The 57123-nt window shown below is 60.5% G+C and carries 53 protein-coding genes (1 of these 53 only partly in view); 24 read left to right on the plus strand and 29 right to left on the minus strand.

Annotated features, from left to right (window positions below; all coding sequences use genetic code 11):
• Nucleotides 1-174 precede the first annotated feature (174 nt).
• From WBK19_RS07850 to ppsR, 4 genes are all read left to right on the plus strand, one after another.
• Nucleotides 175-2940 carry an FAD-binding and (Fe-S)-binding domain-containing protein gene (locus tag WBK19_RS07850; protein ID WP_511288541.1) on the plus strand — a complete coding sequence of 922 codons (2766 nt, stop codon included), beginning with the start codon at nucleotides 175-177 and terminating at the stop codon, nucleotides 2938-2940.
• 74 nt (nucleotides 2941-3014) lie between these two features.
• Nucleotides 3015-3461: a universal stress protein gene (locus tag WBK19_RS07855; protein ID WP_511288543.1), complete on the plus strand. Its 447-nt coding sequence runs from the start codon at nucleotides 3015-3017 to the stop codon at nucleotides 3459-3461.
• Between the two features lie 94 nt (nucleotides 3462-3555).
• The gene (ppc, locus tag WBK19_RS07860; protein ID WP_511288545.1) at nucleotides 3556-6318 is read left to right on the plus strand and encodes a phosphoenolpyruvate carboxylase; all 2763 of its coding nucleotides are present in this window, start codon (nucleotides 3556-3558) and stop codon (nucleotides 6316-6318) included.
• A 9-nt stretch (nucleotides 6319-6327) separates the two neighbouring features.
• Nucleotides 6328-7146: a posphoenolpyruvate synthetase regulatory kinase/phosphorylase PpsR gene (ppsR, locus tag WBK19_RS07865; protein ID WP_511288547.1), complete on the plus strand. Its 819-nt coding sequence runs from the start codon at nucleotides 6328-6330 to the stop codon at nucleotides 7144-7146.
• A 71-nt stretch (nucleotides 7147-7217) separates the two neighbouring features.
• On the opposite strand, the gene fliB is transcribed toward ppsR, so the two are convergent.
• The 18 genes from fliB to rfbD form a co-directional block, all read right to left on the minus strand.
• Nucleotides 7218-8411 carry a flagellin lysine-N-methylase gene (fliB, locus tag WBK19_RS07870; RefSeq protein ID WP_511288549.1) on the minus strand — a complete coding sequence of 398 codons (1194 nt, stop codon included), beginning with the start codon at nucleotides 8409-8411 and terminating at the stop codon, nucleotides 7218-7220.
• A 95-nt stretch (nucleotides 8412-8506) separates the two neighbouring features.
• Nucleotides 8507-9283 (minus strand): TrmH family RNA methyltransferase, encoded by a 777-nt coding sequence (locus WBK19_RS07875; RefSeq protein ID WP_511288551.1) that lies wholly within the window; start codon nucleotides 9281-9283, stop codon nucleotides 8507-8509.
• Entirely contained in the window at nucleotides 9280-9870 is a 591-nt protein-coding gene (gene rnhB / locus WBK19_RS07880; RefSeq protein ID WP_511288553.1) for a ribonuclease HII, read from the minus strand. Before rnhB ends, WBK19_RS07875 begins: the two co-directional genes overlap by 4 nt.
• Nucleotides 9858-11003, minus strand: coding sequence for a lipid-A-disaccharide synthase (lpxB, locus tag WBK19_RS07885; protein WP_511288555.1), 1146 nt, complete (start codon nucleotides 11001-11003; stop codon nucleotides 9858-9860). The genes rnhB and lpxB overlap by 13 nt, the downstream gene beginning before the upstream one ends.
• A 1-nt stretch (nucleotide 11004) precedes the next feature.
• Complete coding sequence (lpxA, locus tag WBK19_RS07890; protein ID WP_511288557.1) at nucleotides 11005-11775, minus strand: acyl-ACP--UDP-N-acetylglucosamine O-acyltransferase; 771 nt, start codon at nucleotides 11773-11775, stop codon at nucleotides 11005-11007.
• 1 nt (nucleotide 11776) lies between these two features.
• Nucleotides 11777-12211, minus strand: a complete 435-nt coding sequence (gene fabZ / locus WBK19_RS07895) for a 3-hydroxyacyl-ACP dehydratase FabZ (protein WP_226399761.1) — start codon at nucleotides 12209-12211, stop codon at nucleotides 11777-11779.
• A 22-nt stretch (nucleotides 12212-12233) separates the two neighbouring features.
• Nucleotides 12234-13259: a UDP-3-O-(3-hydroxymyristoyl)glucosamine N-acyltransferase gene (gene lpxD / locus WBK19_RS07900; RefSeq protein ID WP_511288559.1), complete on the minus strand. Its 1026-nt coding sequence runs from the start codon at nucleotides 13257-13259 to the stop codon at nucleotides 12234-12236.
• Nucleotide 13260: 1 nt separating this feature from the next.
• Complete coding sequence (locus tag WBK19_RS07905) at nucleotides 13261-13731, minus strand: OmpH/Skp family outer membrane protein (RefSeq protein ID WP_226399765.1); 471 nt, start codon at nucleotides 13729-13731, stop codon at nucleotides 13261-13263.
• A 48-nt stretch (nucleotides 13732-13779) separates the two neighbouring features.
• Complete coding sequence (bamA, locus tag WBK19_RS07910; RefSeq protein ID WP_511288561.1) at nucleotides 13780-16065, minus strand: outer membrane protein assembly factor BamA; 2286 nt, start codon at nucleotides 16063-16065, stop codon at nucleotides 13780-13782.
• A gap of 3 nt (nucleotides 16066-16068) precedes the next feature.
• On the minus strand, nucleotides 16069-17436 hold the full coding sequence (gene rseP / locus WBK19_RS07915) for an RIP metalloprotease RseP (protein WP_511288563.1): 1368 nt from the start codon (nucleotides 17434-17436) through the stop codon (nucleotides 16069-16071).
• Entirely contained in the window at nucleotides 17433-18629 is a 1197-nt protein-coding gene (gene ispC / locus WBK19_RS07920; protein WP_511288565.1) for a 1-deoxy-D-xylulose-5-phosphate reductoisomerase, read from the minus strand. Before ispC ends, rseP begins: the two co-directional genes overlap by 4 nt.
• The gene (locus tag WBK19_RS07925; RefSeq protein ID WP_511288567.1) at nucleotides 18626-19456 is read right to left on the minus strand and encodes a phosphatidate cytidylyltransferase; all 831 of its coding nucleotides are present in this window, start codon (nucleotides 19454-19456) and stop codon (nucleotides 18626-18628) included. The genes ispC and WBK19_RS07925 overlap by 4 nt, the downstream gene beginning before the upstream one ends.
• On the minus strand, nucleotides 19449-20210 hold the full coding sequence (gene uppS / locus WBK19_RS07930) for a polyprenyl diphosphate synthase (protein ID WP_511288569.1): 762 nt from the start codon (nucleotides 20208-20210) through the stop codon (nucleotides 19449-19451). Before uppS ends, WBK19_RS07925 begins: the two co-directional genes overlap by 8 nt.
• A gap of 27 nt (nucleotides 20211-20237) precedes the next feature.
• Nucleotides 20238-20795: a ribosome recycling factor gene (gene frr, locus WBK19_RS07935; protein ID WP_511288571.1), complete on the minus strand. Its 558-nt coding sequence runs from the start codon at nucleotides 20793-20795 to the stop codon at nucleotides 20238-20240.
• Between the two features lie 14 nt (nucleotides 20796-20809).
• Nucleotides 20810-21526: a UMP kinase gene (gene pyrH, locus WBK19_RS07940; RefSeq protein WP_226495333.1), complete on the minus strand. Its 717-nt coding sequence runs from the start codon at nucleotides 21524-21526 to the stop codon at nucleotides 20810-20812.
• 15 nt (nucleotides 21527-21541) lie between these two features.
• Nucleotides 21542-22441, minus strand: coding sequence for a translation elongation factor Ts (gene tsf, locus WBK19_RS07945; RefSeq protein ID WP_511288573.1), 900 nt, complete (start codon nucleotides 22439-22441; stop codon nucleotides 21542-21544).
• 56 nt (nucleotides 22442-22497) lie between these two features.
• The gene (rpsB, locus tag WBK19_RS07950; protein ID WP_511288575.1) at nucleotides 22498-23244 is read right to left on the minus strand and encodes a 30S ribosomal protein S2; all 747 of its coding nucleotides are present in this window, start codon (nucleotides 23242-23244) and stop codon (nucleotides 22498-22500) included.
• A 187-nt stretch (nucleotides 23245-23431) separates the two neighbouring features.
• A complete protein-coding gene (gene rfbD, locus WBK19_RS07955; protein ID WP_511288576.1) occupies nucleotides 23432-24343 on the minus strand; it encodes a dTDP-4-dehydrorhamnose reductase in 912 nt (303 codons plus the stop codon).
• A gap of 115 nt (nucleotides 24344-24458) precedes the next feature.
• Between rfbD and map the strand changes: the two genes are divergently transcribed.
• Both map and WBK19_RS07965 read left to right on the plus strand, forming a co-directional pair.
• A complete protein-coding gene (map, locus tag WBK19_RS07960) occupies nucleotides 24459-25259 on the plus strand; it encodes a type I methionyl aminopeptidase (protein WP_511288578.1) in 801 nt (266 codons plus the stop codon).
• Nucleotides 25259-27817, plus strand: coding sequence for a [protein-PII] uridylyltransferase (locus WBK19_RS07965; protein WP_511288580.1), 2559 nt, complete (start codon nucleotides 25259-25261; stop codon nucleotides 27815-27817). The genes map and WBK19_RS07965 overlap by 1 nt, the downstream gene beginning before the upstream one ends.
• 41 nt (nucleotides 27818-27858) lie before the next feature.
• Here WBK19_RS07965 and WBK19_RS07970 read toward each other — a convergent pair whose 3' ends face one another.
• The 7 genes from WBK19_RS07970 to smc are packed head-to-tail and all read right to left on the minus strand — an operon-like array spanning nucleotide 27859 to nucleotide 37600.
• Nucleotides 27859-28629 (minus strand): S-methyl-5'-thioinosine phosphorylase, encoded by a 771-nt coding sequence (locus WBK19_RS07970; RefSeq protein WP_511288582.1) that lies wholly within the window; start codon nucleotides 28627-28629, stop codon nucleotides 27859-27861.
• Between the two features lies 1 nt (nucleotide 28630).
• A complete protein-coding gene (locus WBK19_RS07975; RefSeq protein WP_511288584.1) occupies nucleotides 28631-29332 on the minus strand; it encodes a class I SAM-dependent methyltransferase in 702 nt (233 codons plus the stop codon).
• The gene (locus tag WBK19_RS07980) at nucleotides 29329-29877 is read right to left on the minus strand and encodes a hypoxanthine-guanine phosphoribosyltransferase (protein ID WP_511288586.1); all 549 of its coding nucleotides are present in this window, start codon (nucleotides 29875-29877) and stop codon (nucleotides 29329-29331) included. Before WBK19_RS07980 ends, WBK19_RS07975 begins: the two co-directional genes overlap by 4 nt.
• Nucleotides 29878-30747, minus strand: coding sequence for a UTP--glucose-1-phosphate uridylyltransferase GalU (galU, locus tag WBK19_RS07985; protein ID WP_511288588.1), 870 nt, complete (start codon nucleotides 30745-30747; stop codon nucleotides 29878-29880).
• Nucleotides 30744-32801: an NAD-dependent DNA ligase LigA gene (ligA, locus tag WBK19_RS07990; RefSeq protein WP_511288590.1), complete on the minus strand. Its 2058-nt coding sequence runs from the start codon at nucleotides 32799-32801 to the stop codon at nucleotides 30744-30746. Before ligA ends, galU begins: the two co-directional genes overlap by 4 nt.
• On the minus strand, nucleotides 32801-34087 hold the full coding sequence (locus WBK19_RS07995) for a cell division protein ZipA C-terminal FtsZ-binding domain-containing protein (RefSeq protein WP_511288592.1): 1287 nt from the start codon (nucleotides 34085-34087) through the stop codon (nucleotides 32801-32803). The genes ligA and WBK19_RS07995 overlap by 1 nt, the downstream gene beginning before the upstream one ends.
• Nucleotides 34088-37600 (minus strand): chromosome segregation protein SMC, encoded by a 3513-nt coding sequence (gene smc, locus WBK19_RS08000; protein ID WP_511288594.1) that lies wholly within the window; start codon nucleotides 37598-37600, stop codon nucleotides 34088-34090. It abuts the gene before it with no gap.
• Nucleotides 37601-37695: 95 nt separating this feature from the next.
• Between smc and WBK19_RS08005 the strand changes: the two genes are divergently transcribed.
• Both WBK19_RS08005 and WBK19_RS08010 read left to right on the plus strand, forming a co-directional pair.
• Nucleotides 37696-38169 (plus strand): nucleoside deaminase, encoded by a 474-nt coding sequence (locus WBK19_RS08005; RefSeq protein ID WP_511288596.1) that lies wholly within the window; start codon nucleotides 37696-37698, stop codon nucleotides 38167-38169.
• 16 nt (nucleotides 38170-38185) lie between these two features.
• Nucleotides 38186-38503, plus strand: a complete 318-nt coding sequence (locus tag WBK19_RS08010) for a hypothetical protein (RefSeq protein WP_511288598.1) — start codon at nucleotides 38186-38188, stop codon at nucleotides 38501-38503.
• Nucleotides 38504-38532: 29 nt separating this feature from the next.
• On the opposite strand, the gene WBK19_RS08015 is transcribed toward WBK19_RS08010, so the two are convergent.
• Nucleotides 38533-39081 (minus strand): OmpA family protein, encoded by a 549-nt coding sequence (locus WBK19_RS08015; protein ID WP_511288599.1) that lies wholly within the window; start codon nucleotides 39079-39081, stop codon nucleotides 38533-38535.
• Nucleotides 39074-39592, minus strand: a complete 519-nt coding sequence (locus tag WBK19_RS08020; protein ID WP_511288601.1) for a MarR family winged helix-turn-helix transcriptional regulator — start codon at nucleotides 39590-39592, stop codon at nucleotides 39074-39076. Before WBK19_RS08020 ends, WBK19_RS08015 begins: the two co-directional genes overlap by 8 nt.
• An 88-nt stretch (nucleotides 39593-39680) precedes the next feature.
• Here WBK19_RS08020 and WBK19_RS08025 point away from each other — a divergent pair, with 88 nt between their 5' ends.
• The 11 genes from WBK19_RS08025 to WBK19_RS08075 all read left to right on the plus strand — a co-directional run bounded on the left by WBK19_RS08025 (nucleotide 39681) and on the right by WBK19_RS08075 (nucleotide 51518).
• Complete coding sequence (locus tag WBK19_RS08025; RefSeq protein WP_511288603.1) at nucleotides 39681-40898, plus strand: cation:proton antiporter; 1218 nt, start codon at nucleotides 39681-39683, stop codon at nucleotides 40896-40898.
• Nucleotides 40895-41677 (plus strand): gamma-glutamyl-gamma-aminobutyrate hydrolase family protein, encoded by a 783-nt coding sequence (locus WBK19_RS08030; RefSeq protein ID WP_511288605.1) that lies wholly within the window; start codon nucleotides 40895-40897, stop codon nucleotides 41675-41677. The genes WBK19_RS08025 and WBK19_RS08030 overlap by 4 nt, the downstream gene beginning before the upstream one ends.
• A gap of 43 nt (nucleotides 41678-41720) precedes the next feature.
• Complete coding sequence (locus tag WBK19_RS08035; protein ID WP_511288607.1) at nucleotides 41721-42995, plus strand: cation:proton antiporter; 1275 nt, start codon at nucleotides 41721-41723, stop codon at nucleotides 42993-42995.
• Entirely contained in the window at nucleotides 42992-44125 is a 1134-nt protein-coding gene (locus WBK19_RS08040; protein WP_511288609.1) for a YbdK family carboxylate-amine ligase, read from the plus strand. The genes WBK19_RS08035 and WBK19_RS08040 overlap by 4 nt, the downstream gene beginning before the upstream one ends.
• Nucleotides 44126-44142: 17 nt before the next feature.
• Entirely contained in the window at nucleotides 44143-45405 is a 1263-nt protein-coding gene (locus WBK19_RS08045; protein ID WP_511288611.1) for a serine hydrolase, read from the plus strand.
• Between the two features lie 157 nt (nucleotides 45406-45562).
• Entirely contained in the window at nucleotides 45563-46039 is a 477-nt protein-coding gene (locus WBK19_RS08050) for a hypothetical protein (protein ID WP_511288613.1), read from the plus strand.
• A complete protein-coding gene (locus WBK19_RS08055; protein WP_511288615.1) occupies nucleotides 46036-47373 on the plus strand; it encodes a GAF domain-containing protein in 1338 nt (445 codons plus the stop codon). Before WBK19_RS08050 ends, WBK19_RS08055 begins: the two co-directional genes overlap by 4 nt.
• A gap of 136 nt (nucleotides 47374-47509) precedes the next feature.
• Complete coding sequence (locus tag WBK19_RS08060; protein ID WP_511288617.1) at nucleotides 47510-48472, plus strand: thiamine pyrophosphate-dependent dehydrogenase E1 component subunit alpha; 963 nt, start codon at nucleotides 47510-47512, stop codon at nucleotides 48470-48472.
• Between the two features lie 9 nt (nucleotides 48473-48481).
• Nucleotides 48482-49441 carry an alpha-ketoacid dehydrogenase subunit beta gene (locus WBK19_RS08065; RefSeq protein ID WP_511288618.1) on the plus strand — a complete coding sequence of 320 codons (960 nt, stop codon included), beginning with the start codon at nucleotides 48482-48484 and terminating at the stop codon, nucleotides 49439-49441.
• 40 nt (nucleotides 49442-49481) lie between these two features.
• Complete coding sequence (locus WBK19_RS08070) at nucleotides 49482-50051, plus strand: diheme cytochrome c-553 (protein WP_511288619.1); 570 nt, start codon at nucleotides 49482-49484, stop codon at nucleotides 50049-50051.
• A gap of 216 nt (nucleotides 50052-50267) precedes the next feature.
• The gene (locus tag WBK19_RS08075; RefSeq protein ID WP_511288620.1) at nucleotides 50268-51518 is read left to right on the plus strand and encodes a dicarboxylate/amino acid:cation symporter; all 1251 of its coding nucleotides are present in this window, start codon (nucleotides 50268-50270) and stop codon (nucleotides 51516-51518) included.
• Nucleotides 51519-51532: 14 nt separating this feature from the next.
• Here WBK19_RS08075 and WBK19_RS08080 read toward each other — a convergent pair whose 3' ends face one another.
• Nucleotides 51533-52474, minus strand: a complete 942-nt coding sequence (locus tag WBK19_RS08080; protein ID WP_511288621.1) for a toll/interleukin-1 receptor domain-containing protein — start codon at nucleotides 52472-52474, stop codon at nucleotides 51533-51535.
• A gap of 313 nt (nucleotides 52475-52787) precedes the next feature.
• Between WBK19_RS08080 and WBK19_RS08085 the strand changes: the two genes are divergently transcribed.
• Both WBK19_RS08085 and WBK19_RS08090 read left to right on the plus strand, forming a co-directional pair.
• Complete coding sequence (locus tag WBK19_RS08085) at nucleotides 52788-53165, plus strand: DUF4398 domain-containing protein (protein ID WP_511288622.1); 378 nt, start codon at nucleotides 52788-52790, stop codon at nucleotides 53163-53165.
• A gap of 59 nt (nucleotides 53166-53224) precedes the next feature.
• A complete protein-coding gene (locus WBK19_RS08090) occupies nucleotides 53225-54091 on the plus strand; it encodes an OmpA family protein (protein WP_511288623.1) in 867 nt (288 codons plus the stop codon).
• Nucleotides 54092-54154: 63 nt separating this feature from the next.
• On the opposite strand, the gene WBK19_RS08095 is transcribed toward WBK19_RS08090, so the two are convergent.
• Nucleotides 54155-54514, minus strand: a complete 360-nt coding sequence (locus tag WBK19_RS08095; protein ID WP_511288624.1) for a hypothetical protein — start codon at nucleotides 54512-54514, stop codon at nucleotides 54155-54157.
• Between the two features lie 83 nt (nucleotides 54515-54597).
• On the opposite strand from WBK19_RS08095, the gene dapC reads away from it, so the two are divergent.
• The 3 genes in view from dapC to WBK19_RS08110 are tightly spaced (at most 25 nt apart) and all read left to right on the plus strand, a layout consistent with a single transcriptional unit that may run on beyond the window.
• Nucleotides 54598-55800 carry a succinyldiaminopimelate transaminase gene (gene dapC / locus WBK19_RS08100; RefSeq protein WP_511288625.1) on the plus strand — a complete coding sequence of 401 codons (1203 nt, stop codon included), beginning with the start codon at nucleotides 54598-54600 and terminating at the stop codon, nucleotides 55798-55800.
• 15 nt (nucleotides 55801-55815) lie between these two features.
• Nucleotides 55816-56634 (plus strand): 2,3,4,5-tetrahydropyridine-2,6-dicarboxylate N-succinyltransferase, encoded by an 819-nt coding sequence (gene dapD / locus WBK19_RS08105; protein WP_511288626.1) that lies wholly within the window; start codon nucleotides 55816-55818, stop codon nucleotides 56632-56634.
• 25 nt (nucleotides 56635-56659) lie between these two features.
• Nucleotides 56660-57123: the start of a PilT/PilU family type 4a pilus ATPase gene (locus tag WBK19_RS08110; RefSeq protein WP_511288627.1), read on the plus strand. It continues 724 nt past the right edge of the window; only the first 464 of its 1188 coding nucleotides appear in the window; it begins with the start codon at nucleotides 56660-56662; its stop codon lies off the right edge, out of view.

The following is a 57123-nucleotide window of genomic DNA, read 5'->3' on the forward strand; positions in this document are numbered from 1 at the left end:
ATGGGGTTCCGCCTTGCTGGCGGGCGTTTCGAGTAGCGCAGGGAACCGGCGCAGCCGGCACCGACCCAGGGTCGCCTTCTTCTTTGGCTACTTTCTTCTTGGCGAAGCAAGAAGAAAGTACGCCCGCCAGCAAGGCGGAAACCTAAGCAAATTAAAACAATCAGAGACAAAATCATGAGCGATCTCATCCAAGACCTCAGCAAACTGCTGCCCAAACACCAGGTCATCACCGACGACCTCCGTCGCCTGGCCTACGGCACCGACGCCAGCTTCTACCGTCTGACCCCCGAGGTCATCGCCGTCATCGAAAACGAGCCAGAAGCACGCCAAGTGCTGCTGACCGCCAAGCTACACAACCGCCCCATCACCTTCCGGGCCGCCGGAACCAGCCTCTCCGGCCAGGCCATCACCGATGGCATCCTCGCCTTGATCGGCGAAGGCTTCGCCACCTATGAACAGAACGCCGATGCGAGCAGGGTCAAAGTTGGCCCCGGCATCGTCGGCGGCGAAGTTAACCGCCGACTCGCCCCGTTCGGCAAGAAGATCGGCCCCGATCCGGCTTCCATCGGCGCCGCCAAGATCGGTGGCATCGCCGCCAACAACGCTTCTGGCATGTGTTGCGGCACAGCCCAGAACAGCTACCGGACGCTGGCCGGCATGCGCGTCATGCTGGCCGATGGCAGTTGCCTCGACACTGAGGATCATCTGAGCGTCGATGCCTTCTCGAAAAGCCATGCCGTCCTCCTCGGCGAACTCGAGCGACTGGGTCGCGACACGCGCAACAACACCAAACTGGCCGAACGCATCCGCCACAAGTTCAAGATCAAGAACACCACCGGTTACAGTCTCAACGCACTGATCGATTACGAAGAGCCGATCGACATCCTGAGCCACCTGATGATCGGCTCGGAAGGCACGCTCGGCTTCATTTCGCGGATCACTTACAACACCGTCGTCGAAGACCCGTTCAAGGCGTCGGCGCTGGTTTTCTTCCCGGACATCCGCACCGCCTGCGAGGCGGTCATCCGCCTCAAGCCACAGCCGGTCTCGGCCGTCGAACTGCTCGACCGCCCGGCCCTGCATTCGGTCGAGAACAAGCCCGGCCTGCCGGCCATCATGCGCAAACTGGGCGAGGAAGCCGCCGCGCTGCTCATCGAAGTCCGCTCTTCCACGGTCGACGGGATAAATGAGCGAATTTCGCAAGTCCATGCCGCGATGGAAGGCGTCGCCACCGTCGAGCCGATGGTGTTCTCTACCGATCCGGCCACCTGCGAGATGTACTGGAAAGTCCGCAAGGGCACCTTCCCGGCCGTTGGGGCCATGCGTCGCACGGGCACCACGGTGCTCATCGAGGACGTTGCCTTCCACATTGAAAACCTGGCCGACGCGACGCTCGACCTGCAGGCCCTGCTCCGCCATCACGGCTATCGCGAGGCGATCATTTTCGGCCATGCGCTGGAAGGCAACCTGCACTTCGTCATCACCCAGGATTTCGGTGATGCCAGCGAAGTCGACCGCTACGCCCGCTTCATGGACGACCTCTGCCACATGGTCGTCGACAAATACGACGGCTCGCTCAAGGCCGAGCACGGCACCGGCCGCAACATGGCGCCCTTCGTCGAGCTCGAATGGGGCAAGGAAGCGGCCGACCTGATGCGCCGGATCAAGGCGCTGTTCGACCCGGAGAACCGCCTCAACCCCGGCGTCATCCTCAACGACAACCCGCACGCCCACCTCGAAAACCTCAAGCCAATGCCGGCCGCCGAAGACATCGTCGACCGCTGCATCGAATGCGGCTTCTGCGAACCGCTCTGCCCGTCGCACAGGCTGACCCTCTCGCCACGCCAGCGCATCACCAGCGTGCGCGAACTGGCCCGGCGCGCTGCAGCTGGCGAGCCAGCCGGCAGTATCGGCGAGGACTACGCCTACATGGGCCTCGACACCTGCGCCGCCTGCGGCCTGTGCTCGACAGCCTGCCCGGTCGGCATCGATACCGGCGACCTGACCCGCCGCCTGCGCGGCCGCCGACTCGGCGACACCGCGCGCGCCGTCAATGCCTGGACCGGAGAGCATTTCGCCACCTTGGCCAATGCCTCGCGCCTTGGTCTGAATGTCGGTCACGCCGTTTCCGGCGTCCTTGGCGACAACTTCCTCGGCCGCATTTCCGGTGGCGCGTGGAAGAAGAACATGCCGCATGCCGGCAAGGCACCCGTGGCACGCGCCACGCAAGGCGACCCGATCGTCTACTTCCCGACTTGCGGCGGCCGCATCTTCGGCCCATCAATCGCTGGCGAAAAGCAACTCGGCGACGTCATCCTTGAACTGCTGACCCGCGCCGGCTACGCGCCCATCCTGCCGGAAGGTTTCGACAGCCTGTGCTGCGGCCAGATGCTGGCCAGCAAGGGCATGGCCGAGGAGGCCGATGGCATGTCGAACACCCTCGAAGCAGCACTCATGAAAGCCTCGCAGAACGGCAAATACCCGGTGATCATGGACGCCAGTAGCTGCACCATCCGCATGCAGAAGCATCTTGCCGACCGCCTCAATCTCTACGATTTTCATGAATTCGCCGTCGATGCGCTGCTACCGCGCCTGATGATCAACAAGCAGGCCGGGCCCATCGCCCTGCACGTCAATTGCAGCGTGCGCAAGAACGGTTCGGATGCCAAGCTGAAGACCCTGCTCGCCGCCTGCGTCGAGCAGATCATCGAGCCGGCCGGCGTCACCTGCTGCGGTTTTGCCGGTGACCGTGGTTTTGCTGTCCCCGAACTCAACCGCCATGCCCTGCGCCACATTCACAAGGATCTGCCGGGCAACTGCGCCTGCGGCGTCTCTACCAACCGCACTTGCGAAATCGGCCTGACGGCAGAAACCGGCATCAATTACCAGTCCATCGCCTATTTGCTCGAAAAATGCAGTCGACCGGAGCAAACGTGTTGAGGATTTCCCTAACAGCGCAAACCCTGGCGAATTGCTAAGTTACGCCCGATCAAACAAATTCAAGGAGAACACCCATGTACAAGAAGATTCTGGTCGCCATCGACGATAGCTCAACCTCCCGCGGCGCCCTGGCCGAAGCACTGCACATCGCCCGGACGAGCAAGGCCAAGCTCTACATCACCCACGTCGCCGACGAAACCGTGCTCAACCTGCATGGCCACGCCATGTCCCACGCCGTCAATGTCGATGGCGCCGTCGCCAACCTGATCAAGGGAGGGCAAAAGCTGCTCGACGATGCCATGGTGTTGGCCACCGACGTCGATGCCGAAGCGCTGATGCTGGAAGCCTGCAACCGTCGCATTTCCGAAGTCATTTCCGACAAGGCCAAGGATCTGGGCGTAGACCTCATCGTCATCGGCCGCCATGGCCAGCGCGGCCTGGCCACACTGATTCTTGGCTCGGTAGCCGAACAACTGGCTAAAATTGCCGATGCGTCGGTATTGCTCGTACGCAAGCACTAAAGCCGCACGCTGCAGCCCCCGCCCAGGCGGGACAACGAAATGTGAAAATCAATGATCCCCGCCAGTCCGGGGATCATTCATGATGGGAATCCCAATGCCTGAACGCGCCGCCGACACCAACAAGGACGAACCTCTCCGCGACGACATCCGCCTGCTCGGCCGCATTCTTGGCGATACCGTCCGTGAGCAGGAAGGCGAATCGGTCTACGACATCGTCGAACGCGTCCGCCAGACCGCCGTGCGCTTCGCCCGCGACGGTGACCCGGCCGCCCGCGACGAACTCGCCGCCCTGCTCGACCCGCTGCCGCGCGACACGACCCAGGCCGTCGTCCGCGCTTTCAGCTATTTCCTGCAACTGGCCAACATCGCCGAGGACGAGCACCACATCCGCCGCCGTCGCGCCCACGATCTGGCCGGTTCGCCGCCACGCGAAGGCAGTTTGATTTTTGCCCTGGATTCCCTGTCGACCGCAGCCGTCTCGCCGGAAGTCATCGCCGACTTCTTCGCCCACGCCGTCGTCGCCCCGGTGCTCACCGCCCACCCGACCGAAGTCCAGCGCCAGAGCCTGATCCGCAATCACCGCGACCTGGCCCGCCTGCTCGACCAGCGCGAACGTCTGCAGATGACGCCGGAAGAGGAAGCCGAGAATGACCTCGGCATCGCCAACTCCATTCTCACCCTGTGGCAGTCGCGCATGCTTCGCCCGGTCCGCCTCAAGGTGCTCGACGAGGTCAAGAACGGCATCACCTATTTCAAGGAAACCTTCTTCACCGAACTGCCGCGCCTCTACATCCAGGCGACGCAGCAGTTACAAAAACGCTATCCAGACACGCATTGGGCGCTGCCGCCGTTCTTCCGCGTCGGCAGCTGGATCGGTGGCGACCGCGACGGCAACCCCTTTGTCACCGCAGAAATCCTGCGCGAAGCCCTGCGCCTGCAATCGGCCGCCGCGCTCAATCACTATCTCGAAGAAATCCACGAACTGGGCGGCGAATTGCCGCTCTCCGACCTGCTCGTTCAGGTCACGCCGGAACTGTTGGCGCTGGCCGAGCATTCGACCGACCACTCGCCGCAACGCGCCGACGAGCCCTACCGTCGCGCCCTGTCCGGCATCTATGCCCGACTGGCCGCCACCGCCCGCGTCCTCGACCACGTCGAGCCGGTGCGCCACGAAATCGGCCACGCCGAACCCTACAACACGCCGGACGCTCTGCGCGCCGACCTCAAGGTTCTGTCCAATTCGCTCAAACTGAACGGCAGTGGCAAGCTGGCCGGCGGCCGCCTGCGCCGACTGATGCGCGGCGTCCAGATCTTCGGCTTCCACCTGGCACCCATCGACCTCCGCCAGAACTCCGAAGTCCACGCCCGCAGCGTCGCTGAACTGCTCGCCGGTGCCGGCCGCAGCCCGGACTACGAAGCGCTTTCCGAAAATGAGCGAATTTCCCTGTTGACCGTGGAAATCAGCACCCCGCGCCCGCTCTACTCGCCCTATCTGAGCTATTCGGAAGAAACCCAGGGCGAACTGGCCATCTTCTTCGCCGCCCGCGAACTGCGCCAGCGCTACGGCGCCGCCGCGCTGCCCAACTACATCATCTCGAAGACCGACGGTGTTTCCGATCTGCTCGAACTCGCCCTGCTCCTCAAGGAATCGGGCCTGCTGCTGCCGGGCGCCAAGCCCAAGCTCGACGTTAACATCATCCCGCTCTTCGAAACCATCGAAGACTTGCAGAAGAGCGCCGCGACGATGGCCGGCATCTTCGCCATCCCGGCCTACCGCCAACTGATCGCCACCCGTGGCGACGAACACGAAGTCATGCTCGGCTACTCCGATTCCAACAAGGACGGCGGCTTCCTGACCTCGGGCTGGGAACTCTACAAGGCTGAAATCGAGCTGGCCCAGGTCTTCAAGCAGCACGGCGTGCGCCTGCGCCTGTTCCACGGTCGCGGCGGCTCGGTTGGTCGCGGCGGTGGCCCGACCTATCACGCCATCCTCGCCCAACCGGCCGGCGCCGTTTCCGGCCAGATCCGCCTGACCGAACAGGGCGAAGTCATTTCGACCAAATACGGCAACGCCGACACCGGCCGCCGCAACCTCGAAGTGCTACTCGCCGCGACGCTCGAAGCCAGCCTGACCGACCATGAAAACAAGGTCGAGCCGGCCGAGCAGTTCCACGCCGTGATGGACGACCTCTCGCTGCGCGCTTTCAACGCCTATCGCGGCCTGGTCTATGAAACACCGGGCTTCACGACGTATTTCCGCCAATCGACCGTGGTTTCCGAAATCGCCATGCTCAACATCGGCAGCCGCCCGGCTTCGCGCAAGGCCTCGGAGCGCATTGAAGACCTCCGGGCCATTCCCTGGGTCTTCAGCTGGGCGCAATGCCGCCTGATGCTGCCGGGCTGGTACGGCTTCGGTGCTGCGGTCGACGGCTTTCTAGCGGCAAATCCGCAAGGCCTCGTCACGCTGCGCCGCATGGTCAAATCCTGGCCCTTCTTCCAGAGCCTGCTCTCGAACATGGACATGGTGCTGGCCAAAACCGATCTCGCCATCGCCTCGCGATATGCCGAACTGGTCGCCGATACCGGCCTGCGCGAGCGCATTTTCAGCCAGATCAAGGCGGAATGGGCGCTAACCAGAAAGCACCTGCTGGCCATCCTCGAACAGGACGATTTCCTCGCCGACAACCCCATGCTCAAGCGTTCGCTGCAACTCCGCTCGCCCTACATGGACCCGCTCAACCACCTGCAAGTCGAGCTCCTCAAACGCCACCGCGCCGGCGAAACCGATGAGCGCGTGGCGCGGGGCATCCACCTGTCGATCAACGGCGTCGCGTCCGGACTGCGCAACAGCGGGTAAAATCACGGGATGCCTACCCCTATCAAACGCACCGTATTTTTCGTGTCCGACGGCACCGGCCTGACGGTCGAAGCCCTCGGACACAGCCTGATGACCCAGTTCGAGGACATCGAGTTCAAGCAGATCCGCATCCCCTTTCTCAAAACTGTCGAGAAAGCCCAGGAGGCGGTAGCCCGCATCAACGCCCAAGGCGAATCGGACGGCATGCGCCCTATCGTTTTCACGACGCTGATCAATCCCGAATTGGCCAGCCTCGTCCATCAATCCGACGCCTTCTGCCTGTCCTATTTCGAATCCTTCCTGGCCCCGTTGGAAGCTGAACTTGGCAAGAAATCGAACCACACGGTCGGCCGCTCGCATGGCTCAGCAGAAAGCTCCGAGTACAAACACCGCATTGAGGCAATCAACTACACGTTGGCCCACGACGACGGAATCACCGACCGCGATCTCGCCGAAGCTGACGTCATTCTGGTAGCCGTCTCACGCTGCGGCAAGACCCCGACCTCCCTCTATCTGGCCATGCAGTTCGGCCTCAAAGCCGCCAACTTCCCGCTGATTCCAGAAGACTTCGACCGTGGTTACCTGCCGAGCACGCTCGAAAAGCATCGCTCCAAGCTGTTCGGCCTGACCATTCAGCCCGAACGCCTCACCCAAATCCGCGAAGAACGTCGCGCCGGCAGCAAATACGCCTCGCTGGCCAATTGTCGCTACGAAATTGCCGAAGCCGAAAAGATGATGCGTCGCGAAGGAATCCGCTGGCTGGATTCGTCAACCAAGTCGATCGAAGAAATCTCGACGACGATATTGCAGGAACTGAAGCTCCGCTGACCGCCGCCAACCCGGCACCATGAAAAATGGCGCATCAGTCGATGCGCCATTTTTACGTTATTCCTCGGCTTTCAGGGTGGCAACAAGCCATACGCATCTTCCAACCGGTCCCAGCCGACCTCTTTCAAGGCCTGGTTGAAAAGCTCGGCCAGGCTGTCGTACTGGTAGATCCGGCAGAAAACGCCGACCGTTTTGATCAGGCTATCCCTGCCCGGCAAGGACCGGGCATCGGTGCTCATGGCTGCCAGCATGAAGCGCAAGGTACCAAAACGAAAAACGATTCCCAGGTAGTTCTGATAGGCCGATTGCGCACCAAACGGGAAGAAATCCCGGAACATCTCGTTCAGGACATAGTGATCCAGCAGGTAGGGGGTTACGGCCAGCGCCTCAGGCAGATTCTTCAGTCCGCGACGGTAGTTTTCGGGCAAGGTGTTTTCCGGCTCAGTACCCAGAGCCTGCGCAATGGCATCCTGCACCTTCTGGCGCATCGGCGAGCGCGCCTGATCTTTTCTCGATTTCCACACGGTGTGGAACAGTCTTGCCTGAAAATCATGGTCCGCTCGAATTCTGGAGAGCATTTTGACGGCCTCTCCACTCTCGAGAACAAATTGAAAATTTCCCAGCAGATCAGGCACCGAGGGAGGGTTTTCTTCCTTGATCACCCGATCCAGCTCGCGACAAAAAGCCCCCAGAACAACCAGTTTTTCCCAGGTTTGCAGGCCCTCCAAGCGCATCAACTGAAAACAGAAAATACGGATCTCATTCATTTCATGAAGAGATACGCCCCATTTTTCAGTGATCAGGTTGATCGTGTCCGGGCGAACCGATATTTCACCCTCGACGAAATCGAAGGCGTCGGCCTGAAGCAAGGCCTGGCGGGCGGCTTCGGGGCAGGAAAGAGTCAGGCTCTGTTCGATACTTCCCAGAATATCGCGCGTGAACCGCGGAAAATTGAAGCAGGTGTTCGAAAGCTTATCCTCGCCGATATCGCGATGGATGGCGCACAGACGCTCGTTCAGGAAAGGACAGTCGTTGGTGTCGGGCGTATTGACCGTGTTGGCGTACTTTTCGCGCGAGGGCGAGGCCTCGACCCGGAGCTTGTTCCTGAACAGCTTGCTCAGGACCGGCGGATAGGCTTGTGCTGGATCGATATAGGCCACAAAGGTTTTCTGATCGATGGAGATATCCCAGCCACTGCAGCAGGTGTCCTCGCAGTCGGCGCCAATGCAGCGAAAACGGCTGACGTAGCGGGGAATAAGCGCCATGCATGTATCCGCTCGGTGCAATATGGGCATGATCTAATCCGATTTGGTGCTCGTCGATTATCCGGTGTTCGCCGGCGAAACACTGCTTGCCGACACTATGCCACCATCGCCCGGCGGCGCACCATCTCGAACAGGCAAACGGCAGCAGCAGCAGCCACATTCAGCGATTCGACGGCACCCGGCATCGGAATCTTGATGCGCAGCCCGGCCGCTGCTATCAGTTCGGGCCGAACCCCCTGCCCCTCAGCCCCGAATACCCAGGCAATCGGCCCGTCCAGCCGGGCCGTATAAAGCGACGCGGCATCGTCGAGACAGGTCACCGCCGTGGTGCCTTCGTAGGCGACCATGAAACCACCCAGATCGACCTCTTCATAAATAGCCAGTGCAAAGTGGGCGCCCTGCCCGGCGCGCAGAACCTTAGGTGACCATGCCGAGGCGCAGCCCGGCGACAGCAATGCCTGCTTGATGCCAGCGGCGGCCGCCGTACGCAGCAATGTCCCGACATTGCCGGGGTCCTGCACCCCATCTATCAAAATTGCGTCTTTTTTCCGGTTGACCGTGGCATTCGCGCCCGGCGTCTTGATCAGCGCCAGCAAGCCGCTCGGCGTATCGACCAGGCCGAGATCACGCATAAGGGCATCGGCCAAAATGACCGTTTCCCGGCCTTCGACAAATCCGGCCACTTCGCCGCCAGCCTGCGCCGATTCGGCAACGATCAAGGTATCCACCGGCCCGAATGCGGCCTCGTAAGCCTCGACCAGATGCACGCCATCAAGCAACGTTTGCCCGGTTTTCCGCCGCTCGCGCCCGGACTCGGCCAGCCGCTTGAGCGACTTGAAAAACGGGTTGTCGCGCGACTGAATCTGCTTCATAGCAGGGAAAGCTGCTTGGCCACCGGACCAAAACTGCGGCGATGCACCGGCGAAGCACCGTGTTCTTCAAGCGCCTGAAAATGAGCTGCCGTCGGGTAGCCCATGTGGCGGTCGAAACCGTACATCGGGTATTGCGCGTGCAAGCTCAGCATTTCGGCATCACGCACCGTCTTGGCGAGGATCGAGGCCGCGGCAATCGACGCGATCTTGCCATCGCCCTTGATCACCGCTTCGCAGGGAATATCCAGTTTTGGACAGCGATTGCCGTCGACCATGGCGCTGGTCGGTCGCACAGCCAACCCGGCCACGGCCCGCTGCATGGCCAGCATCGTGGCGTGCAGAATATTCAGGCGGTCGATCTCTTCGACCGAAGCCGAGGCTACCGCCCAGGCCACCGCCCGTTCACGAATCAGGACGGCGAGCGCATCGCGCTTCTTTTCACTAAGTTTTTTCGAGTCGTTCAGACCCGGAATCGGTCGCAGAGGATCGAGAATGACGGCCGCCGCAACGACTGTACCGGCCAGCGGACCACGCCCGGCCTCGTCAATACCGCAGACGAGACCTTCGGGAACGATCAGTTCAGGCATTCAATGACCGCGTTGGCAGCCTTTTCGGCCGTGTTCTGACGTAGCTGCAAATGAATGTCAGTAAATGCCTCTTCAACCGCCGCGGCATTTTCCTTATCTTCATACAATTTGAGCAGCGCCTCAGCGAGGTTTTCCGGCGTTGCCTCGTCCTGCAGGATTTCCGGCACAACACAACGCCCGGCCAGCACGTTGGGCAGCCCGACGTAGGGCTGATAAGCCATACGCTTCATGAGCCAGTAGGAAAATTTGGCGATCTTGTAGGTAATGACCATCGGCCGCTTGATCAGCGCCGCTTCCAAGGTTGCAGTTCCGCTCGCCACCAGCGATACATCAGCTGCCCCAAGCGCATCCTGGGCGTGGCCAAATAGCAACCGGAAAGGAACTTCACCGGCCTGCTGGCGATAAATCGCCGCTTCAAACTGGAGGCGTGTCTCACGGGTCGCCAGCGGCACAACAAATATTGCGTTGGGCAAGCGCTCGACTATCAATTTCGCGGTTTGCACGAAGGTATCGGCCATCATCGCCAATTCGCCCTGACGGCTCCCTGGGAGCATTCCAAAAATCGGGTAATCGCGCGGCAACTCCAGTTTTTCGCGCACCGCCTGCTTGCTGGTTTGCAAGGGAATGATGTCAGCCAGAGGATGCCCGACATAGGTCACCGGAATGTGCTCTTTTTCATAGAGCGGCGGCTCCATCGGGAAAAGCGCCAGGACGCGATGGACAGCACGGGCAATCTTTTTAATGCGCCCGCCACGCCAGGCCCAGATCGACGGGCTGACGTAATGGATGGTCTTGACGCCAGCCGACTTGAGGCTGGTTTCCAGCCCAAGATTGAAATCCGGCGCATCGACACCAATGAAGATATCGGGCTTGATATCAAGCAGGCGCTTTTTAAGCTGGCGGCGAATACCGGAAATCTCCCGGTAGTTTTTCAGGGCATCGACATAGCCCATGACCGACAACTTCTCCATCGGCCACCAGGCTTCGAAACCTTGCGATTCCATGCGCGGCCCGCCGATGCCGAAGAACACGGCATCCGGCAAACGCTCTTTCAAGGCGGCGATGAGGTGACTGGCCAGGAGATCCCCGGAAGGCTCTCCTGCCACCATGGCAATCCGTACGGCGCGGCCCATATCAGCGAATGATGCCTCGCTTGGATACCTCGAGGAAGTCGACCAGGCGCTGCAGATCCGGTTGCGTCTTGGCGTCCTCGTTCAGCTTGCTCTTGGCTTCTTCGAGCAACAGCCCGGACTTGTAGAGCGTGCGGTAGGCGCGTTTGAGCGAGGTGATCGAATCTGCCGTAAAACCGCGACGCTTCAGGCCTTCGACGTTGATACCGTAAGGTGTCGCCGTATTGCCAGCCGCCATCAGGTAAGGCGGAACATCCTGCAGGATCACTGTGCTGACGGCAGTCATGACGTGCGCACCGATGCGGCAAAATTGATGAACACCGGTAAACCCGCCGAGAATAGCCCAGTCATCGACCACGACATGGCCGGCAAGCGAGGCATTGTTGGCAAAAGTGACCTTGTTGCCGACTTGGCAATCGTGCGCAATATGGACGTAAGCCATGATCCAGTTGTCGTCACCGAGACGCGTGACTCCGGCATCCTGAACCGTGCCTAGATTGAAAGTACAGAACTCGCGGATCACGTTACGGTCGCCGATTTCCAGACGGGTCGGCTCGCCGGCGTATTTCTTGTCCTGCGGCACTTCACCGAGCGAGCAGAACTGAAAAATCCGGTTGTCGCGACCAATGCGAGTGTGGCCACGAATCACGGTATGCGGACCGACGACGGTGTTGTCACCAATCTCGACGTTCGGACCGATAATCGAATACGGCCCGATCTCGACATTGGCGCCGATCTTGGCGCCCGGATCGACAATGGCAGTCGAATGGATCATTTTACAGCTTCCGCTGGGCGCACATCAGACGTGCCTCTGCCGCCAATTGGCCATCAACGCGGGCTTCACCCTTGAATTTCCAGACACCACGCATGTGGCGCTCGATCTCGACATGCAAATGCAACTGATCACCCGGCAATACCGGCTTCTTGAAACGCGCTTCATCAATGCCGGCAAAGTAAAAAACCGTATCAGCCGACGGCTTCTCGGACATCGACTTGAACGACAGAATACCTGCCGCCTGCGCCAGCGCTTCCATGATCAGCACCCCCGGCATCACCGGATGATGCGGAAAATGGCCCATAAAAAAAGGCTCGTTGATCGTCACGTTCTTGTAGGCATGGATGGACTTGCCCAGTTCAATCTCCACAACGCGGTCGACCAGCAGGAACGGGTAGCGGTGCGGCAGGTGCTCCATGATTGCTTGAATATCCATTTAATCAACCCCTTGCATTATTTTATTTAAGTTTTTTCTCAAGTTCAGCCACACGGTCTGCGAGCTTGGCAAGCCGACGAATATGCGATGCATTGCGCAACCAGTCCTCATGCGTATCGAGCGGTTGAACGCTCGTATAAACACCCGGTTTCATAATGCTTTTCATGACGGTCGAACCACCGGAAATCGTCGTGTCACCAACGATATTGAGGTGGCCCGAAATCATGCCGGCACCGCCGACAATGCAGTGCTCACCAAATACTGTACTACCGGCAACTCCCGTACATCCGGCCAACACACTGTTGGCACCGATCCGGCAGTTGTGTCCGACATGAACCAGATTGTCGATCTTGCAACCATCGCCAATCACGGTGTCTTCCAGAGCGCCACGGTCAACCGTCGTATTGGCTCCAATTTCGACATCGTTGCCAATCACCACTCCGCCAATCTGCGGAATCTTCACCCAGGACTGCCCGTCCGGCGCAAAGCCAAATCCGTCGGCACCGATCACAGCGCCGGAATGGAGTATGCACCCGTCCCCGATGCGGCATCCGTAATAAACAACAACGTTGGGATACAGCACCGACCCACCGCCGATCGAGACGCCATCGCCAATCACGCAGCCAGTGTGAATGACCACGTTTTCGCCCAAACTAACCCCATGGCCGATAACGACGTTCGGGCCAATGGCTACACTGGCGGGAATGGCAGACTCAAGCACGGCGCTCGCATGAACCCCGTGGAAACCAACAGATTGAGGATTCAGCAGTGCGGTAACCCGAGCGTAGTAAGCATAAGGATTAGCAGTGACAATGCGTGCCCCTGAAAACTCGCCAGCAGCATCCGGGCGCAAAATAACTGCAGATGCCTTGCTGCTCACTAGCTGACTCCGGAATTTCGGATTGGCCAGAAAAGTAATCTCGCCCGCAGCGGCAGAGACCAGCGGCGCCACTCGTGAAATGCGCGTTTCCTGGTCTCCAAGCACATCGCCGCCCAATTGGGCGGCGATGTCGGCAAGAGTATAAGAAATCTCACCCAAACCAGCCATATTACTTGCCTTCCGACAGCGCCTTGATCACACGTTCTGTGATGTCCAGGCGGGGACTGACCCAAACAACATCCTGCAGAATCAGGTCATATTTCTCGTTTTCGGCAATCTGCTTGATCGCCTTGTTGGCCTTCTCGATGACCGCCGCGTTTTCTTCGTTCTGGCGGAGATTCAGGTCTTCGCGAAACTCGCGCTGGCGACGCTGAAATTCACGGGAAATTTCGCCGAATTCCTTTTCTTTGGTCCGGCGTTCACTTTCCGCCATGGTCACGGAGTTCTTTTCCAGATTCTCCTGGAGACCCTGCAACTGCTTGGCCATGCGCTGAAGATCCTGATCGCGCTTGGCAAATTCGCCTTCCAGCTTCTTGGCAGCCTTCTGGGCAGCCGGCGCATCACGGAAAATACGCTGCGTGTTGACGTAACCAACCTTCAACTCAGAAGCGACCGCACCGGTGACGAACAATGCAGACATTAAGGATGCGAGAACTACAGACTTGATTTTCAACTTGACACTCCTGAATTAAAACGTGGTGCCCATCTGGAACTGGAACGATTCGGATTTATCGGATTCTTGCTTGTTAAGCGGCCGACCGAAGCTGAATTTTAGCGGACCAATCGGAGAAATCCACGAAGCCGACAACCCTGTCGAGTAACGAAGGCCACTGGAAGACTGAGCGGAATCATTCCCATAAACCTGGCCGGCATCAAAGAACCATCCCATGCGGAAGCTCTTTTCCATACCGGGGATACCCCACAGCAACTCGGCATTGCCGATTACACGGCGATTTCCGCCGATACGGTAATCAGTACCGGTGCTGACATCCCGGGTAATCGGGCCAAGACTTGAAGCCTTGAAGCCGCGAACGGACCCAATACCGCCCGCATAAAAGTTCTTGAAGAAAGGCAGGCCGGAATCACCATATCCCTCGGCATAACCCACTTCGCCATTCAGCATCAAAGTAAACCTTGAAGAGAGCGGAACGAAATGCTGCAACTGGTAGCTGGCGCGGTAGTAGGTCAGATCGCCGCCTGGCAGCGCAACTTCAAGCGATGCCTTTTGGAAAGTCCCGCGCGTTGGGAAGAAGTAGCTATCCTTGCCATCGCTGGACCAACTCAGGGTGAGTGGAATGGAGAGATTGGTCGCGCCGAATTTGCTGACATAATCCTTGTAATAACTCGGACTGGTGTCATAGGTCGAGATCGTAGTCGAATCGACACCCAAGCCAAAGCCCAACGATTCCTTTTCGCCGATCGGAAAGCCGAAACGAAGGCCGCCGCCATAAGACGACGAGCTGTAGGCAGCAATCGCCGTAGTCGTTGTGTTAACTGTTCGCTGATAGAGATCGAAACCCTGGCTAACACCATCCTGAGTGAAATACGGATTGGTGTAGGAAAACACATAGGTGCGGTAGGTCTTGGCAGAATTGACCTGAATCGCCACATTGTTACCGCTACCCATGAAGTTGTTTTGTGCAATCGAACCGGACAGGATGATCTTGTCTGTACTGGAGGTACCAAGACCCAGCATCAGGTTTCCGGTCGGCTTCTCGGTCACATTCACGTTCACGTCTAGCTGATCCGCAGTGCTAGGCACCGCTGGCGTCTCGATAGCGACGTCACCAAAGAAGCCCAAGCGGTCGAGCCGCTGCTTGGAGCCCGTCACTTTGTCTGCGTCGTACCAGCCGCCTTCCATCTGGCGCATTTCACGGCGAATGACCTCATCGCGCGTCTTGGTGTTGCCTGTCACGTTGATGCGACGGACATACACTCGCTTGCCCGGATCGACAAAAATAGTGAATGCTACCGTACGCTTGTCCTTGTCGATTTCGGGTGCAGCATTGACGTTGGCGAAGGCATAGCCCTCCTTGCCAAGACGGTCGCTGATGGCCTTGGTCGTGTCATTCAGCTTTTCACGCGAGAACACGTCACCCGGCTTGATGGTGACCAGTTTTTTTAACTCATCTTCAGGAATCGAAAAGTCACCAGCCATTTTCACAGATGACACCTGGAAACGCTCGCCTTCAACAATGTTGGCGGTGATGTACACGTCCTGCTTGTCCGGAGAAATTGAAACCTGCGTCGACTCGACAGTAAATTCCAGATAGCCCTGATTCATGTAGAAGGACTTCAGCTTTTCCAAGTCAGCTGACAATTTCTGCCGTGAATACTGATCGTTCTTGGTATACCAGGTCAACAAACCAGGCGTCGTCAACTCAAACTGACTGAGCAACTGTTTTTCGGAGAAGGACTTGGCACCAACCAAATTAATCTGCTTGATCTTGGCTGCAACACCTTCTTCGATATTAAAATTGATGCCAACACGATTCCGCTCTAGAGGGGTCACGGTCGTCGTGATATTGGCTGCATACTTGCCACGCGTCAGATACTGGCGCTTGAGTTCCTGCTCGGCCTTTTCCAGCAGAGCCCGATCGAAGATGCGCCCGTCAGCAATACCCGTTTCCTTGAGCGCCTTGACGATGACATCCTTGTCAAACTCCTTGAGGCCTACAAAATTGATTGTCGCAATTGCCGGCCGCTCCTGGACGACAACCACCATGACATCCTTCTCAACCTCGATCCGCACATCCTTGAAGAAGCCAGTGGCAAATAATGCCTTGATCGACTGCGCCGCCTTTTCGTCAGTCAGCGTTTCGCCAACCTTGACCGGCAAATAGCCAAAAACCGTACCCGCTTCGGTGCGTTGAATACCTTCGACCCGGATGTCCTTCACTGCAAAAGGTTCGAAAGCCAGCGCAGGTGTCGAAAACAGGCCAGCAATCAGGATGGACAACAGGGATTTTTTCATCGTTCAGCCGTTAAACAGGCGGGTCAAGTCATTAAAAAAGGCGAAAGCCATCAAGGCGAACAGAATGGACATACCAACTTGCTGCCCAATTTCCATGGCTCGCTCTGAAAGCGGCCTACGCATGACGACTTCGAGCACATGATACAACAAATGGCCACCATCCAGCACCGGTATGGGCAGCAGATTCAACACCCCCAAGCTAATACTGACCAGTGCCATGAACTTGAGATAATAATCCAGTCCAAGACGCGCTGACTGGCCTGCGTAGTCAGCAATGGTCACCGGCCCTGATAGATTTTTCCATGAAACTTCGCCAGTCAGCATCTTGCCCATCATGACCAGGCTGAATATCGACTTGTCCCAGGTTTCGTCAAGCGCCCTGCCTGCGGCCTCAGCAACCCCGTAGCTGATGAAGGCCTTCACCTCTCGACGAGGTTTCGGGCCTTCGGCAACCGCCACGCCGATCTTCCCGACCGTCTGACCACGCTCCAAAATCGCCTCTGGTACCAAGTCGACCGCAACTACCTCACCCTGACGCTCAACTTCGAGACGGATGGATTTTGTCGCCGAGTCGCGAATGATCGCGACCAAGTCATACCAGGAGGAAACATCCTTTCCAGCAATAGACAATACCCGGTCGCCGGGTAACAAACCAACCCGGTCGGCGATGCCATTGGCGACAACTTTGCCTATTACAGCCGGCAAATCCGGCCGATAGAAGCGGACTCCCAGGCGCTCCAGTGCATCACCTTCCCAGCCTTGTTCCCCTGCAGCAGCCAGATAAAGATGGCGGACAGCTATTTCGTCGCGTTCGTTGACCACTTCAAGCGCTACGCTTTCCTGATCAACCGCCTTTTGCAATAGCATCCAGCGCAGGTCATTCCAGGTAGCCACCGGCTGCCCATCAACCGTCCTGACCTGCTCGCCGTTCCCGATCGCAGCCATGGCAGCAGGCGTACCAACGGATGGCGCGCCAAGCACAGGCAGCAATTCCTCGCTGCCATGCATGAATACAGCCCAATAGATCAGGATTGCCAGCGCAAAATTGGCCAGCGGCCCGGCCGCAACGATGATGCTGCGCTTGCCTACCCCCTGGCGATTGAAGGCGCGATGGATTTCTTCTTCCGCGACCGGACCCTCGCGCTCGTCGAGCATTTTCACGTAGCCACCCAGCGGAAAAATGCTGATCGCCCATTCGGTCTGATCTTTTCCCAGCCGCTTTTTCAACAGCATGCGCCCGAAGCCGACCGAAAACCGGAGCACCTTGACGCCACACAGCCGTGCCGCCAGATAGTGCCCCAATTCATGAAAAACAATCAGGACGCCGAGGACTACCAGAAAGGCAGCGAGGTAAAATGGAACGTTGTTCACGCGAAACTACGTTCCCGAACCATTTTGTGCGCCAACTGACGGGCCTCGGCATCAGCCGCCAGGACGTCAGCCAGACTGCCCTCCGGGCCAGCCGGCAAGGCTTGCAGAACTGCTTCATCAAGCTGCGCAATACCCAGGAACGGCAAAGCTCCATCGAGGAAGGCCGCGACCGCCACTTCATTGGCGGCATTGAGGATGGCAGGCGCTGTGCCTCCCTCTCGCAGCACGTCATAAGCCAGTTGCAGACAACGGAATCGTTCGAAATCCGGCGCCACAAAATCGAGACGGGCAATCTTGAACAGGTCCAGCGGCTCGACCCCGGCAGCGATGCGCTCGGGCCAAGCCATCGCATAAGCAATGGGTGTCCGCATGTCAGGGTTACCCATTTGCGCCAGGACAGAACCATCAACGTACTGAACGGCGGAGTGAATCACGCTTTGCGGATGAACCACGACCTGGATCATTTCTGGTGGTGCATCAAACAACCAGCGTGCTTCGATGACCTCCAGCCCCTTGTTCATCATGGTTGCCGAGTCGACAGAAATCTTGCGCCCCATCACCCAGTTTGGATGGGCACAGGCTTGCTCCGGGGTCACGTTGGCCAGATCGGCCAGGGGTGTGTTGCGGAATGGGCCACCGGAAGCAGTCAGCAGAATTTTCTGGACGCCGCACTGATCAAGCCCCCGAGCGAAATCAACGGGCAACGACTGGAAAATGGCATTGTGTTCGCTGTCGACTGGAAGCAGCGAGGCACCATGCTCACGCACTGCATGCATAAACAACTCGCCGGCCATGACCAACACTTCCTTGTTGGCCAACATGACCTTCTTTCCTGCGCGTGCTGCGGCGAGCGTTGGCTCCAGGCCGGCAGCGCCGACGATAGCCGCCATTACCGCATCGACTTCCGGCAGAGATGACAATTCAACGAGCGCTTCAACGCCGTGGCGGATTTCCGTATCCAGCCCGGCGGTGCGGCAACGTTCGGCAAGCTGGGCCGCCAGAGGGGCATCACGAAGCACAGCAAAACGAGGACGAAACTCAACGCACTGCTCGTACAGTTTTTCAAGCTGACTATGCGCACAAAGGGCAAAAGCCCGATAACGATCCGGATGACGCCGGATCACATCCAGCGTACTGACGCCAATCGAGCCGGTCGAACCGAGTACAGTGATGTTCTGCAAGGTCGCGCTCACCGTGCTGCGAACAACAGCCAGACCAGAGCCACGACGGGCAGTGTCGAGGTCAGGCTGTCAATACGATCAAGCACGCCACCATGTCCGGGAAGAATGTTGCTACTGTCCTTGATGCCGGCCTTGCGTTTGAGTAGCGATTCGTAGAGGTCGCCGACGATGCTGACAGCCGTCACACCAACCAGCGCTGCGATCCACAGCGGCAGGGACATAAACTCCAGTCCGAACAACTGACGAACCACCAGGCCGTAAATAACCACGCCAACACCGGCACCTATGGCGCCTTCCCATGTCTTGCCCGGGCTGATCGTCGGCGCCAGCTTGTGCTTGCCGAATGCTTTTCCGGAAAAATAGGCGGCGATATCCGCCATCCAGACGACGGCAAAAATACCAAGCAGCGCTCCGGCGCCAAGCATCCGCAACTGAACCATGGCCAGCCAGGTCGGCAACAGGACAACGGCCCCGACCAGAAGGCCCGAGAAGCCGCCGAGCGACCATTTGTTTTTCAGCCAGAGCGGCATGACCAGACACCAGAAACCTGCGGCCACCGCGTAGGCAATCAAAACCCAAGGCTGTGCTGGCACCGAGAGTTCGCCGGCACCGATCGCGTCCGGAACGACGATGGAGAGCAGGGCACAAAACAGCGCAGTCGTTAGGCCGAGGATGACACGACGGGAACTTGGCCAACTGAGCAAGGCGCCCCACTCCCAGGCTGCGACACCGATGAAACCTGCCACCAGCAAGGCCCAGCCGGCCTGCGATGAATAGAACAGACTAGGCAACAGCAATGCCATCAGGACCAGCGCCGTGATGACGCGTGTTTTAAGCATTCGGTTTTTCCACTAGCTGCTCGCTGGTCCGGCCAAAGCGACGTTCGCGCTGCTGGAACGACGTAATCGCCTTGTCGAACTCGGCCGTGTCGAAATCCGGCCAAAGGATAGGCGTGAAATAAAGTTCGGTGTAGGCCAGTTGCCAGAGCAGAAAATTGCTGATCCGCTCCTCACCGCCAGTGCGAATGAACAGATCGGGTTCCGGCGCAAAATTCATCGACAAATGCGGTTCGAGATCACTCTCCATCCAGCCATCGCGCTTTTCGGGCTGGGTGGCCAGCATTTGATTGGTCGCCTGCATGATGTCCCAGCGGCCGCCGTAGTTGGCGGCAATGGTCAGGTCGAGACGGGTATTGCCGGCAGTCCTCGCCTCGGCCTGGCGAATCAGTTCCTGCAGACGGGGCTCGAAACGCGACAAATCGCCGATGATACGCAGGCGAACACCATTGCGGTCCAGCTTGTCGACTTCCTGTTCCAGCGCCTTGACGAAGAGTTGCATGAGCAGCGACACCTCCTCCTGCGGTCGACGCCAATTTTCGGACGAAAACGCAAAGAGTGTCAGGTACTGGATGCCGCGCTCAAGACAGGCGCGAACCATCTCGCGTACCAGCTCGACACCTTTGACATGACCGGCGACGCGCGGCAGGAAGCGTTTCTTCGCCCAGCGGCCATTGCCATCCATGATGACGGCGACGTGCCGGGGCACGACCGCCGTTGGCGGAACCTGTCGTGTAGAACTGGAAAAGAAGGCCATGCAGCCGGGAATCCGAGCGGAACCGGCTTAAACCTGCATGAGCTCGGCCTCTTTGGCGGCGAGCATCTTGTCGACTTCGACGATATAGCGATCGGTCAGTTTCTGGACATCATCCTGAGCCTTGCGCTCGTCATCTTCGGGAATTTCGCCCTTCTTCAGCGCATCCTTGAGGTGGGTATTCGCATCACGACGCAGATTGCGAATGGCCACCTTGACGCCCTCGCCTTCGGTCTTGACGATCTTGATCATTTCCTTGCGACGCTCTTCGGTCAGCGCCGGCATCGGGACACGAATCAGCTCGCCCTGCGAAGCCGGATTCAGGCCGAGATCGCAATCGCGAATGGCTTTTTCAACCTTTTGCAGCATGGCCTTTTCCCACGGCTGAACGCCGATGGTACGAGCGTCAACCAGCGTTATGTTGGCCACCTGATTCACCGGTACCATGGAGCCGTAGTAATCGACCTGGACGTGATCCAGCAGGCCGGTATGGGCGCGGCCAGTACGAATTTTCTGGAGGTCAAGTCGCAGCGCCTCAAGGGACTTCTGCATCTTGCCTTCGGCTGTTTTCTTGAGTTCAGGAATCATTTGTTTAGTCTCCCTCAGCAATAGACCAGCGTACCTTCATCTTCGCCACAGACCACGCGCTTCAGCGCACCGGTCTTGAAGATGGAAAACACGTTGATCGGCAATTTTTGATCGCGACACAGCGCAAAAGCAGTCGCATCCATGACTGCCAGATTCTTGGAGATCGCTTCGTTGAAGCTGATTTTGTCGTAACGGGTCGCCAGCGGATCCTTCTTGGGATCGGCCGAGTAAATACCATCGACCTTGGTCGCCTTGAGGACGATTTCAGCGCCGATTTCCGAGCCGCGCAATGCTGCAGCGGTATCGGTGGTAAAGAAGGGGTTGCCGGTACCGGCACCGAAGATGACGATCTTGCCTTCTTCAAGGTAGCGGATGGCCTTGCCGCGGATATACGGCTCGACAACCTGCTCGATGTTCAGCGCCGACTGCACGCGGGCATTGAGGCCGCACTGGCGGAAAGCGTCGGACAGCGCCATGGCGTTCATCACCGTGGCCAGCATACCCATGTAATCTGCAGTGGCTCTATCCATCCCGGTGGCCGTACCGGCCATGCCGCGGAAGATGTTGCCACCGCCGATCACGACACCGATTTCCACACCCATGTCGGCGACCGCCTTGATCTCTCCGCAGATACCCGCGATGGTCTGCGGGTTGATGCCGTAGGCGTCATTGCCCATGAGGGCCTCGCCGGAGAGTTTCAGGAGAATTCGCTTGTACTTGGGTGCAGACATCGGCGTTCCTTTCAATTACTTCTTGGCAGCAGCGGCAGCAGCCTGGGCCGCGACTTCAGCAGCAAAGTCATCAACCTTCTTCTCGATGCCTTCGCCAACCAGGAACAGCGCGAAGCCAGCGACGGATGCGCCTTTCGCTTTGAGCAGTTGTTCGATGGTTTGCTTGCCGTCGGCAGCCTTGACGAAGACTTGAGCCAGCAGGGTAACGTCCTTCAGATATTTCTGGACGGTACCTTCGGCAATCTTCTCGAGCATGGCTTCCGGCTTGTTGTCAGCGCGGGCCTTCTCGATGGCGATACGACGCTCAGTGTCCAGAAGTTCCTGGGAAACACCCGATGCATCCAGCGCCTTCGGCTTGGAGGCAGCGATATGCATCGCCAGATCCTTGGCCAACTGCTCGTCACCGCCAACCACGTCGATCACGACACCAACCTTGGCACCACCGTGGATGTAGGAAACCAGCTTGCCCTTGGCTTCAAAACGGGCAAAGCGGCGGATCGACATGTTCTCGCCGATCTTGCCGACCAGAGCAGCACGGGTCGAATCAACAGTACCCTCGCCCATCGGCAGCGCGGACAGCGCAGCGACGTCGGCCGGGTTCTTGTCTGCAACCAGCTTGGCTGAGCCATTGGCCAGCGCGATGAATTCGTCGTTCTTGGCAACGAAGTCGGTTTCGCTATTGACTTCGATGATCGCACCAAGCTTGCCATCGGCAGAAATGCTGACGGCGACGATGCCTTCAGCTGCGACGCGGGTCGCGGCCTTGGATGCCTTGTTTCCGAGCTTGACGCGGAGGATCTCTTCAGCCTTGCCCATGTCGCCATCGGCTTCAGTCAAGGCCTTCTTGCATTCCATCATGGGCGCGTCGGTCTTGCCGCGCAGTTCTGCCACCATGCCTGCGGTAATTGCCGCCATATTTTTTCTCCTGAGCTTTTAAAACAGGCGGAGCTTAGCGCTCCGCCGTTACAACTTTATTCAGCTGTGTCGACGACTTCGACGAATTCGTCATCGCCACCGGCGCTAACGATTTCCTGCATGACCTGATTGCGACCTTCGAGGATGGCATCGGCCACGCCGCGGGCGTAGAGCTGGATGGCGCGGGAAGAGTCGTCGTTACCCGGAATGACGTAAGCAACGCCGTCCGGAGAGTGGTTGGTATCGACCACGCCGATGACCGGAATACCCAGCTTACTGGCTTCGGTGATGGCAATCTTGTGGTAGCCGACGTCGATGACGAAAATGGCATCCGGCAGGCCGGCCATTTCCTTGATGCCACCGATGGACTTCTGGAGCTTTTCCAGTTCGCGACGGAAGGTCAGCGCTTCCTTCTTCGGCATCTTTTCGAGTTCGCCGGCTTCAACAGCGATTTCCATGTCCTTCAGACGCTTGATCGAAGTCTTGACGGTCTTGAAGTTGGTCAGCATGCCGCCCAGCCAGCGCTGGTCGACGAACGGGGATTTGGCGCGCTGCGCTTCTTCACCGATGATTTCGCGAGCCTGACGCTTGGTGCCGACGAACATGACGGAACCGCGATTGGCCGACAGCTTCTTCACGAATGCCATGGCTTCGTTGTACTTGGCCAGGGTCTTTTCGAGGTTGACGATGTGAATCTTGTTGCGGGCACCGAAGATATACGGGGCCATCTTGGGGGACCAGAAACGGGTTTGGTGACCGAAGTGGACACCGGCTTCCAGCATTTCGCGCATGGTAACGGACATTGTAAAACTCCTTAAGGGTTGAACCTCCACCCGCCTGAAACGCCCGCCATTGTTGAATTCTGGCAGACACCCTTAATCGGCGGATGTGTGGATTTTGGTTGCCTGCACCGTGCAGACCACCGTTTTTCAGCCATAACGGCTAAGAAAAACCCGCGGATTATAGCAGCAGAACAGGCTTTCCGGAAGCTCAATAACCATTCTGCTTGAGCGCCAGCAACTGCAGCATGCGCTCCAGATAAGCTTGCCAGTCGGGCATCTGCAAGCCGAAGTCGGTTTCGAGGCGAGTGCAGTCGAGACGCGAATTGGCCGGGCGTCGGGCCGGCGTCGGATAGTCTGCCGTCGTGATGGCATGAATCGCCTCCGGCTTCAGGCGCAGATCAAAGCCCGGCATCTGTCCGGCCAGCCTGACAACGGTCCGGGCAAACTCGCACCAGCTGACCGGCCGTGCCGCGGCCAGATGGTAGATTTCATTTTTGGCCATTTTTTCCGGTTGACCGTGGCGAACCATGGCCAGCACGACGCCGGTCACCGTCGCGATCAGCGCGGCCGGGGTCGGCGATCCGATCTGGTCATCGACGACATTGAGGCTGTCCTTTTCGCGCGCCAGACGCAGGATGGTCTTGACGAAATTGTCACCACGAGCGCCAAACACCCAGCTGGTACGGAAGATCAGCGACTTGCCGCCGACGGCACGAATCGCCTCCTCGCCAGCCAGCTTGGTCCGCCCGTAAACACTTTGCGGTGCAGGCGGGTCGCTTTCGACATAGGGCGATGATTTGCTGCCGTCGTAGACGTAATCGGTCGAATAATGGACCAGCAAGGCGCCAAGCACAGCAGCTTCTTCGGCCAGAACACCGGGGGCCTTGGCATTGATCCGGTGCGCCAGACCGGGTTCGGATTCGGCCTTGTCCACAGCGGTGTAAGCCGTTGCGTTGACAATGACCGATGGCCGAACCTGACGAACAACGGAACGAATCTGCTCCGCATCGGCCAAATCGCATTGAGCGCGACCACAAGCGACCACAGTCCCATGCGGCGCCAGCGAACGCTGGAGTTGCCAGCCAACCTGGCCATCCTTGCCGAGCAGAAGAATCGTCATCGAAAAATTCGCAAGTCGAAGAGCGCGAGTATGCCACTTTGGCCGCTCCCGGCTTTGCGAAACCCGCCCCATCATTTATCCTTGTCCTTTACCAACGCACCGCAGAACAGCCGCCATGAGCATCAGCATCAAGACCCCGGAAGAAATCGAAAAAATGAGAATTGCCGGGCGTCTGGCCGGAGAAGTCCTCGATTACATCGCGCCCTACGTCAAGGTCGGCGTCACCACGGAAGAGCTCGACAAGCTTTGCCACGACTACATGGTCGATGTGCAGGGCTGCATCCCCGCCCCGCTCAACTACGCGCCGTCGGGCTACAACCCCTACCCCAAATCGATCTGCACCTCGGTCAATCAGCAGGTTTGCCATGGCGTTCCCGGCGAACGCGTGCTGAAGAACGGCGACATCATCAATCTCGACATCACGACGATCAAGGACGGCTATCACGGTGATACCAGCCGGATGTTCATCGTTGGCGAAGGCTCGATCCAGGCCAAGCGCCTGTGCGAAATCACCTTCGAATGCATGTGGCTGGGCATTTCAGTCATCAAGCCGGGGGCCCATCTTGGCGACATCGGCGCGATCATCCAGAAATATGCTGAAAAGAATGGCTGTTCTGTCGTCCGCGAATTTTGCGGCCACGGCATCGGCGCCAAATTCCACGAAGATCCGCAGGTGCTGCACTACGGCAAGGGCGGCACCGGGCCGAAGCTCGAACCGGGAATGATCTTCACCGTCGAGCCGATGATCAACGCCGGCAAGGCCGCCATCCGCGAAATGGCCGATGGCTGGACCATCGTCACCAAGGACCGCAGCCTCTCGGCGCAATGGGAACACACCGTGCTGGTCACCGAAACCGGCTACGAAATCATGACGCTTTCTGCCGGCGGCCGCGCCAAACCTGACTGGATCAACTGATGTCCTGCGATGTCGCCGCCCTGCGGGCTGAAGTCAAGGCGGCGCAGATCCGCCTTCAGGAAAATTACGAACGGACCGGCAATGCCGAAGCGCTGCTCGCCGAACGTAGCCGGCAAGTCGACAGCGTTCTCGAAAGACTCTGGGCCTCGTTCGATTTTCCGGCCACCCTGGCCTTGGCTGCTGTCGGCGGCTACGGCCGCGGCGAACTTTACCCGGGCTCCGATATCGACCTGCTGATCCTGCTCCCCAAGGATGCGAGCGGCGCTCTCCAGGAAAAACTGGAAAGGCTGATCGGCTCCTTCTGGGACATCGGCCTGGAGATCGGGCACAGCGTCCGGACCATCCAGGACTGCCTGAACGAAGCCGAAAACGACATCACGGTGCAAACAGCCCTGCTCGAGGCACGTCTGCTGACCGGCAATGCCAAGCTGTTCGCCACCTTCGAGAAACGTTTGCGCGGCCATCTCGATCCGCTGGTTTTTTGTGAGGCCAAGCAGATCGAGCAACAGGAACGCTACCTCCGTTTCAACGAGACCCCGTACAGCCTGGAGCCTAACTGCAAGGACTCCCCGGGCGGCCTGCGCGATTTTCAGGTCATTTTCTGGATCGCCAAGGCAGCGGGCTATGGGTCGACCTGGGAAGAGTTGCACAAGAACGGCATCATCACGCTGGAAGGCATGAATCAGGCGCGGGAGTGCCAGGAATACCTGTCCCACCTGCGCATTCGCCTGCACTTGATGATCGGGCGACGTGAAGACCGCCTGCTGTTCGACTACCAGAGCAACCTCGCCGCCAAGTACGGATTCGTCTCGAACGAAGCCAAGCGCGCCTCCGAGCAGCTCATGCAGGTTTACTACCGCAACGCCAAGACGGTCAGCCTGCTCAATACCATCCTGCTGCAGAACATGGCGTCAGCGCTGACCCCGGAAAACGAACAGACGCCGCAGCCGCTCGACGATAATTTCCAGATGGTCGGCAACCTGCTCGACATCCGGGACGAATCCCTGTTCGAAAAAGATCCATCAGCCATATTCGACAGCTTCCTGGTCATGCAGGAAACCCACGAGCTGTCCGGCATGACTACGCGCACCCTGCGTGCCCTGTGGCGGGCCCGCGACCTGATGACTCCGGAATTCCGCGCCGATCCGGCCAACCGTGCGATGTTCCTGAAGCTGCTGCAGAGCGACCGCGGCATCATCCATGAATTCCGGCGCATGAACCAGCTCGACATTCTCGGCGCCTACCTGCCCAATTTCGGGCGCATTGTCGGCCAGATGCAGCACGACCTGTTCCACGTCTACACCGTCGACCAGCACATCCTGCAAGTCCTGCGCAACATCCGCCGCTTCACGATGAGCGAGTTCGCCCACGAATACCCGCTCTGCTCGCGCATCGTCAGCGAACTGGACCGTCCGTGGCTGCTCTACGTCGCCGCCCTGTTCCACGATATCGCCAAGGGCCGCGGTGGCGATCACTCTGAACTGGGCACCGTCGACGCTTTGGAATTTTGCCAAAATCACCGGTTGACCGTGGAAGACACCGAACTGGTCGTCTGGCTGGTCAAAAACCACCTGGTCATGTCGCAAGTCGCCCAGAAGGAAGACCTCAGCGATCCCGACGTTATCGCCAACTTCGTCAAACTGGTCGGCGACATCCGCCACCTGCAGGCGCTTTATCTGCTGACCCACGCCGACATCCGCGGCACCAGCCCAAAAGTGTGGAACCACTGGAAAGGCAAGCTGCTGGCCGATCTCTATTACCTGACCCAGCACCATCTGAACCGTGGCGAAGCGCCCGCTGCGCACGGTGTCATTGCCGAGCGCCAGGCCGAAGCAATGCGCCTGCTACGCTTCTTTGCACTGTCCGACACGGTCCACGAGCGCCTGTGGAAACAACTTGATACCGTCTATTTCCTGCGCCACTCTGCTGAAGAAATCGCCTGGCACACGCGCTCGCTGCACTACCGTATCTACAACAACCAGCCGGTCGTCCGTGCCCGCCCGTACCAGGAAGGCGAAGGCCTCCAGGTGATGGTCTACACCCAGGACCAGCCCGACCTTTTCGCCCGCATCGTCGGCTTCTTCGCCCGCGCCGGCTACAGCATCGTCGACGCCAAGATTCACACGACCGCGCACGGCTATGCACTCGACAGCTTTGTCGTTCTGGATGTCGAAAATCGCGACAGCGACCGGGAAATGGTCGCTTACATCGAGCACGAACTGGAACAGCGCCTGGTCCAGCAGATGCCAATTGATGTGCCGTCGGCCGGTCGCCTGTCACGGCAGGTCAAGCACTTTCCGATCAAACCCGAAGTCGGCATCCGCGGCGACGAAAAAGGATCGCATTTCATCCTGTCGCTGGTCGCCGCCGACCGCCCCGGCCTGCTCTACACCGTCGCCAACACCCTGGCCGAGCACGGTGCCAACCTGCATACCGCCAAGATCACGACGCTCGGCGAACGGGCCGAAGACGTTTTCCTGATCAGCGGCGGTGACCTGCGCGACACCGGCAAACGCATCCGCCTGGAAACTGAGCTGATGGAACGCCTGAAGGTCTAGGTCTTGGGCAAGCGGCTGAATGCCGCTTACAGAAGATCCGCTTAAACCGACATTCCCATCGGCTGGCAGCTATCGGTACTGCCAACCAGTTTCTCGATGACCGACTTGACCCGCCCCATCGCCTCGTGGAGGACGTGCTCCAGGCTTTCGAAGTGGATGCCGTTGACACTGCTGCCGCGGCCCGCTGCATGGTTGGCCACGACGTTGATCGCGGCATAGGGCAAGCCGAGTTCGCGGGCCAGAATGGCTTCCGGCATGCCCGTCATGCCGACCACGTCGGCCCCGTCACGCTCGAGGCGATTGATTTCTGCAGCGGTTTCGAGACGCGGACCTTGCGTCGCGGCATAGACCGCGTCGACCTTGATGTCGATGCTCAATTGCTGTCCAGCCGCCAGAATGCGGCGACGCAGTTCGGCGTCGTATGGTTCGGTAAAGTCGACGTGCGTCACCGGCGTGCCGTTACCGTCGAACATCGTCGATTTGCGGCCCCAGGTGTAGTCGATGATCTGGTCGGGCAGGACGATGTCGCCCGGCTGCAGGTCGGGGCGAATGCTGCCGACCGAGGCCACCGAAATGACGCCAATCACCTTGTGGTGGTGCAGTGCCCACATATTGGCCCGGTAATTGACCATGTGCGGCGGAATGGTGTGGCCGTAGCCGTGACGCGGCAGGAAGACTGCCGGCTGGCCACATATTTGCCCGAAAACCAGGGCGCCGGATGCTTCGCCATAGGGAGTGCGAACAACTTCACGATGCGAAACGTCGAGATTGGACAGCGTTGTCAGGCCGCTGCCGCCGATGATTGCCAACATATTATTTTTTCCTTTCCACCAGCAACGAAGCCAGCGTCGGCACCACGCCCTTGAGCGACGGGTGCTGTTTGCGGTTTTGAGTGTTATTGACCGTGTCGTCGCCCAGCTTGCGATATAGCGCATGCCTGCGTTCGGCGACGAGGGGCAGGTCAAGCAGGGTCTTGCCAGCATGGTAGCTGACCAGCGTATCGCGGCCAATATCCTTGGCCTGCCACGGAATTGCCGTGCGATCGACGAAATGGAGCGTCTGCACGGTCGGCAGGCTGGCGGCCAGCTCGGCGACCAGACGATGCAGCTTTTCACGGTAGGCAATCACCGCGCGGCCGGAATCGGTAGCCACCGCGCCAGTCGTTTCGGCAGGCGCACCCATTAGCCAGCAGACCACGCTATCGGGCGCGAAGGCTTCGATGGTGGCACGCTGTTCATCGGACAATGCAGTCAGATCGGCCTGCAGTAGCGTTACATCGCCACCTTTAACGCGTTGTCGCGTCAGCTCCAGGCATTCGGCCAGCGAATCGATGGAGAGCACCACCAAGCCACGCCTGGCCAGGGCCTGCGTGGCAAAGCCGACGCCGCAGCCGATTTCTAGCACCCGCCGGCCAGGGACCAGCGCCGCCATCCAGTCATAATCGCCGCGTCGGACGTAAGCTTGGCCCTCGTTTTCCCAGTAGCCGATGAACTCGGCAACTGTTGCACCGCTCATGCATCGTCCTTCATGGCATAGACAGCCGGCAGGTTGCGCCAGACGCCGCCGGCATCCATGCCGAAGCCGAAGACAAAGCGGTCGGGCACGGTCAGGCCGACGAAATCGGCGGCAATCGGTTTGATCTTGCCGTTGAGCTTGTCGGCGAAGACGGCGGTCAGCACCTCTTCGGCCCCCATGCGGCGCAGGCTTTCCTTGACGGCGGCGAGCGTCACGCCTTCATCGAGAATGTCGTCGACAACCAGCACCGAGCGCCCCTTGACCGAGGTCCATGGCGCCGAGCGCCAGGAAATCTTGCCGCCCTGCGTTTCCGGGCCGTAGCGCGTGGCGTGCAGGTAGTCGAAGTCGAGCGGAAAATCGAGTTTGGTGAGCAGTTGACCGCAGAAAACCACCCCGCCGGTCATCACACAAAGGACCAGCGGGTATTTGTCGGCCAGCCGTTCGCGAATGGCTGCAGCGACTTCGGCCACAGCCCCCTGCACAGTAGCTTCGCTGTGAATCAGTTCGGCATTGGCCAGCATGGCCTGTGCTTTTTTCAAATCCATTCAGCCTCCAAGGCTCTTCAGGTAAGCATCGAATTCCGCCCCGACCTCCGGGTGGCGCTGGCCGAAAACGACCGTCGCCTGCAGGTAGCCCAGCTTGGAACCGCAATCGTAGCGCGTTCCGTCGTAGCGATAGGCAAGAACCTGCTCTTCGCTGAGCAGCGAGGCGATGCCGTCGGTCAGCTGGATTTCGCCGCCAGCCCCCGGCTTGACGTTTTCAAGATGATGGAAAATGCGCGGCGTCAGAATGTAGCGACCAACCACGGCCAGCGTCGACGGCGCATCCTCGGGCTTCGGCTTCTCGACGATGGCATTGATCTGCTCGACCCGATCAGCCACGGCGCGGGCATCGACGATGCCGTAGCTGCGCGTGTCGGCACGCGGCACGTCCTGTACGCCGAGCACTGAGCAACGGTAGTAATCATAGGTATCGGTCATCTGCTTCATGACCGCTGGTTTGCCGTCGAGCAAGTCATCGGCAAGGATCACGGCAAACGGTTCGTCGCCGATCACCGGCTTGGCGCACAGCACGGCATGACCAAGGCCGAGCGCTTCGGCCTGGCGGATGTAGATGCAGTTGATGTTCTTGGGAATCATGTTGCGCACGAAGTCGAGCAATTCGCTCTTGCCCCGGGCTTCGAGTTCGCTTTCCAGTTCGTAGGCCTTGTCGAAGTGATCTTCGATCGAGCGCTTCGAACGGCCGGTCACGAAGACCATGTCGGTGATGCCGGCGGCAACCGCTTCCTCGACCGCAAATTGGATCAAGGGCTTGTCGACAATGGGCAGCATTTCCTTCGGGCTGGCCTTGGTGGCTGGCAAAAAGCGGGTGCCCATGCCAGCGACGGGAAATACGGCTTTGCGAACTTTTTTCATTTTTCGACTCCATTTTCGAGCAATTTCAACAATTCAGCTTCATCGATTACCGGCACGCCCAACTCCAGCGCTTTTTCCAGCTTGGAGCCGGCTTCCTCGCCAGCCACAACGAAATCAGTTTTTTTCGATACCGAGCCTGCCACCTTGCCACCGGCTGCTTCGATCATCGCCTTGGCGTCGTCGCGTTTGAGCGTCGGCAGCGTACCGGTCAGGACCAGCGTCTTGCCGGCCAGCCGCTTTGGCCCGGCGTCGGTCGGTTCGCCTTCCGTCCAGTGCAGGCCGGCGGCGAGTAGCTGGGCAATGATTTCACGGTTATGTGACTCATTGAAGAAAGCGACGATGCTGGCCGCGACAATCGGCCCGACATCGGGCACCTGCTGCAGCGCTTCGACATCGGCCGCCATTATGCCATTGAGGTTGCCGAAATATCTGGCCAGATCGCGTGCTGTCGCCTCGCCGACGTTGCGGATGCCGAGCGCAAAGATGAAGCGGGCCAGCGTCGTCTGCCGGCTATGGTCAATGGCGGCAACCAGGTTCAGCGCCGACTTTTCACCCATGCGTTCGAGCCCGGCCAGCGTTTCTACGCTCAGGCCGTAAAGATCGGCCGGCGTATGGACCAGCCCGGCATCGACCAGTTGATCGACAATCTTGTCGCCGAGGCCTTCGATGTCCATGGCCCGGCGCGCCGCGTAGTGCCACAGCGCCTGCTTGCGCTGGGCCGGGCAATAGAGGCCGCCGGTACAGCGGGCGATGGCCTCGTCGATGCCCTTAACGATAGCCGAATGGCACTCCGGGCAATCAGGATAGAGTTTCAGCAAATCCCACGCATTGTGCTCAGGCGTCACCAAATCAAGCATCGGACGTTTTTCGAGCACCACTGACACCACTTCCGGAATGACGTCGCCAGCCCGCCGGACGATGACCGTATCGCCAACGCGCACGTCCTTGCGACGCACTTCGTCTTCGTTATGCAGCGTCGCGTTGGTGACGGTGACGCCGCCGACGAAGACCGGCTTGAGACGGGCGACCGGGGTAATCGCGCCGGTCCGTCCGACCTGGACATCAATGCCGAGCACTTCGGTGAGCGCCTCTTCGGCCGGAAATTTGTGGGCGATGGCAAAACGCGGCGCGCGCGAGATGAAACCGAGGCGCGCCTGCCAATCGAGGCGATTGACCTTGTACACCACGCCATCGATGTCGTAGGGCAGGCTCGGCCGCAGCATTCCAATTTTGGCAAAAAATTCCAGTTGACCGCGAGAACCGGTCACGACGGCGCGCTCGACGGCCACCGGGAAACCCCAGCCCGCCAGTTTGTCCATCAATTCGCTGTGCGTCCTGACCGCCAGCGAATCCGCCCCTGCCCCGACGCCGTAGGCGAAGAAGGACAGCGGCCGGGCGGCGGTGATTTTCGAATCGAGCTGGCGCAGGCTGCCGGCGGCGGCGTTGCGCGGGTTGGCGAATTCCTTGTCGCCGCGTTCACGCTGACGGGCGTTGAGTTCGGCGAAATCGGCCTTGAACATGAGCACTTCGCCGCGTATCTCGACCAGCGCCGGCCAGCCCTCGCCGTGCAGACGCAGCGGAATGCAGCGCAGGGTACGTAGATTGGGCGTCACCTCCTCGCCGGTCACACCATCGCCACGCGTTGCGCCGCAGCTGAAGACACCGTTTTCGTAGGTCAGGCTGATGGCCAGGCCGTCGAATTTCGGTTCGACGGCGTAGTCCACTGCAGCAATCGTTTCCAGCCCGTCGCGCACGCGCTTGTCGAAGGCTTCGACCTCTTCCGGGGCGAAGGCGTTGTTGAGTGACAGCATGGGCACGCCGTGCCGGCGCGGCGGGAATTCCTTGAGCGGAGCTCCACCGACGCGCTGGGTCGGCGAATCGGCGGTCAGCAGCTCGGGATATTCAGTTTCCAGCCCCTGCAATTCGCGGAACAGCTTGTCGTACTCGGCATCCGGAATGCTTGGCGTATCGAGGACGTAATAGGCGTGGTTGTGGCGTTCCAGCTCGGCGCGCAGCTCAGCCGCACGCTCCGCTGCCTCGACAGGTACCACCATCAGGAGAACAGCCGCAGGGCCTGGGGCGAACCGGCGATCAGGCCGTAACTGGCCATCGTTGCCTGCGGCTTGCCAATGAATTCCCGACGGATGTGGTCGAGCTGCGAATCGCTGAGCGGCTGGCGATTGTCATCGACCAGCGCGCCGTTGAGCGTATCGGCGAAGCGCTTGGCGATCTCGGTCATCTGCATGAAGGTGCGCTCGCCGTGATCAACACGCGGCACGTCGAGCAGGAAAGTCAGGCCATGCGTCGTCAGTGTGCGCAACGTGTCGGCCGAGAATTGCGTACTTTCGTAGTTTTGCAGGCTGAACAGGACGCGACCATTGTCATCATAGCGCGTGAAGACGCCGCCCAGGCCGAGCACCAGGCCGGCCGCTTCGGCCAGGGCGCGAATCTTGGTTCCCGAGAAGGCGCTGGCGCGGCTGACCAGATTGAGGCCGATTTCGAGGTCGACTGCGGCACAGAACTGATCGATTTCGGCCGCCTGATCGAGGACGCGCGACGATGGCATGTCAGCCACGGCCATCAGTTCGTCGGCCAGCGCCTGCATGGCGTTGGTGAAAATGACCATATCGCCGTCGGAGAGCGGCCCCTGACGATTGACCAGCTGCAGGCCGACGCGCAGGCGGCGCAGCTTGAGCTCGCTATCGGGCGCCAGGCGCTCCCATTCGCGGCTACGTTCGTTGTAGCCGATCCAATGCACCGGCTTGTTCAGGCGGACCAGCGCCGGACGCTGTGAATGGATGATATCCATGGCGGAAACCGGTTCGACCAGTTCCATGGCGACGATGAATTCGAGCCTCGGGTCGAGCAGTTCGGTCGGCAAGGCGCCAGCGGGAGTGTACGGAACATCGTCCGGCGCGTCGTCCGAGATGTCCGCCGGAGCCTGCGCGAACATGGGTGCCGGGGCTGCTTCCGGCATTGGTGCCGGCACGACCGGCGCCGCCGGGGGTTCGAAAACCGGCGCTTCGGGCAAGGGAATTTCGTCCGCCGCGGCAATCATGTCAGGCGACGGCATGGTTGGATGCGGATCGACGAAGACCGGCTCAAGGCGCACCGCCAGCCTTGGCGAGGCATCGACACGGATTTCCGGCTCGCTGCGTTCGGCGACGGCCGGTGGTGACGACGACTTCGGCCCATCACCCAGCAAAACATCGGCGTGATGCGGCTTGAGCACCGCTTCGGCGAGCTTGCGCTGCCGGTATTCCTGCCATTTGTTGTAGCCAAACACGCCGACCACCGCCGTCGCGCCCAGCCCGATCAAACCTAGTTGAAGCTCGGTCATTTAAGCCGCATCCCTCATTTTCAAAGCTTCCTGAATATCCACTTCCACCACGCGCGACACGCCGGATTCCTGCATGGTGACGCCGACCAGCTGTTCGGCCATTTCCATGGCGATTTTATTATGGGAAATGAACAGGAATTGCGTTGCACCTGACATTTTCTTCACCATGGTGCAGAAACGTTCGGTATTGCTGTCGTCAAGCGGCGCATCGACCTCGTCGAGCAGGCAAAACGGCGCCGGATTGAGCTGGAACATCGAGAAGACCAGCGCAATCGCCGTCAGCGCCTTTTCGCCACCCGACAGCAGATGGATGGTCGAGTTTTTCTTGCCCGGCGGCTGGGCGATGACCTGGACGCCGGCATCGAGAATTTCGTCGCCGGTCATCACCAGCTCGGCCCGGCCACCGCCGAAGAGTTCAGGGAAAAGTTGGCCGAAATGGCCGTTCACCGTATCGAAGGTCGATTTCAGCAGGTCACGCGTTTCGCGGTCAATGCGACGGATGGCATTTTCCAGCGTTTCCATGGCCTCGTTGAGGTCGGCCGCCTGCATGTCGAGATAGCCCTTGCGCTCGGTCGCCGTTTCCAGTTCCTGCAGGGCCGCCATGTTGACGGCACCGAGCTCGGCGATGGCGTTGGTCAGGCGGGTGATTTCGCCTTGCAAACCCGCTGGCCGCGCGTTGCCCAATTCTGCCTGCAGCGCTTCCTCGTTGGCGCCGGCTTCGAGCAGTTGCATGGCGAACTGCTCGGTATTGAGCGCTGCCGCCTGCTCTTTCAACTTGAGATCGCCGATCCGCACGCGTAACGGTTCGAGGCCCTGTTCGATACGCATGCGCTGCTCTTCGAAGCCACGCAGCGCGTTGGTTGCCGCTTCCAGCGCATCGCGCGTTTCGGCCAGTATTTTTTCCGCTGCCTGCCGTGCTTCGAGCGCCGCTTGCAGCGCGCCTTCCATGACATCCGGCGGCGCCGCCTCGACCTGCTCGGCGCACTGGGCGCGATCTTTTTCAATCCGGTTCAGTTCGCGCTGGGCCATGGCCTGCTGGGCGAAAACGTCCTGCAGCTTGCCGTCGCTTTCGCGCAGCGAGAACTGCGCCTCACGCAAGGCGCGGTCGAGGTCGGAATTGCGCTCGCGCTCGGCGCGCACGGCACTTTCGCACTCATCGAGCCGCGTTTGCGCGCCGTGGACCAACACGCGAATGCGGCTCAAACCGTCGCGGATTTCCGCGATGCGCTCGTCGGCCGACATGTCGCGCTCGCGTTCGCTCTCTTCTTCCTCGGCCAGTTCGGCCAGTTGCTCCTGCAGGCGGGCCTTCTGTTCCTTGTGCCGCTCGATGGTCTGCGACAGTTTGAGCACTTCCATCTGCACGGCATGCACGCGCTGCTGGCGGTCGGTGACATATTGACGAATTTCGCCCATCTCGGCCTGCTTGTCCTCGACTTGCTCGTCGAACATGACCAGCTGCTCGCGGATAGCGTCGGCCTTTTCCTCGGCCATGGCGATGCCCTCGCCCAGTGTTTCGATCTCGCGCTGACGTTCGAGCAGGCCGTGTTCGCCCTGATCCGGCGCGAAGAAGGTGACGCTGGCAGCGCTGACCAGATCGCCGCCGCGCGTCACGATGACCGCCCCTGGCGGCAGATCGGCGCGCAGGGCCAGCGCCTCGGCCAGCGTTTCAGCCATGCGCACCTGACCGAGCCAGTCGTCGAGCGCCGCCTGAACCGCCGGCAAATCGCTGCGCACGCGCGAGGAGAGCACTTCCACGGTCAACCGGAAATTTTGGCCAAAATCGAAATCGCCCGGCAGCACCACACTGAGCCGCGCTTCCGGCCGGTCGTGCAGCCAGGCGTCGAGCTTGGCCGGATCGTCGCAGGCGATGGCGCTCAAACGCTCGCGCAGCACCGCCTCGACCGCCTCTTCCCAGCCGGCTTCGACGTGAATCTTTTGCCACAGCGGCGGCGCGTTTTCGAGATCGTGGCGACGCAGCCATTCCGGCAGCTTGCCGCTCTGCTGCGTCCGCGCCTGCATTTGCTCGAGCGCCGCACGGCGGGCCTGCCCGGCCGCCAGTTCGCGCTCGATGCGCAGCACTTCGGCCTGCGCTTCCTTGCGCCGTGCTTCAAGCTGCGGCATTTCCTGCTGCAATTGCTGCAGCTGGTCCTGATCGCCGGCCAGTTCCTCGCGCAGCAGGGCCAGTTCTTCTTCCTTCTCGGCGAGGTCGAGTTCGTCCGGCGGGTTGATGCCGCCGGTTTCCTCGCGCAGCCGTTCGCGGCGCTGAATAATGGCTTGCAGCGCACGCTGGGCGTGTGACTTGTTGGTCAGCTCAACCTCGAGCTTCTGCTCGCCGTTGGTCGACCGCGTCTTGAGACGTTGCAGCTCTTCCTGCGCCTGAGCGTGGTCTTCCTCGACCTGCGGCGCGATGTTCATCTGCTCATGCAGCTTCGCCTCGGCTTCCTCGACGCGCAGCTTGGTGATTTCCTGCGTCTCTTCCCACTTTTGCCGGTCGACCGTGAGCTTCTCAGCCGTTTCGCCCCAGTGCTTGAGCTCGTCTTCGAGCTGGGTCAGACGCGCTTCAAGCTGACTGCGCGATTCGCGGCGATGGCGGATTTCCGCCTCGAGCCGGGCGACTTCGGCGTTCGCCGTGTACATGTCGCTTTGCGCGTTGTGCAGCGCGTCGCCGGCTGCGAAATGCGCCTCGCGGGTTTCCTCGGCACGTGCCTCGGTTTCGCGCAGGGCGGCGCTTTGCGCTTCGAGATCGGTGACAGCGCGCTCGACTTCGAGCGACAGCTTTTGCCGCTCCGCCTCGGCCTCGCGCTTCTTGAGCAGCCACAACACTTGCTGGCGCAGCACCAGTTGTTCGTTCAGCCCTTGGTAACGCCGCGCCACTTCGGCCTGCGCTTCGAGGCGTTCCATCTGGTTACCGAGTTCGAGGCGAATATCCTCGACGCGCAGCAGGTTTTCGCGGGTGTCTTCCAGACGGCCGTTCGTTTCCTTGCGCCGTTCCTTGTAGCGCGTGACGCCGGCGGCTTCTTCGAGGAAAACGCGCAGGTCGTCCGGCCGCGCCTCGATGATGCGCGAAATCATGCCCTGGCCAATGATGGCGTAGGCGCGCGGCCCAAGGCCGGTGCCGAGGAAGAGATCGGTGATGTCCTTACGGCGGACCTTCAAATTATTGATGAAGTAGTCCGACTGCCCTTGCCGCGTCAGCGTGCGCTTGACCGACAGTTCGGTGTATTGCGACCACTGGCCGAGCGCCCGGCCGAGCAGGTTCTCGAAAATCAGTTCGACCGAGGCTCGCGACACCGGCTTGCGGTTCGACGAGCCGTTGAAGATGACGTCCATCATCGACTCGCCACGCAGCTCCGAAGCCTTGGACTCGCCCAGCACCCAGCGTACGGCATCCATGATGTTGGATTTGCCGCAGCCATTGGGGCCAACGACGCCGACGAGCTGGCCGGGAACGGCCACCGAGGTCGGATCGACGAAGGACTTGAAGCCGGCGAGTTTGAGTTTGGTGAGACGCATGCCTGATTGCGGCGGGGCAAATGCCGCCGCCATGATGGGGGCCGTATAATAACATCGACTATTTGATCGCCCGGCCCTCAGGAAGGATCGTTCCGATGAACCTCGACGACCAGTTTCTCGCCCGCGCCATCGAATTGGCCCGACTCGGCAGCGAAAGCGGCGAAGGCGGCCCGTTCGGCGCAGTCATAGTGCGCGACGGCCAGATCATCGCCGAAGGCTGGAACCGCGTCGTCGCCAGCCACGACCCGACGGCCCACGCCGAAATCAGCGCCATCCGTGCAGCCTGTACCGGCGCCAACAGCTTCCACCTGCACGGCTGCACCCTCTACGCCTCGAGCGAACCTTGCCCGATGTGCCTCTCCGCTGCCTACTGGGCGCACATCGACCGCATCGTCTTCGCCAACAGCCGGGCCGAAGCGGCGGCCATCGGCTTCTGCGACGACGAGCTGTACAGCGAACTGAACCGCCACTTTTCATCACGCAGCATCGTCATGGAACACCACCCGACGCCCGGCGCGCTCGAACCGCTGGAACACTGGGCGGCCAATCCGGGTCGAATCCCGTATTGACCCTCCAGCCAAGGCCATGCATTCCTCCACCATCCCGCAGCGCGCCGAAACCCTGCAGGTGCTTCGCCTGATGGGCCCCTTCGAGCCTATCCTCATGCTGAGCGGCGACGATGATGGCTACGGCTCGCGCTGGACGCTCTCCGGCCAGCAAGTCCAACCGGCCATCGCCCAATTCCTGATGGACTCCGGCTTCATCGCCGACAGCGGCAAAACCGAATTCGGCGCCATCAAACTGTCCCTGACAGAAAAGGGCTGCGAATTCCGGGAAAGAGGCCTGGCCTGGTGGGCCGAGCTGAATTTCCTGGAAAAGCTGAAGATCACAGTATTTGGTTAAGCGATCGCGCAGCCAGCAGCTCGACTTTTCTATTTGTCTTTTGAAATCAAAAGCTCGACGCGACGCATCGTCCGGCGGCACTCTGTCGACACACAATTGCGCGGCAGTTTTTCGCCACCGATTACGTTCTTTTTGATCTGCCACGCTTTCACACCGAGCTTTCTCAAAATGGCGGCAACAGCCTCAACCCGCGCATCAGCCACCGCCAGATTGACCGAGCGACTCCCATGGTCATTGGCGCGCCCGATCAGGGTGACTGACCAGTCGCCATCCTCTTTCAGCCGGCTTGCTGCATCCCGCAGTTTGCTCTTTTCACTTTGGCCAACGGTGCTTGAACCGAAAACAAAGAAAACACTCATCTTTTCATCGATTTCGGGCTCGGCTTTTTTCTCGGACAGGCTGGATGTGCTGCCCGGTGGCGAGTCGGATTTCGCTTCGGAGGGCATCGGCGGCTTGAGCACTTGCTGAACCGGCCGCTCCGGTTGAGACGTCGTGCCACACCCCGACAAGAAAGCTATCGAGAATGAAAGTCCAAATATGGCCGCGCGAAAATATGGAGTTATTCGCACCTTAATCACGCACCATTTCCGCCAGCGGTGTCGAGGCGAATTCTTCGTCCTTGACCGGCAGATGATCAATCAATTCAGCTAGATTGATATTCAATGTTTTTAGAGCGACATCGGGAATGCTCGCCAGAGCCTCGGGCAGAACGCCTTCGGCCGGCCCCGGAAGCGAGGCAATGGCCTTTCTTCCCTCGTCCGCCAGGAAGAGCCCAACACGTCGCTGATCGACGCTTTGCCGCTGCTTGACAAGGCAGTCCCTGGACACCAGCTTGTCGACCAACTGACTGCATGTCGACTGATGGATGCCCAGCCTGCCGGCGAGTTCGGTGATGCCGATTTCCGGCGTCCGCTCAACCTCCTGAAGAACCCACATCTGGGACCCGGGCAGCCCGCAACACTCTTCAAGCTCGCGAAAATACCGGCGCATGGTTCCATAAATCACCCGGAACTGCTGCAGAACTTCAAGTGCCAATGGCGGCGTAGGTTCATTCATGTAAATGATCGGTTGCACTAATTTGGGGCTCAAATTATATTGCTAACCAATGCAGTTTTTACTGCTTTTACAACAATCCTTATCGACAAGGGTTTTCGGGGGGGCTTGCCCCCCATTTTTTATGTTCAACTCGATCCAACTCTTCGGTCTGGTGCTGTTAGGTGGTTTGGCCGCAGGCGAAGTGTCGAGAAGAGTTCTTGCCTTGCCGCGAACGACAGGCTACGTGCTGTTCGGCTTGCTGGTCGGTCAGAGCGGCCTGAATTGGGTAACGCACTTTGACATCGAGTCGGCCCAGCTTTTCATCGACCTGGCGCTGGGGCTGATTCTCTTCGAACTGGGTTACCTGGTTCCGCGCAGCACCCCGGAGGCCGGACGCAACCGCTTGCTGGCAGGCTGCGCCATTTCGCTGATGGCTGGCTTGCTGGTATTGCTGTTGTTTCTCTACTGGGGCTTTTCCACCGGTTCCGCCTTGTTCGCAGCAGCGCTTTGTGTGGCCACTTCACCGGCCATCACCATTGCCACCTGCAGCGACGTCGGGGCCAAAGGCGAGCGCACCGGCTTGCTTTACACCATGGTGGCAATCAACGGTGCCGTTGCTTTTGCGGCGGTGGTCCTGCTTGTCCCCTTCCTGATCGACAGCGAGCCGCTCAGTGGCTTCGCCCGCATCAGCAATGCCCTGGGCAGCATCATCGGCTCTGTCGTTCTCGGTGGTGCCTGCGCCGGATTGGTCCTGCTGGGCGCCGATCGACTGGAAAGACAGGCTGAACACCAGCATCTGCTGATTCTCGGCACCATCGTGCTCGGTGTGGGTACCGCCATTTATCTGGATGTCTCGGTCTTTCTTCCCATGCTGATCTTTGGCATCCTGGTCAGCACCATTGACCGTGACCACAAGGTCATCGCCATTCGGATTGCCAGTGACGCCCGGGTTTTTCTGGTCATCACTTTCGTGCTCGCCGGGGCCGCGCTCGACATTGCCTATCTGCGAGACTATTGGCTGGAAGCCATTCTGATTGCCCTGGCACGACTGGCCGGGCAGGTGCTGGCCATCCTGGTTTCGCGCAAGAGCATAGGCCTGACGGTGCGTGAGAGCGTTTTTCTGGGCATCGGACTTCAACCGATGTCGAGCATCGCCCTGGTGCTTCTGGTCAACACCCAGATGCTCTATGGCGGCATGGATGCGAAGCTGGTTGGCATGCTGATGGCAACGATCCTGCTGATGCAATTATTTGGCCCGCTGGCAACTCAAACGGCAATCAAGGGATTTGGCGAGGCGACTCGACTTCCGACCTCGGCCAACAACCAAGTACCGGCAGAGAATAAAGGAGGCACATCATGAGCAGACGCCCTTTGCGCATCGGGCTTTCGGCCCGGATTTACCATCCGCTGCCCGGCGCCACCGGGCTGCAGTCCAAATCGCTGCAATACCTTGAACAGTCGGTAGCGCATTGGGTGATGTCACGCGAGGTGATGGTTTTCATGATCCCCTCGGTCAGTGGTGACGGCATCGTGCACCGCAGCAGCATCCGCCTGTCCGACTATCCGCAATACCTCGACGGGCTGGTCCTGCAGGGCGGTGCCGATATCAGCCCGCAATCCTATGGCGAACAACCGCTGCAAGCCGAGTGGGCAGGCGACCGCCTGCGCGATGCCTATGAAATGGAACTGCTCCACGAATTCATGGAAGCCGGCCGGCCGGTGCTCGGCATTTGCCGGGGCGCCCAGCTGATCAACGTGGCGCTGGGCGGCACCTTGTACCAGGACATCGCCACACAGTACGAAGCACCGCAGATCCATGTAAACGAGGACTACGACAAGCACGCCCACAACATCATCTGGGAAGCCGGCAGCGGCCTGGCCAGGCTGTATCCCGAACCGGGCAGCAGCAAGGTGATTTCGATTCATCACCAGGCCATCAGGGCCCTCGGCAAAGGGCTGCGCGTCGAGGCGCGCAGTTCCGAAGATGGCCTGATCGAAGCGATCCGCCTTGAAGGCAAGCCCTATGTGCTGGGTCTGCAGTGGCACCCCGAGTTTCACCCACCCGGCGCCCCGGATTTGCTCAACTGCAATCCGATTCTTGATGAATTCCTCAGTGCGGCGCGAGGCCGACGTTGGTGATTTTTGACGGTTTTTTGCCGTTGACCGTAGCAAAGAGCCAGGCATGATCGAGACGATCACTTCGCCATTGCGCGCCATTTGGGAAAGCCTGCTCGAACGCCTGTTTTTCCTGCCGCCCTTTCCCGAGACCATTGATTCGCTAGCCCTGTTCAGCCTGTTGCTGGTCGTCGGCCTGCTCCTCGGCGAATGGCTGCACGCCCACGCCCGGTGGCCCAAGGTCACCGGCTACGTGCTGGCCGGCATCGTGTTCGGCCCGTCAGCGCTGGGTTGGATCAGCATCGAGGCCCTGGCGCAGGCGCGACCGATTGCCGATGCGGCGCTCGGTTTGCTGATGATGGAGGTCGGGCGACGTCTCGACCTGAGTTGGCTCCGGCGCAATCCCGAACTGTTGCGCAGCACCTTGGCCGACATCACGCTGTCGTTTGCCCTGATCTTCATTTTCGCCCTCTGGCTGGTCGGCCTGACGCCCGCCTGGGCCGCCGCCACGGCCGCCGTGACCATGGCCTCGGCCCCGGCTGTCGTCCTCCTGACCATCGAGGAAGCCAAGGCCCAGGGACAGGTCACCGAACGCATCATCCTGCATACCGCGATTGGCTCTGCTGCTTCCTTTGTCGCCTTCGCCGTCGTGCTTGGCATCGTTCACGCCGAACTGAGCGAAGACTGGCTGAATGCCCTTGTCCATCCGCTGTGGGTGGTCGTCGGCGCGTTTCTGGTCGGCGGTATCGGTACCTGGCTGGCGCTGCGCATTGCCAAAACCTTGCCGAAAGGCTCGCTGGCCCAGGTTTTTGTGCTGATCGCCTGCGCCCTGCTGGCCGTCGGCATCGCGCGCATGCTCGCCGTCCCGGTCTTTTTGACGCTCTTCCTGATGGGCGTACTGCTCGCTTCGCGTGACCGGCAGCAAACCCTGCGTTACACCGCGTTGCCCGAAGGGCATTGGCTGCTCGCCATCGTGCTTTTTGTCATCGTCGGCGCATCCTTGCCCTGGCAGGACTTCACCTGGCTGGCCGGCGTGCAGGCACTCGGCCTGCTGCTCGTGCGCGCGGCAGCCAAAGCCGGGGCGATGGCCTGGTCGGGCGGCAGCATGCCCTTGCCCAAACGCCTGCTGGTTGGCATGGGTATCCAGCCACTGTCGGCCACGGCGGTATTCATGGCTTACGAAATCGCCAGTTTGTACCCGGAAGTCGGGCGTTCGGCCCTGACCTTGCCCCTGTTCGCCGCCGCCATGATGGAACTGGTCGGCCCTGCCCTGTGCCGCCTGGCGCTGCACAGATCGGGCGAATGTGAAAGCGGTGAGCGTGATCGAGGAGGTATCGCATGACGACCAATGCTTTGGGCGATTTCAAGGACAGCGCCGCCTTTTCCCTCGGTGTCGAACTCGAACTGCAACTGGTCTCGAAGCGCAACTTCGACCTGACGCGAGGCGCCACCGACCTGCTCGGCAGCCTCGATTACGACGAACGTTTCGGCGAGATCAAGCTGGAAATCACCGAAAGCATGATCGAAATCAGCACCCAGCCGCAGGCCACCGTCGACGGCATTGCCGCTGACCTCGGCGGCCTGCGCGACACCCTGCGCCAGCATTGCGAACGCAACAACATCGGCGTCTGCGGTGGCGGTACGCACCCTTTCCATCATTGGCCCGAACGGCGCATCTGCCCCGGCGACCGCTTCAATGACCTCTACCAGCGCTATGGTTATCTCGCCAAGCAATTCACCGTATTCGGCCAACACGTCCATGTCGGCTGCACCTCGGCCGATGAGGCCATCTGGCTGACCCAGGCGCTCGGCGTTTATGTGCCGGCCTTCATCGCCCTGTCCGCTTCCTCTCCCTTTGTCGATGGCGTGGACAGCTTCTACCAGTCGGCCCGGCTCAATGCGGTTTCAGCCTTTCCGCTGAGCGGACAGTGCCCGCCGCTCGGCAGTTGGCAGGAATTCACCGAACACTTCGCCTTCCTGCAAGCCTGCGGCATAGCCCAGGGCATCAAAGATCTGTATTGGGATGTCCGCCCGAAACCGGAATTCGGTACGGTTGAAATACGTGTCTGCGATACGCCGCTGACCATCGAACAGGCAAGCTCGCTGGCTGCCTTGGCCCAATCCCTTGCGCGCTGGCTGTTGCGCACCCGTCCGCCGCTGCATACCGCCAAACAGGCCCACGTTGCCCGTTACAACAAATTCCAGGCCTGTCGCTATGGCCTCGAGGCGATGATTTCCGATCCGGTCAACTTATGCCAGACGCCACTGAAACAAACCCTGGCCGACTTGCTGGAAGCCGTTTCGGAGGACGCCCAAGAATTGGACTGCGCCCACTGGCTGAGCCCGCTCAAGCAGGCGGTCGCCGAAAATTCGGGCGATGCAGCCTGGTTACGGGCCAGAGAAAAGCAGCATGGCAACTTGAACGATGTGGTGCGCCAAGCCAGCGAACGGCTGATGGGCAAAAACAATTAATTTCAGGAGAAAACAAAATGATCCGCCGGTTGCCTGCAGCCTTGTTGTCACTGTTCATCGCCACGGGCACATGGGCGGCGAACTCGACCTGTCAATTTGAGCAGGTGCCGGTCGGCCCGCAAAAACTGGCCCCCTGGATCGACAAGAGCAACTGGCTGACCATTGAAAACCAGCGCCTGACTTTACAGGCCGGTGAAGTATTCATGCCCGCCTGGCGGCTGGCCCCGGCTGGCGTCGGACAACCCGCGGCCACAAAGCAACGCCCGATAGATGATTTTCCGGTTGTCGATCCGCTCGACGGCAGCCGGCGCGACCTCGCATTCCTGCTCGACAGTCGCCTCTATGCCGACGGCCTCGTTGTCCTGCGCAACGGTCGGGTCGTCACAGAACGCTATCGCAATGGACTGACGCCAGACAAACCCAGGCTGCTGATGGAAGCGACCCGTCCATTACTCAACCTGCTCGGCGCCATGAGCGTCAGCCAGGGCAAGCTGGCCGCCGACAAATCCGTCAGCCGTTTTCTTCCCAACATGGCGCCGTCAGCCGGGCTACGCAAGCTGTCGATACGGCGCCTGCTCGAAAACGAGGAGCGCCACGCCTGGACACCGGAAGACCTTGAATCCTGGCAGCAAGCCGGTGGCTGGACAACGAATCAGGCTGGCAAGGGCATCCGGGCCTGGCTTGCTCAGGCCGGGCATTGGGAAAAGCCGCTCGACGAACCGGAAACAACCACCTTTGCCGCCGCCCCGGATGACGACTTGTTGGCCTGGATATTGGCCGAGAGCAACGTCATGCCACTCTCGCAACTGTTTTGCGAACGACTCCTGAGCCGCAATCCGCCGGAACACCCCGTCGTCTGGCTGAGCGACGCGCAGGGCGTCGAATTGGCGACCGGGCTGGGTTTGTCCCTGCGCGACTTTGCCAAACTGGGCCAGGTTCTGGTCGATGCACGCAGTAGCCGAAATCGCGGAAAAATTCCGGCCTGGTTCATCGAAACGCTGACCGCCTCATCGGGAATGCGCTCGGCCGCGATCAAGGGCCTGAGCAAAGGCAGCGAGCAGCGCTATGGCTTCGTGCACCTGGGCGGCTCGCCGAATCGGGTGGCCCTGATCGGGGCGCATGGCACCAGCCTCTATATCGATTTCGACGAACGCCTGGTCATTGCGCTTTATGCGACCCGTCCGGGCGAAAGCACCCCCGCCATGCTGGCAGTCCTGGAACGCGCCTGGAAGGCCATAGACATGGCAATTGCTCAGCAGGAAAAGCCCAAAAAGCCGTGAGCATGTCGGCGATGCAGCTGAACGGCCGGTTGAGACCCGACAAGTCTCTGGCTTTGATGACTTCCACGGTCAACCGGGAAAAACAGCCAAATTTGAAATAACAAACGGCTACTTGCTATGCTTAAATCATCCCAACGCCCCAAATAATCCAGCCGCCATGCTAGACAGCGACAACGCCGCCTTCATCCTGACCGGAGTCAGCATCAGCCTGGCCGCCTGCGCCGTTGATCGCCTGCCCTGCATGAGCCGCGGTCTGGGCTGCAAACTGGTCGGCGGCGGGCGCCAGGTCGCGATTTTCGTCAAGCGCTCGCAGTCGGCCGAACTACTCGAAAACATCCGCAACACCGGCCGGGTGGCCAATGTTTTCAACCTGCCGAGCAGCAACCGCACCCTGCAATTGAAAGGTGACGACGCGAGCATCCAGCCCTTTGACCCGGCTGATCTGCCCGTGATCGAATCGCATATTTCCCTGTTTCTCGATGAGGTCATCCCCTTCGGCATGCAGGAGAACATGATTCGGGCACTGTTCGCCTGCACGGTTGACGACCTCGTGACGGTGGTTTACTCGCCCAGCGCCGCCTTCACCCAAACGCCGGGCCCGAAAGCCGGCGACCCGCTGGGCTCAGCGCCATGAGCCTGCGCCTCGAGACCATCCGCGAATGCCTGGAGGGAATCATCCCGGGCCATATCGCCACCTGCGACCGCGACGGAATGCCCAACCTGGCCTATCTCTCCCAGGTCGAATTCATCGACAACGAACACGTCGCACTGTCCTACCAGTTTTTCAACCGGACCCGGCAGAACGTCCTGGCCGACTCGCCGGTGCGCCTCCTGCTGACCAGCCACCTGACCGGTGCCCAGTACCGGCTGACCCTGCACTACCTGCGCACCGAGGCGGCCGGTCCGCTCTTCGAGCGGATGCGGGCCAAACTGGCCGGAATCGCCTCGCACACCGGCATGGCCGGCATCTTTCAGTTGCTCGGCGCCGACATCTACCGTGTGCTGAACATCGAACAGGTGCCCGGCGAAACCGTGCCGCCGCCTCCGCCGCCTGTCAATTGCCTGAACGCCCTGCGCCGGACGGCCGACCGCTTGGCCACCTGCAACACGCTGGAATGCCTGCTCGAAAAAGCCGTCGACTGCCTGGAAAACGAATTCGGCATCGCTCATCTCATGCTGCTCATGCACGACGAGGCGCGCGGCCGGCTGTACACCCTGGCCAGCCGCGGCTATCCCGAATCCGGCATCGGCTCGGAAATTCCGGTCGGTGCCGGCGTCATCGGCATCTGCGCCCGCGAACGCACGCCGATCCGGATCGGCTTCACCAACAGCGAGTACGCCTACGGCCGTACCGTACGCGACGGCATCGCGGCTGACGGTCAGGCCGACGCCCTGGAAACGGCCATTCCCCTGCCCGGCCTGCCCGATGCAGCAAGCCAGATGGCCGTGCCGATCAGTGTCGCCGGCCGCCTGCTCGGTGTGCTCTACGTCGAAAGCGCCACCGACCTGCATTTCGGCTACGACGAGGAAGATGCCCTGGTCGCTTTCGCCGCCCAACTGGGTCTCGCCATCGTCCACCACCAGCAGGCCGACGATCTGCCCGACGAGCCGGCCGGCAACGAAGAAGCGGCTCCGGCCGTCGCCGGCACACCGCTGACCATTCGCCACTTCGCCGCCACCGACATCGTTTTCATCGACGACGACTACCTGATCAAGGGCGTCGCCGGGGCCATCCTCTGGGTGCTGCTCAGCGATTTTGCCGAACGGCGGCGCACCAGTTTTACCAACAAGGGCTTGCGGGTCGATCCCCGCATCCGCCTGCCGGGTGTCAGCGACAACCTCGAAGCACGCCTGGTGCTCTTGCAGCGCCGACTGGATGAACGCGATGCCGGCATCCGGCTGACCAAGACCGGGCGCGGCCGTTTTTCACTAGCCGTGGACCACCCGCTGCAGCTCCTCGAAAGCTGATTTTCGGGCACTTCGCCCGCCTTTTCTTAAATGTTCATTCAGCGTTTCTTAAAAGAATCGTAAGCAGCCTCTGGCCGTCTTGTCAGGGTTTTCGGGCGGCCTAGACTTCCTCCATTGCATAACGAATGGAGCAGTCATGACCCCGAAGCCCCCGGCAAAAAGCCCGCAGCACCTGCTCGAACAGATGCTGCTCATCCGTGCCTACGAAGAGGCCATCGTCAACGGCAGCGCCGCCGGCAAGATGCCCGGCACCTGCACCTCGGTCGGCCAGGAAGCCGCTGCCGTCGGCGTAGTCAACGCGCTCGCTCCCGAAGACCTGATCCTGACCAACCATCGCAGCGCCGGCCACCTGCTCGCCCGCGGCGCCGACCCCGGTCGCCTGCTGGCCGAAGTCATGGGCCGCCGCGACGGCTACTGCAAAGGCAAGAGCGGCTCGCTGCACATTTCGGCCAAAGAATTGGGCGTCGTTCTGACCTCGACCATCGTCGGCGCCGAACTCTCTATGGCGCCCGGCGTCGCCCTCTCGCAGAGCGTGCTCGGCCGCGCCGGCATCGTCGTCTGTTTCTTTGGCGACGGCGCCGCCTGCGAGGGCAGCTTTCACGAATCACTCAACCTTGCCGCGCTGTGGAACCTGCCCATCCTCTACGTCTGCGAGAACAATCATTGGCAAGCCTTCGTCCATCGGCGCGAAGCGATGAGCCGCGAGCATGTTGCGGACTGGGCCACCGGCTACGGCATCCCGGCCCGCACGGTTGACGGCAACGATGTCTTCGCCGTGCTCGAAGCCGCCCAAACCGCCGCCACCCAGGTCCGCGAGAGCGGCCGACCCTACCTGCTCGAAACCCTGACCTACCGGACCCGCGGCCACCTCGAACCGGATGACCAGGGTTACGTCGACAAGGCCGAACTGGCCAACTGGCTGGCCCGCGACCCGATCACCACCAGCCGCGCCCGCCTGCTCGCCGACGGGCTGCTGAGCCAGGCTCAGGCCGCAACCATGGCCGACAAGGTAGCCAGCCGCATCGCCGTCGCCCAAGCCTTTGCCGAGGCATCGCCTTTCCCTGCCGCGGATGAACTGACCCGCGACGTCTACGCCTGAGGATTCCCCGTGCCCACCCTGACCCTTTACGATGCTGTCGGCGCCGCGCTGACCGAGGAAATGCGCCGCGACCACAACGTCATCGCTTTCGGCGAAGGCATCGCCACCAAACGCCACGAACTGGTCGACGAATTCGGCGCGCTGCGTATCCGCAACACGCCGCTGGCCGAGGGCATCATTGCCGGCACGGCCGTCGGTGCCGCCGCCACCGGCCTGCGCCCGGTCGTCGACCTGCTCTTCGCGCCCTTTCTCTGCTATGCCATGGACGAACTGGTCAACAGCGCCGGCAAGCTGCGTTACCTGTCCGGGGGCCAGTTCTCATTTCCCCTCGTCACGCTTGCCATGACCGGTGCCGGCTGGGGCGTCGGCGCCCAGCACAACCACAATGTCGAGGCCTGGTTCGTGCACAGCCCCGGCCTCAAGGTGGTCATGCCGAGCACGCCGGCCGACACCAAGGCCCTGCTCAAGACGGCCATTCGCGACGACAACCCGGTGCTCTTCTTCCTCGACATCGGGCTCCTCTACCAGCCGGGCGAGGTGCCGGCCGGCGAACATCTTCTGCCGCTGGGACAAGCCGCCATCGTCCGCGAAGGGCGGGACGTGACGCTGGTTTCCTACGGCAAGACGGTCCATCACTGCCAGCAGGCGGCCGAGCAACTGGCCGGCCATGGCATAGCCGCCGAGGTCATCGACCTGCGCAGCCTGAAGCCGCTCGACGAAGCGGCCATTCTCGGCTCGGTGAAAAAAACCGGTCGCCTCGTCGTCGTGCACGAAGCCAACCGCTTGTGCGGCATCGGCGCCGAGATCGCCGCACTGGTCGCCGAATACGCCTTCGCCGACCTCAAGGCACCGATCGTCCGACTGGGCGGCCCCGATGCCCCGGTCGCCGCCAGTTACCCGCTCGAACAGGCCTCGGTTCCGCCAGCCGAAGCGATTGTCGACGTGGCCCGACGCCTCTGTTCCACCTAAAAACCAGCCTCAAACTCAATTTTCAACAAGGAGAATAACCATGCACCCCAACCCCAAAACCCTCATCGCAGCCACCCTTGCCTGCGCCCTGTTCAACACCAGCGCCCTGGCCGCCGATAGCAATTCGGCGCTGATCAAACGCGGCGAAAAACTGATCACCTACGGTGGCTGCGTTGATTGCCACACCCCCTTCAAGATGGGCGCCAATGGCCCCGAAAAGGACATGGCCCGCGGCCTTTCCGGCCATCCCGAAGAGCTCCACCTGCCACCTTCGCCCAAGCTCGACAATGCCTGGAACTGGGCGGGTTCGGCGACCATGACGGCCTTCGTCGGCCCCTGGGGCACGACCTACGCCGCCAACCTGACACCCGACCGCGAGACCGGCATCGGCAGCTGGCGCGAACAGGATTTCATCCAGGCCATGCGCACCGGCAAGCATGTCGGCGTTGCCCGTCCGATCCTGCCGCCCATGCCCTGGCAGGCGGTCGCCTCGCTGCCCGAAAAGGATTTGCGAGCCATTTTCAGCTACCTCAAGGCGCAACCGGCCGTGAAGAACAAGGTGCCCGACTATCTGCCCCCCGCCACCAGCATCAGCAAAGCCGGCGGCTGAGCGGTCGTCCCGCATCACCAGGAACCGGCCTGCTGCATTGCAGGCCGGTTCCTGACTCCGAAAATGGCCGCGAAAAGTCGACTTTGACGGTCAACCGGGCTTGCTACGGTCTACCGTAAAAAATGGCCAAAATTGAAATGGCCGCCGCGGAAGCAAGCCGGCTGTGATCCACGGCGATGCGGCTAAAATGGCGCTGCCTCCACCTCTACGCGCCCGATGCCCCGTCCCTCGCTCAACACCCAGATTCTGATCGGCTGCTTGCTCGGCATTGCTGGCGGCCTATGGCTGGCTACCGAGCCAGCTTCGGCGCCCGTCGTCGGCAACACGCTGTACGGCGCCAAGATGCTCGGCAACCTGTTTCTCGATCTGCTGCGCATGGTGCTGGTACCGCTGGTTTTCTCGTCCATTGTCTGCGGCGTCGCCAACCTGCGCGCCCACCAGCAAATGCACCGGGTATGGACCACCACATTGGCCTTTTTTGCCTTGTCGATGGCGCTGGCCATCGTCCTTGGCCTCGGCGCCGCCAACCTTTTCCGCCCCGGCGAAGGCCAGCATCTGGCCATGTTCGCCGATGCCACACGCGATTTCCAGGCGCGCCAGATGCCGCTGCCCGACTACATCGCCCAGTTCATGCGCGGGCTGTTCCAGAACCCGTTCAAGGCGCTGGCCCAAGGCGACATCCTAGCCGTTGTAATCATTGCGCTGTTTCTCGGTATCGCACTGGTCATCGGCGGCGAACGCTACAAGAACCTGCGCGTCCTGATCCAGGAGTTGCAGGAGCTTTGCCTGCTCGTCGTCGGGTGGATCATGCGCCTCGCCCCGTTCGGCCTCGCCGCGCTGCTGCTGCAACTGGTCGCCACGCAAAACGCCGACCTGCTCGCCAGCCTCGCCCATTTCATCAGTGTCGTTGTCGGCACCACGTTGTTCCACGGCATCGTCGTCCTGCCGCTGCTGCTCTGGCTGGTCACCCGCATGTCACCGCTGCGTTTCTGGAAAGGCGCCAAGGAGGCGCTGATCACCGCCTTCGCGACGAGTTCAAGCGCCGCCACACTGCCCATCACGCTGCGCTGCACCGAGCAGCATTTGCACGTCAAAAAGGACATCGCCAATTTCGTCGTGCCGCTCGGCGCCACCGCCAACATGGACGGCACGGCGCTCTACGAAGCGGCCGCCGCGCTGTTCGTCGCCCGGCTGGCCGGTATCGAGCTCGACCTCGCCCACCAGCTCATCATCTTCTTCGTCGCCATGCTTGCCGCCATCGGCGCCCCGGGCATTCCCAGCGTCGGCATGCTGAGCATGGTTCTGGTGCTCGAATCGGTCGGCCTGCCGACCGCCGCCATCGCCATCCTGCTCCCCATCGACCGCATCCTCGACACCGTGCGCACGGCGGTCAATGTCGAGGGCGACATGATCGGCAGCCTGATCGTGCAAAAACTGACCGAATCAGGCAGCGAAAAACACGCCTGACCGGCCAGGAACCATCACCGCCCTACTTCCCGCCGGGCAACGAACTCCACCGGCGTATGAGCGCTGTGGCCACCGCCGCTTTCCAGCACAAAGTGCAGTTCGCCGGCCTTGAGCATTGCGCGGTAACGATGCGTCAGCTCGCGGCCCGGACCATCGCCCATCACCTCTTGACTGTGGGTGACGAAATTGAGTTGTTCGCCCTTCAGTGCGCCCTGCTCAACGGTCCGCGCCACCCGCAGATAGCTGGCTGTGCCATGCACCTCGCCATTTTCCAGACGTAGCTCGAAGCGCTCCGCGTGCTCGGCGCCCCAGTCGTATTTGACGGTCGCCAACCAGCGCCCGGAAAGACTTTGGGCCAGCTCAGAGGAAACCGGCTTCGCCTCATCCGATGACCGCCCAGGCCAGTTGCCTGTCAAGCCAACCACCAGCCACACAGTCAGGGCCAAAGCAGCCAACCCCCAAAGCAGCCCGGAACGCCGAGCAGGACGATGAAGGCTGGCCGGAAAGTGCGGCTTGATGACATCGACCAGCCGCGCCACGTCCGACGTCCACCCGATATCCGAAAGAATGAAGGACTGGCGCCGGGCCAGCGCCGCAATAGCCGGTGGCAAATCCTTTTCCGCCGGCATAGCTGCCCCACCGACGAGCACAGGCAACACGGCCTTGCCCGACTTCAGGCCGGCCTCGATTTCCCGCCGGACGAAATCATCCGGCTCGTCGAGGCGGCGCATGCCGTTCCGGCTCACCGTCAGCCACGCCGGGCCGATCATGACAAGCATCACATCGACGGCAGCCAGTTGCTTCTCGATGGCAACGACGAAATCCTCACCCGGATGGATATCCTCGATGTCGCGAAACACGTTGTCCGCGCCGAAGGTCGAGACCAGGACATCGGCCAGACGCCCGGCAAAACCAGCCTGATCGTCGCGACGGTAACTGATGAATACGCCAGACATAGGACAAACCTCCATGGCGGGACGAGCCTCTATTCGAATGCAAGCAAGGGCCCGCACAGATTATTACACCAAAATATTTTTACCCTTGGTCAGGCAGCTACGGTCGACCAAGAAAATCAGCCAATTTCCGGGAAAGAGCCGCTTTTCATAGCGTTAAGGACGTCGTGAGGCGAAATATGCTGGCACTTGGCAGGGCGCCTTAAGTCGCTAGGTTGATGGCAGTGTGCGCCAGCGAACAGATACCGTTTCGTTGGCCGCCTAAAAGCAGGAGACAGCACCAATCCGATGGTTGCGGTCTCACTGGAGAAATATGATGACGAAAAATTCCGAACTATGGCTCAAGCTGCTTTGCGGTATTGCCGTGGGCACGATGGTTGGTTGCAGCAGCATGAAAACGCCAGCGACTGCAGATGTGGCGGTCTCGAAAGCGGCGGTGGATAGCGCCGCCAGTGCGGGTGGCGCCCAGTACGCACCGCTCGAAATGCGCTCGGCCCGCGAAAAACTCGACAAGGCCAAAAAAGCATTGGCCGACAAGGAATACGAGCTTGCTGCCGACCTCGCGAACCAGGCCGAAGCGGATGCAAAGCTGGCCCAGGGCAAGGCTGGTTCTACCAAGGCAAAGGTGGCAGCTGATGCCATTGATGACGACATTCGCGTTTTGCGCGAAGAACTCAAACGCTCGCGCAAGTAATCGCTGCCAGTTCGTCCCACCCCGTGGCGGCGACACCACCTGACCCCAAGGAACAAATCATGAAAAAAACCCAATTTACGCCAGTATTGCTGGTAATCGCCGGCCTTCTCGGCGCATGCAGTTCGATGCAGACGACCAACCTGCTGGAGCAGACGAGAAGCGACTACCGAACCGTGCAGAACAATCCGCAAGTTGCAAAATACGCACCGCTGGAATTGAAGCAGGCCGACGACGCGATGGCCAAGGCCAATGCTGCCGCAGCCGACAACCAAAGTTCTGAGGACATCGACAAACTGGCTTATCTCGCCAAGCAGAAAATTGCCGTAACGCAGGAAATGACGAAGCAAAAATCCTCAGAGAGCAGCATTGCCGGTGCCAGCAAGGAGCGTGATCAGATGCGTCTCGATCAGCGCACCAATGAAGCGGATCGCGCCAAGGAAGCGACCGCGCTAGCCAAGGGAAAAACCGCCGATGCAGAACGCAAGACGCTCGACGCCCAGCGCCGCACGGCGCAGCTTGAAGCCCAGCTGGCCGAACTCGCAGCCAAGAAAACCGAACGCGGCATGGTCATCACCCTCGGCGACGTACTGTTTCAAACCGACAAGGCCGCACTCAGCGAGGACGGCCTGAATACCAGCCGGAAACTGGCCAAGGTTCTCGAAGAAAATCCTGAGCGCACCGTCCTCATTGAGGGCTTCACCGACAGCACCGGCTCAACGGCTCACAACCAGCGCCTGTCCGAAAGCCGCGCCACATCGGTTCGGCTGGCACTCCAGAACATGGGAGTCAATCGCAACCGTATCGCCATTCGAGGATTCGGTGAGTCCTATCCGGTAGCCGGCAACGACACGAACGAAGACCGCCAACTGAACCGCCGTGTTGAAATCATTCTGTCCAACGACAACGGCGCCATTCGCCAGCGCTAAGCGACAAAAAGGGGAAACCTTCGGGATTTTCCCCCGCTTCGGGCCGCGCAGATGGCTGGAAAGCTATCTGCTACGGTCAACCCGAAAAATCAGCCGATTTCCAAATTTATCCTCGCCGCTCCCCTCGAAGGAGCGGCAGGTAATGGCCGTCCACCGCACCGCCACTTCGCGGCCATCGTTGCAGTGGACGACGCCTTTTCCAGCCTCGCCCTCGCAACTGCTGGGAACCGGCGAAACATCCGGCGGCGACAGTTGCCCATCACACTGCAGGCGACCATCGCGATCGGCCAGGATAAAACGTCCGCCGCCGCTCGCATTACCGGGAAAGCCTTTGCCGCGCAGCTCGCCCGGCACATCGCTCAGGCTGCCGCGGGCCTGATAGCCAATGGCGCAAGCGGCCAGTAGCGAGGCGACGACAATCATCAAGGGAATTCCACGTTTGTTCACAAGGCAGCGTTCAGGTTTTCGAGGATAATTGCCATTTTTACACCCATTCGACGCCCGACGTGAATTCGCATCTCGCCCAACTCCAGCCCTACCCCTTCGAAAAGCTGCGCGCCCTGTTCGCCGGCGTCACGCCCAATCCGGAATACAAGGAGATCAAACTCTCCATCGGCGAGCCGCAGCATCCGACGCCGGCCTTCATCATGGATGCGCTGGCCAACGGTCTCAAGGGCCTGGCCAACTACCCGACTACGCAGGGCATTCCGGCACTCCGTCAGGCCATCGCCGCCTGGTGCCAGCGTCGCTACGACCTGTCGCTGAATCCGGAAACCGAAATCCTGCCGGTTAATGGCTCACGCGAAGCGCTTTTCTCCTTCGCGCAAACCGTCGTCGATACCTCAGTTGCCAAGACTCGTGGCCACATTCCGCTGATCGTCAGCCCGAACCCGTTCTACCAAATCTACGAAGGCGCCGCCTACCTGTCCGGCGCCGAACCGCGTTTCCTGAACAATCTGCCGGACAACGATTTCGCTTTCGATTACGCCAGCCTGAGCGAAGAAGAATGGTCCCGCGTCCAGTTGTTCTACGTCTGCTCACCGGGCAACCCGACCGGCAAGGTGTTGTCGCTCGAAGACTGGAAAACCCTGTTTGCCCTCTCCGACAAATACGGTTTCGTCATCGCTTCCGACGAGTGCTATTCCGAAATCTATTTCGACGAAGCCAACCCGCCCATCGGCGGCCTCCAGGCGGCCAAGCTGCTCGGCCGCTCGAACGAACGGCTGGTCATGTTCTCCAGCCTGTCCAAGCGCTCCAACGTGCCGGGCATGCGTTCCGGCTTCGTCGCCGGCGACGCGGCCATCCTCAAGAAATACCTGCTGTTCCGCACCTACCAGGGCTGCGCCATGTCGCCGCCGGTGCAGACCGCCTCCATCGCCGCCTGGAACGACGAGGCGCATGTCCTCGACAACCGCAACCAGTATCGCGAGAAGTTCGCCGCCTGCACGCCACTGATCGGCGAAGTGCTGGGCACCGGCATGCCCGACGCCAGCTTCTACCTGTGGGCCAAAACACCCATCGCCGACACCGAATTCGCCCGCGGCCTGCTCGAACACTATAATGTCGTGGTCCTGCCCGGCAGCTTCCTGGCGCGCGAAGTCCGCGGCGTCAATCCGGGGGCCAATTTCATTCGTATCGCGCTGGTCGCCTCACTCGACGAGTGTCTGGAAGCGACCCGGCGCATCCGCCAATTCGCACAACAACTGTAAACAGAGAGAGCATCCATGAGCCATCCCCTGCAAGCCATCATCGAAGAACTCTGGGAACGCCGCACCGAGCTGTCCCCGCAATCCCCACCCGACACCATCGCCGCCATCAATCAGGTGGTCGGCATGCTCGACTCCGGCACCCTGCGCGTTGCCGAGAAGATCAACGGCGACTGGGTCACCCACCAGTGGGCCAAGAAGGCCGTGCTGCTCTCTTTCCGCGTGCGCGACAACCGGGTTCAGGAAAGTGGCGACGTCCGCTTCTACGACAAAGTCGATACCAAGTTCGAAGGCTGGAGCGAAGAGCAGTTCCGTCAGGGCGGCTTCCGTGTCGTGCCGGGCACCATCGTCCGCAAGGGTTCTTTTGTCGCCAAGAATGCCGTACTGATGCCGTCCTTCGTGAACATCGGCGCCTACGTCGATGAAGCCACCATGGTCGACACCTGGGTCACCGTCGGCTCCTGCGCGCAGATCGGCAAGAACGTGCATCTTTCCGGCGGCGTCGGCATCGGCGGTGTGCTTGAGCCGCTGCAGGCCAACCCGACCATCATCGAAGACAACTGCTTCATCGGCGCCCGCTCGGAAGTCGTCGAAGGCGTCATCATCGGCGAGAACTCCGTGCTCTCCATGGGCGTCTATATCGGCCAGAGCACGCCAATCTACGACCGTGAAACCGGTGAAGTCAGCTACGGTCGCGTCCCGCCCGGATCCGTTGTGATCAGCGGCACCTTGCCGAAGGCCAACGGCGCGTATAGCCTGTATGCCGCGATCATCGTCAAGAAGGTCGACGCGCAAACCCGCTCGAAGACCAGCATCAACGAGCTGCTGCGCCCGTAAGTCAAACCACCAAGAAGGTCTTGTCATGATTCTCGACAAACTGTTCCAGTTGATGGCTGAAAAGCAGGCCTCGGATATCTTCATATCCGCAGGTGCGCCGATCCACATCAAGATCCAGGGCAATACGCTCCCGGTCAACCAGCAGGTCATGCTGCCGGATATGATCGAGAAGATCGCCTACGAACTGATGTCGCCGGACCAGATCAAGACCTTCGAGGCGAACTGGGAGATGAACCTCTCCTTCGGGGTGCCGAATGTCGGCAACTTCCGCGTCAATATCTTCCGCCAGCGCGGCTCGACCAGCATCGTCATCCGCTTCATCCTAGGCAACATCCCGGCAATGGACGACCTCGGCCTGCCCAACATCCTCGGCGAGCTGATCATGGAGAAGCGCGGCCTGATCCTGATCGTCGGCGCTACCGGCTCGGGCAAGTCGACGACCATCGCCTCGATGCTCGACCACCGCAACGCCAACCGTTCCGGCCACAT

This window comes from Azonexus sp., from assembly GCF_049652925.1.
GTDB lineage: Bacteria > Pseudomonadota > Gammaproteobacteria > Burkholderiales > Rhodocyclaceae > Azonexus.

What these genes read in the sequence shown, in the direction of transcription:
- WBK19_RS07850 (WP_511288541.1), top strand. Translation starts at nt 175, where the DNA reads ATGAGCGATCTCATCCAAGACCTCAGCAAACTGCTGCCCAAACACCAG.
- WBK19_RS07855 (WP_511288543.1), top strand. Translation starts at nt 3,015, where the DNA reads ATGTACAAGAAGATTCTGGTCGCCATCGACGATAGCTCAACCTCCCGC.
- ppc (WP_511288545.1), top strand. Translation starts at nt 3,556, where the DNA reads ATGCCTGAACGCGCCGCCGACACCAACAAGGACGAACCTCTCCGCGAC.
- ppsR (WP_511288547.1), top strand. Translation starts at nt 6,328, where the DNA reads ATGCCTACCCCTATCAAACGCACCGTATTTTTCGTGTCCGACGGCACC.
- fliB (WP_511288549.1), bottom strand. Translation starts at nt 8,411, where the DNA reads ATGGCGCTTATTCCCCGCTACGTCAGCCGTTTTCGCTGCATTGGCGCC.
- WBK19_RS07875 (WP_511288551.1), bottom strand. Translation starts at nt 9,283, where the DNA reads ATGAAGCAGATTCAGTCGCGCGACAACCCGTTTTTCAAGTCGCTCAAG.
- rnhB (WP_511288553.1), bottom strand. Translation starts at nt 9,870, where the DNA reads ATGCCTGAACTGATCGTTCCCGAAGGTCTCGTCTGCGGTATTGACGAG.
- lpxB (WP_511288555.1), bottom strand. Translation starts at nt 11,003, where the DNA reads ATGGGCCGCGCCGTACGGATTGCCATGGTGGCAGGAGAGCCTTCCGGG.
- lpxA (WP_511288557.1), bottom strand. Translation starts at nt 11,775, where the DNA reads ATGATCCATTCGACTGCCATTGTCGATCCGGGCGCCAAGATCGGCGCC.
- fabZ (WP_226399761.1), bottom strand. Translation starts at nt 12,211, where the DNA reads ATGGATATTCAAGCAATCATGGAGCACCTGCCGCACCGCTACCCGTTC.
- lpxD (WP_511288559.1), bottom strand. Translation starts at nt 13,259, where the DNA reads ATGGCTGGTTTGGGTGAGATTTCTTATACTCTTGCCGACATCGCCGCC.
- WBK19_RS07905 (WP_226399765.1), bottom strand. Translation starts at nt 13,731, where the DNA reads ATGTCTGCATTGTTCGTCACCGGTGCGGTCGCTTCTGAGTTGAAGGTT.
- bamA (WP_511288561.1), bottom strand. Translation starts at nt 16,065, where the DNA reads ATGAAAAAATCCCTGTTGTCCATCCTGATTGCTGGCCTGTTTTCGACA.
- WBK19_RS07925 (WP_511288567.1), bottom strand. Translation starts at nt 19,456, where the DNA reads ATGCTTAAAACACGCGTCATCACGGCGCTGGTCCTGATGGCATTGCTG.
- uppS (WP_511288569.1), bottom strand. Translation starts at nt 20,210, where the DNA reads ATGGCCTTCTTTTCCAGTTCTACACGACAGGTTCCGCCAACGGCGGTC.
- frr (WP_511288571.1), bottom strand. Translation starts at nt 20,795, where the DNA reads ATGATTCCTGAACTCAAGAAAACAGCCGAAGGCAAGATGCAGAAGTCC.
- pyrH (WP_226495333.1), bottom strand. Translation starts at nt 21,526, where the DNA reads ATGTCTGCACCCAAGTACAAGCGAATTCTCCTGAAACTCTCCGGCGAG.
- tsf (WP_511288573.1), bottom strand. Translation starts at nt 22,441, where the DNA reads ATGGCGGCAATTACCGCAGGCATGGTGGCAGAACTGCGCGGCAAGACC.
- rpsB (WP_511288575.1), bottom strand. Translation starts at nt 23,244, where the DNA reads ATGTCCGTTACCATGCGCGAAATGCTGGAAGCCGGTGTCCACTTCGGT.
- rfbD (WP_511288576.1), bottom strand. Translation starts at nt 24,343, where the DNA reads ATGACGATTCTTCTGCTCGGCAAGGATGGCCAGGTTGGCTGGCAACTC.
- map (WP_511288578.1), top strand. Translation starts at nt 24,459, where the DNA reads ATGAGCATCAGCATCAAGACCCCGGAAGAAATCGAAAAAATGAGAATT.
- WBK19_RS07965 (WP_511288580.1), top strand. Translation starts at nt 25,259, where the DNA reads ATGTCCTGCGATGTCGCCGCCCTGCGGGCTGAAGTCAAGGCGGCGCAG.
- WBK19_RS07970 (WP_511288582.1), bottom strand. Translation starts at nt 28,629, where the DNA reads ATGTTGGCAATCATCGGCGGCAGCGGCCTGACAACGCTGTCCAATCTC.
- WBK19_RS07975 (WP_511288584.1), bottom strand. Translation starts at nt 29,332, where the DNA reads ATGAGCGGTGCAACAGTTGCCGAGTTCATCGGCTACTGGGAAAACGAG.
- WBK19_RS07980 (WP_511288586.1), bottom strand. Translation starts at nt 29,877, where the DNA reads ATGGATTTGAAAAAAGCACAGGCCATGCTGGCCAATGCCGAACTGATT.
- galU (WP_511288588.1), bottom strand. Translation starts at nt 30,747, where the DNA reads ATGAAAAAAGTTCGCAAAGCCGTATTTCCCGTCGCTGGCATGGGCACC.
- ligA (WP_511288590.1), bottom strand. Translation starts at nt 32,801, where the DNA reads ATGGTGGTACCTGTCGAGGCAGCGGAGCGTGCGGCTGAGCTGCGCGCC.
- WBK19_RS07995 (WP_511288592.1), bottom strand. Translation starts at nt 34,087, where the DNA reads ATGACCGAGCTTCAACTAGGTTTGATCGGGCTGGGCGCGACGGCGGTG.
- smc (WP_511288594.1), bottom strand. Translation starts at nt 37,600, where the DNA reads ATGCGTCTCACCAAACTCAAACTCGCCGGCTTCAAGTCCTTCGTCGAT.
- WBK19_RS08005 (WP_511288596.1), top strand. Translation starts at nt 37,696, where the DNA reads ATGAACCTCGACGACCAGTTTCTCGCCCGCGCCATCGAATTGGCCCGA.
- WBK19_RS08010 (WP_511288598.1), top strand. Translation starts at nt 38,186, where the DNA reads ATGCATTCCTCCACCATCCCGCAGCGCGCCGAAACCCTGCAGGTGCTT.
- WBK19_RS08025 (WP_511288603.1), top strand. Translation starts at nt 39,681, where the DNA reads ATGTTCAACTCGATCCAACTCTTCGGTCTGGTGCTGTTAGGTGGTTTG.
- WBK19_RS08030 (WP_511288605.1), top strand. Translation starts at nt 40,895, where the DNA reads ATGAGCAGACGCCCTTTGCGCATCGGGCTTTCGGCCCGGATTTACCAT.
- WBK19_RS08035 (WP_511288607.1), top strand. Translation starts at nt 41,721, where the DNA reads ATGATCGAGACGATCACTTCGCCATTGCGCGCCATTTGGGAAAGCCTG.
- WBK19_RS08040 (WP_511288609.1), top strand. Translation starts at nt 42,992, where the DNA reads ATGACGACCAATGCTTTGGGCGATTTCAAGGACAGCGCCGCCTTTTCC.
- WBK19_RS08045 (WP_511288611.1), top strand. Translation starts at nt 44,143, where the DNA reads ATGATCCGCCGGTTGCCTGCAGCCTTGTTGTCACTGTTCATCGCCACG.
- WBK19_RS08050 (WP_511288613.1), top strand. Translation starts at nt 45,563, where the DNA reads ATGCTAGACAGCGACAACGCCGCCTTCATCCTGACCGGAGTCAGCATC.
- WBK19_RS08055 (WP_511288615.1), top strand. Translation starts at nt 46,036, where the DNA reads ATGAGCCTGCGCCTCGAGACCATCCGCGAATGCCTGGAGGGAATCATC.
- WBK19_RS08060 (WP_511288617.1), top strand. Translation starts at nt 47,510, where the DNA reads ATGACCCCGAAGCCCCCGGCAAAAAGCCCGCAGCACCTGCTCGAACAG.
- WBK19_RS08070 (WP_511288619.1), top strand. Translation starts at nt 49,482, where the DNA reads ATGCACCCCAACCCCAAAACCCTCATCGCAGCCACCCTTGCCTGCGCC.
- WBK19_RS08075 (WP_511288620.1), top strand. Translation starts at nt 50,268, where the DNA reads ATGCCCCGTCCCTCGCTCAACACCCAGATTCTGATCGGCTGCTTGCTC.
- WBK19_RS08080 (WP_511288621.1), bottom strand. Translation starts at nt 52,474, where the DNA reads ATGTCTGGCGTATTCATCAGTTACCGTCGCGACGATCAGGCTGGTTTT.
- WBK19_RS08085 (WP_511288622.1), top strand. Translation starts at nt 52,788, where the DNA reads ATGACGAAAAATTCCGAACTATGGCTCAAGCTGCTTTGCGGTATTGCC.
- WBK19_RS08090 (WP_511288623.1), top strand. Translation starts at nt 53,225, where the DNA reads ATGAAAAAAACCCAATTTACGCCAGTATTGCTGGTAATCGCCGGCCTT.
- WBK19_RS08095 (WP_511288624.1), bottom strand. Translation starts at nt 54,514, where the DNA reads ATGATTGTCGTCGCCTCGCTACTGGCCGCTTGCGCCATTGGCTATCAG.
- dapD (WP_511288626.1), top strand. Translation starts at nt 55,816, where the DNA reads ATGAGCCATCCCCTGCAAGCCATCATCGAAGAACTCTGGGAACGCCGC.